The sequence below is a fragment of the Thermohalobaculum xanthum genome (assembly GCF_016623495.1).
GTDB classification, from domain to species: Bacteria; Pseudomonadota; Alphaproteobacteria; order Rhodobacterales; family Rhodobacteraceae; genus Thermohalobaculum; species Thermohalobaculum xanthum.
The window spans coordinates 1-56,357 of record NZ_JAEHHL010000012.1; the positions used below are offsets into that span (position 1 = coordinate 1).

53 protein-coding genes, 1 tRNA gene and 1 pseudogene (1 of these 55 running past the window's edge) are annotated in these 56,357 nt (G+C 64.9%); 36 read left to right on the forward strand and 19 right to left on the reverse strand.

The genetic code is table 11. The annotated features are described in order from the left end of the window. The first annotated feature begins 132 nt into the window (after positions 1 to 132). From H0I76_RS19720 to H0I76_RS16835, 3 genes are all read left to right on the forward strand, one after another. Positions 133 to 3,231 (forward strand): ATP-dependent helicase, encoded by a 3,099-nt coding sequence (locus H0I76_RS19720; RefSeq protein WP_200612606.1) that lies wholly within the window; start codon positions 133 to 135, stop codon positions 3,229 to 3,231. A 63-nt stretch (positions 3,232 to 3,294) separates the two neighbouring features. Then, positions 3,295 to 3,870, forward strand: coding sequence for an MOSC domain-containing protein (locus H0I76_RS16830; RefSeq protein ID WP_200612609.1), 576 nt, complete (start codon positions 3,295 to 3,297; stop codon positions 3,868 to 3,870). A gap of 132 nt (positions 3,871 to 4,002) precedes the next feature. Further along, positions 4,003 to 4,707 (forward strand): substrate-binding domain-containing protein, encoded by a 705-nt coding sequence (locus H0I76_RS16835; protein WP_200612612.1) that lies wholly within the window; start codon positions 4,003 to 4,005, stop codon positions 4,705 to 4,707. A gap of 241 nt (positions 4,708 to 4,948) precedes the next feature. Here H0I76_RS16835 and H0I76_RS16840 read toward each other — a convergent pair whose 3' ends face one another. Next, positions 4,949 to 5,236, reverse strand: a complete 288-nt coding sequence (locus H0I76_RS16840; RefSeq protein WP_200612615.1) for a hypothetical protein — start codon at positions 5,234 to 5,236, stop codon at positions 4,949 to 4,951. Positions 5,237 to 5,323: 87 nt separating this feature from the next. Next, positions 5,324 to 6,064, reverse strand: a complete 741-nt coding sequence (locus H0I76_RS16845; RefSeq protein WP_200612618.1) for a lysophospholipid acyltransferase family protein — start codon at positions 6,062 to 6,064, stop codon at positions 5,324 to 5,326. 235 nt (positions 6,065 to 6,299) lie between these two features. On the opposite strand from H0I76_RS16845, the gene H0I76_RS16850 reads away from it, so the two are divergent. The 14 genes from H0I76_RS16850 (at position 6,300) to H0I76_RS16915 (ending at position 18,908) form a co-directional block, all read left to right on the forward strand. Further along, positions 6,300 to 7,031 carry a class I SAM-dependent methyltransferase gene (locus tag H0I76_RS16850; protein ID WP_200612621.1) on the forward strand — a complete coding sequence of 244 codons (732 nt, stop codon included), beginning with the start codon at positions 6,300 to 6,302 and terminating at the stop codon, positions 7,029 to 7,031. After that, entirely contained in the window at positions 7,031 to 7,783 is a 753-nt protein-coding gene (locus H0I76_RS16855) for a glycosyltransferase family 2 protein (protein ID WP_200612623.1), read from the forward strand. The genes H0I76_RS16850 and H0I76_RS16855 overlap by 1 nt, the downstream gene beginning before the upstream one ends. A 39-nt stretch (positions 7,784 to 7,822) precedes the next feature. Then, positions 7,823 to 8,239 carry a hypothetical protein gene (locus tag H0I76_RS16860; RefSeq protein WP_200612625.1) on the forward strand — a complete coding sequence of 139 codons (417 nt, stop codon included), beginning with the start codon at positions 7,823 to 7,825 and terminating at the stop codon, positions 8,237 to 8,239. 383 nt (positions 8,240 to 8,622) lie between these two features. Then, positions 8,623 to 9,465 (forward strand): LpxL/LpxP family acyltransferase, encoded by an 843-nt coding sequence (locus H0I76_RS16865; protein ID WP_200612627.1) that lies wholly within the window; start codon positions 8,623 to 8,625, stop codon positions 9,463 to 9,465. Between the two features lie 148 nt (positions 9,466 to 9,613). Then, positions 9,614 to 9,991, forward strand: a complete 378-nt coding sequence (locus H0I76_RS16870; protein WP_200612629.1) for a hypothetical protein — start codon at positions 9,614 to 9,616, stop codon at positions 9,989 to 9,991. After that, complete coding sequence (locus H0I76_RS16875) at positions 9,991 to 12,204, forward strand: MMPL family transporter (RefSeq protein ID WP_200612631.1); 2,214 nt, start codon at positions 9,991 to 9,993, stop codon at positions 12,202 to 12,204. The genes H0I76_RS16870 and H0I76_RS16875 overlap by 1 nt, the downstream gene beginning before the upstream one ends. Then, a complete protein-coding gene (locus tag H0I76_RS16880; protein ID WP_200612633.1) occupies positions 12,204 to 13,403 on the forward strand; it encodes a beta-ketoacyl-ACP synthase in 1,200 nt (399 codons plus the stop codon). The genes H0I76_RS16875 and H0I76_RS16880 overlap by 1 nt, the downstream gene beginning before the upstream one ends. Beyond that, the gene (locus tag H0I76_RS16885; protein WP_200612635.1) at positions 13,400 to 14,200 is read left to right on the forward strand and encodes a beta-ketoacyl synthase chain length factor; all 801 of its coding nucleotides are present in this window, start codon (positions 13,400 to 13,402) and stop codon (positions 14,198 to 14,200) included. Before H0I76_RS16880 ends, H0I76_RS16885 begins: the two co-directional genes overlap by 4 nt. Continuing rightward, positions 14,193 to 14,612 carry a hypothetical protein gene (locus H0I76_RS16890; RefSeq protein ID WP_200612638.1) on the forward strand — a complete coding sequence of 140 codons (420 nt, stop codon included), beginning with the start codon at positions 14,193 to 14,195 and terminating at the stop codon, positions 14,610 to 14,612. The genes H0I76_RS16885 and H0I76_RS16890 overlap by 8 nt, the downstream gene beginning before the upstream one ends. Further along, a complete protein-coding gene (gene fabG, locus H0I76_RS16895; protein WP_200612640.1) occupies positions 14,609 to 15,328 on the forward strand; it encodes a 3-oxoacyl-ACP reductase FabG in 720 nt (239 codons plus the stop codon). The genes H0I76_RS16890 and fabG overlap by 4 nt, the downstream gene beginning before the upstream one ends. After that, positions 15,328 to 16,620 (forward strand): NAD(P)/FAD-dependent oxidoreductase, encoded by a 1,293-nt coding sequence (locus tag H0I76_RS16900; RefSeq protein ID WP_200612643.1) that lies wholly within the window; start codon positions 15,328 to 15,330, stop codon positions 16,618 to 16,620. The genes fabG and H0I76_RS16900 overlap by 1 nt, the downstream gene beginning before the upstream one ends. Further along, positions 16,613 to 16,900, forward strand: coding sequence for a phosphopantetheine-binding protein (locus H0I76_RS16905; protein WP_200612646.1), 288 nt, complete (start codon positions 16,613 to 16,615; stop codon positions 16,898 to 16,900). The genes H0I76_RS16900 and H0I76_RS16905 overlap by 8 nt, the downstream gene beginning before the upstream one ends. Beyond that, positions 16,897 to 17,541, forward strand: a complete 645-nt coding sequence (locus H0I76_RS16910) for a hypothetical protein (protein WP_200612649.1) — start codon at positions 16,897 to 16,899, stop codon at positions 17,539 to 17,541. The genes H0I76_RS16905 and H0I76_RS16910 overlap by 4 nt, the downstream gene beginning before the upstream one ends. Positions 17,542 to 17,621: 80 nt before the next feature. Beyond that, positions 17,622 to 18,908, forward strand: coding sequence for an AMP-binding protein (locus H0I76_RS16915; protein ID WP_200612652.1), 1,287 nt, complete (start codon positions 17,622 to 17,624; stop codon positions 18,906 to 18,908). Positions 18,909 to 18,915: 7 nt separating this feature from the next. Here H0I76_RS16915 and H0I76_RS16920 read toward each other — a convergent pair whose 3' ends face one another. The 4 genes and pseudogenes from H0I76_RS16920 to H0I76_RS16935 all read right to left on the reverse strand — a co-directional run. Next, positions 18,916 to 19,551 carry an MlaC/ttg2D family ABC transporter substrate-binding protein gene (locus tag H0I76_RS16920; protein WP_200612655.1) on the reverse strand — a complete coding sequence of 212 codons (636 nt, stop codon included), beginning with the start codon at positions 19,549 to 19,551 and terminating at the stop codon, positions 18,916 to 18,918. A 68-nt stretch (positions 19,552 to 19,619) separates the two neighbouring features. Beyond that, entirely contained in the window at positions 19,620 to 19,778 is a 159-nt protein-coding gene (locus H0I76_RS16925) for a hypothetical protein (RefSeq protein WP_200612658.1), read from the reverse strand. 136 nt (positions 19,779 to 19,914) lie between these two features. Continuing rightward, on the reverse strand, positions 19,915 to 20,964 hold the full coding sequence (locus H0I76_RS16930; protein WP_200612661.1) for a biotin synthase BioB: 1,050 nt from the start codon (positions 20,962 to 20,964) through the stop codon (positions 19,915 to 19,917). A gap of 1,030 nt (positions 20,965 to 21,994) precedes the next feature. Next, a pseudogene (locus H0I76_RS16935) lies at positions 21,995 to 22,171 on the reverse strand (integrase core domain-containing protein); the annotation flags it as partial. 5 nt (positions 22,172 to 22,176) lie between these two features. Between H0I76_RS16935 and H0I76_RS16940 the strand changes: the two are divergent. Beyond that, entirely contained in the window at positions 22,177 to 22,326 is a 150-nt protein-coding gene (locus H0I76_RS16940; protein ID WP_200612664.1) for an N-acetyltransferase, read from the forward strand. Positions 22,327 to 22,461: 135 nt separating this feature from the next. Here the strand turns inward: H0I76_RS16940 and H0I76_RS16945 are convergent, their stop codons facing one another. Then, complete coding sequence (locus H0I76_RS16945; protein ID WP_200612665.1) at positions 22,462 to 24,129, reverse strand: vanadium-dependent haloperoxidase; 1,668 nt, start codon at positions 24,127 to 24,129, stop codon at positions 22,462 to 22,464. 213 nt (positions 24,130 to 24,342) lie between these two features. Further along, a complete protein-coding gene (locus tag H0I76_RS16950) occupies positions 24,343 to 26,118 on the reverse strand; it encodes an SLC13 family permease (protein WP_200612998.1) in 1,776 nt (591 codons plus the stop codon). A gap of 269 nt (positions 26,119 to 26,387) precedes the next feature. Here H0I76_RS16950 and H0I76_RS16955 point away from each other — a divergent pair, with 269 nt between their 5' ends. Next, positions 26,388 to 26,840, forward strand: a complete 453-nt coding sequence (locus tag H0I76_RS16955) for a YHS domain-containing (seleno)protein (RefSeq protein WP_325166475.1) — start codon at positions 26,388 to 26,390, stop codon at positions 26,838 to 26,840. Between the two features lie 259 nt (positions 26,841 to 27,099). Continuing rightward, positions 27,100 to 27,399 carry a hypothetical protein gene (locus H0I76_RS16960; RefSeq protein WP_200612669.1) on the forward strand — a complete coding sequence of 100 codons (300 nt, stop codon included), beginning with the start codon at positions 27,100 to 27,102 and terminating at the stop codon, positions 27,397 to 27,399. Positions 27,400 to 27,828: 429 nt separating this feature from the next. Here the strand turns inward: H0I76_RS16960 and H0I76_RS16965 are convergent, their stop codons facing one another. From H0I76_RS16965 to H0I76_RS16980, 4 genes are all read right to left on the reverse strand, one after another. Beyond that, on the reverse strand, positions 27,829 to 28,293 hold the full coding sequence (locus H0I76_RS16965; RefSeq protein WP_200612671.1) for a DUF992 domain-containing protein: 465 nt from the start codon (positions 28,291 to 28,293) through the stop codon (positions 27,829 to 27,831). A gap of 244 nt (positions 28,294 to 28,537) precedes the next feature. Continuing rightward, on the reverse strand, positions 28,538 to 28,921 hold the full coding sequence (locus H0I76_RS16970) for a hypothetical protein (protein WP_200612673.1): 384 nt from the start codon (positions 28,919 to 28,921) through the stop codon (positions 28,538 to 28,540). Between the two features lie 183 nt (positions 28,922 to 29,104). Next, on the reverse strand, positions 29,105 to 31,627 hold the full coding sequence (locus H0I76_RS16975; RefSeq protein WP_234455403.1) for an arylsulfatase: 2,523 nt from the start codon (positions 31,625 to 31,627) through the stop codon (positions 29,105 to 29,107). A gap of 165 nt (positions 31,628 to 31,792) precedes the next feature. Then, positions 31,793 to 32,338 (reverse strand): hypothetical protein, encoded by a 546-nt coding sequence (locus tag H0I76_RS16980; protein ID WP_200612676.1) that lies wholly within the window; start codon positions 32,336 to 32,338, stop codon positions 31,793 to 31,795. 208 nt (positions 32,339 to 32,546) lie between these two features. On the opposite strand from H0I76_RS16980, the gene H0I76_RS16985 reads away from it, so the two are divergent. Both H0I76_RS16985 and H0I76_RS16990 read left to right on the forward strand, forming a co-directional pair. Next, positions 32,547 to 33,641 carry a helix-turn-helix transcriptional regulator gene (locus H0I76_RS16985; protein WP_267913387.1) on the forward strand — a complete coding sequence of 365 codons (1,095 nt, stop codon included), beginning with the start codon at positions 32,547 to 32,549 and terminating at the stop codon, positions 33,639 to 33,641. A gap of 203 nt (positions 33,642 to 33,844) precedes the next feature. Continuing rightward, complete coding sequence (locus tag H0I76_RS16990; RefSeq protein WP_200612682.1) at positions 33,845 to 35,806, forward strand: multiheme c-type cytochrome; 1,962 nt, start codon at positions 33,845 to 33,847, stop codon at positions 35,804 to 35,806. 116 nt (positions 35,807 to 35,922) lie between these two features. On the opposite strand, the gene H0I76_RS16995 is transcribed toward H0I76_RS16990, so the two are convergent. From H0I76_RS16995 to H0I76_RS17005, 3 genes are read right to left on the reverse strand one after another with little or no spacing between them, the layout of a single operon-like run. Next, positions 35,923 to 36,897, reverse strand: coding sequence for a threonine dehydratase (locus H0I76_RS16995; protein ID WP_200612685.1), 975 nt, complete (start codon positions 36,895 to 36,897; stop codon positions 35,923 to 35,925). Next, on the reverse strand, positions 36,894 to 37,757 hold the full coding sequence (locus H0I76_RS17000; protein ID WP_200612688.1) for an S-methyl-5'-thioadenosine phosphorylase: 864 nt from the start codon (positions 37,755 to 37,757) through the stop codon (positions 36,894 to 36,896). Before H0I76_RS17000 ends, H0I76_RS16995 begins: the two co-directional genes overlap by 4 nt. A gap of 11 nt (positions 37,758 to 37,768) precedes the next feature. Continuing rightward, on the reverse strand, positions 37,769 to 38,386 hold the full coding sequence (locus H0I76_RS17005; protein WP_200612691.1) for a flavin reductase family protein: 618 nt from the start codon (positions 38,384 to 38,386) through the stop codon (positions 37,769 to 37,771). Between the two features lie 98 nt (positions 38,387 to 38,484). Here H0I76_RS17005 and H0I76_RS17010 point away from each other — a divergent pair, with 98 nt between their 5' ends. From H0I76_RS17010 to H0I76_RS17065, 12 genes are all read left to right on the forward strand, one after another. Next, positions 38,485 to 38,985, forward strand: a complete 501-nt coding sequence (locus H0I76_RS17010; RefSeq protein ID WP_200612694.1) for a GNAT family N-acetyltransferase — start codon at positions 38,485 to 38,487, stop codon at positions 38,983 to 38,985. Between the two features lie 204 nt (positions 38,986 to 39,189). After that, positions 39,190 to 39,600: a MucR family transcriptional regulator gene (locus H0I76_RS17015; RefSeq protein ID WP_200612696.1), complete on the forward strand. Its 411-nt coding sequence runs from the start codon at positions 39,190 to 39,192 to the stop codon at positions 39,598 to 39,600. Between the two features lie 102 nt (positions 39,601 to 39,702). Then, positions 39,703 to 41,046, forward strand: a complete 1,344-nt coding sequence (miaB, locus tag H0I76_RS17020) for a tRNA (N6-isopentenyl adenosine(37)-C2)-methylthiotransferase MiaB (RefSeq protein ID WP_200612698.1) — start codon at positions 39,703 to 39,705, stop codon at positions 41,044 to 41,046. A 134-nt stretch (positions 41,047 to 41,180) separates the two neighbouring features. Further along, complete coding sequence (gene nhaA / locus H0I76_RS17025) at positions 41,181 to 42,380, forward strand: Na+/H+ antiporter NhaA (RefSeq protein ID WP_200612701.1); 1,200 nt, start codon at positions 41,181 to 41,183, stop codon at positions 42,378 to 42,380. Between the two features lie 101 nt (positions 42,381 to 42,481). Further along, positions 42,482 to 43,030, forward strand: coding sequence for a hydrolase (locus tag H0I76_RS17030; protein WP_200612703.1), 549 nt, complete (start codon positions 42,482 to 42,484; stop codon positions 43,028 to 43,030). A gap of 91 nt (positions 43,031 to 43,121) precedes the next feature. Beyond that, positions 43,122 to 44,159 carry a PhoH family protein gene (locus tag H0I76_RS17035; protein WP_200612705.1) on the forward strand — a complete coding sequence of 346 codons (1,038 nt, stop codon included), beginning with the start codon at positions 43,122 to 43,124 and terminating at the stop codon, positions 44,157 to 44,159. Next, positions 44,156 to 44,719, forward strand: a complete 564-nt coding sequence (gene ybeY, locus H0I76_RS17040; protein WP_200612707.1) for an rRNA maturation RNase YbeY — start codon at positions 44,156 to 44,158, stop codon at positions 44,717 to 44,719. The genes H0I76_RS17035 and ybeY overlap by 4 nt, the downstream gene beginning before the upstream one ends. 3 nt (positions 44,720 to 44,722) lie before the next feature. Next, a complete protein-coding gene (locus H0I76_RS17045) occupies positions 44,723 to 45,694 on the forward strand; it encodes a hemolysin family protein (protein WP_200612709.1) in 972 nt (323 codons plus the stop codon). 113 nt (positions 45,695 to 45,807) lie between these two features. After that, on the forward strand, positions 45,808 to 47,394 hold the full coding sequence (lnt, locus tag H0I76_RS17050; protein ID WP_200612712.1) for an apolipoprotein N-acyltransferase: 1,587 nt from the start codon (positions 45,808 to 45,810) through the stop codon (positions 47,392 to 47,394). 123 nt (positions 47,395 to 47,517) lie between these two features. Next, positions 47,518 to 48,708: a methionine adenosyltransferase gene (metK, locus tag H0I76_RS17055; protein WP_200612715.1), complete on the forward strand. Its 1,191-nt coding sequence runs from the start codon at positions 47,518 to 47,520 to the stop codon at positions 48,706 to 48,708. Between the two features lie 73 nt (positions 48,709 to 48,781). Beyond that, positions 48,782 to 49,507 carry a tRNA (guanosine(46)-N7)-methyltransferase TrmB gene (gene trmB, locus H0I76_RS17060; RefSeq protein WP_200612718.1) on the forward strand — a complete coding sequence of 242 codons (726 nt, stop codon included), beginning with the start codon at positions 48,782 to 48,784 and terminating at the stop codon, positions 49,505 to 49,507. Positions 49,508 to 49,638: 131 nt separating this feature from the next. Continuing rightward, complete coding sequence (locus H0I76_RS17065) at positions 49,639 to 50,262, forward strand: LysE family translocator (protein ID WP_200612720.1); 624 nt, start codon at positions 49,639 to 49,641, stop codon at positions 50,260 to 50,262. Between the two features lie 57 nt (positions 50,263 to 50,319). Here H0I76_RS17065 and H0I76_RS17070 read toward each other — a convergent pair whose 3' ends face one another. From H0I76_RS17070 to glmU, 3 genes are all read right to left on the reverse strand, one after another. After that, positions 50,320 to 50,886 (reverse strand): hypothetical protein, encoded by a 567-nt coding sequence (locus H0I76_RS17070; RefSeq protein ID WP_200612723.1) that lies wholly within the window; start codon positions 50,884 to 50,886, stop codon positions 50,320 to 50,322. A 77-nt stretch (positions 50,887 to 50,963) separates the two neighbouring features. After that, positions 50,964 to 52,787 carry a glutamine--fructose-6-phosphate transaminase (isomerizing) gene (gene glmS / locus H0I76_RS17075; protein ID WP_200612726.1) on the reverse strand — a complete coding sequence of 608 codons (1,824 nt, stop codon included), beginning with the start codon at positions 52,785 to 52,787 and terminating at the stop codon, positions 50,964 to 50,966. Positions 52,788 to 52,801: 14 nt separating this feature from the next. Beyond that, positions 52,802 to 54,211 carry a bifunctional UDP-N-acetylglucosamine diphosphorylase/glucosamine-1-phosphate N-acetyltransferase GlmU gene (gene glmU, locus H0I76_RS17080; protein WP_200612728.1) on the reverse strand — a complete coding sequence of 470 codons (1,410 nt, stop codon included), beginning with the start codon at positions 54,209 to 54,211 and terminating at the stop codon, positions 52,802 to 52,804. A gap of 116 nt (positions 54,212 to 54,327) precedes the next feature. On the opposite strand from glmU, the gene gph reads away from it, so the two are divergent. Together gph and H0I76_RS17090 are read left to right on the forward strand one after the other, a co-directional pair. Then, a complete protein-coding gene (gph, locus tag H0I76_RS17085; protein WP_200612731.1) occupies positions 54,328 to 55,020 on the forward strand; it encodes a phosphoglycolate phosphatase in 693 nt (230 codons plus the stop codon). A 36-nt stretch (positions 55,021 to 55,056) separates the two neighbouring features. Beyond that, positions 55,057 to 55,132: transfer RNA gene (locus H0I76_RS17090), tRNA-Val, on the forward strand. Positions 55,133 to 55,229: 97 nt separating this feature from the next. Here the strand turns inward: H0I76_RS17090 and H0I76_RS17095 are convergent. Next, positions 55,230 to 56,357, reverse strand: the 3' portion of a protein-coding gene (locus H0I76_RS17095; RefSeq protein WP_200612733.1) for a GNAT family N-acetyltransferase. The gene runs 45 nt beyond the window's last position; 1,128 of the gene's 1,173 nt are visible here — the last part of the coding sequence; the start codon falls outside the window, past its right edge — the gene reads right to left on this strand; the stop codon is at positions 55,230 to 55,232.

The following is a 56,357-nucleotide window of genomic DNA, read 5'->3' on the forward strand; positions in this document are numbered from 1 at the left end:
TGAAATCAACTCAGATGGCCCATAGGCGCTGACGTCGGACACTCGGCTAGGTCACGCCTCAACAAACGTGAGATTAGCGCGATCTTAAAGTCGCTGCGGCGGCTCGATCGCCGCACAAAGCGCAATGGTGAGGTGATCGCGACACCCGGCGAGATCGTCAAAGAGGAGCTGGATCATGAGTTCGAACGAGACTCGGCCACCGATGATACCCGCGTCAAAACCGCAGTCTCTTGGCTCGAAGAAGCCGTGCTGCTCAAGCGCGAGGAAAACCGCGTTCGGGTATTCCCGTCATCGCTGAGGATCCGCACATTAGCGGATGCGGAGACGAAAATCAGAGGCGCAAACGTTACTGAAGGATATCGCAGCAATCTTCTCTCCCTTGTGCAATGCCTCATCAACGCACCGCCAGATCAAGGCATCTCGACAGACGAGCTGTGTGGAGAGACCGGGTTATCGGCCAGCCGTTTGCGGAAGGCGCTGGCTGATCTCGAAGCCCTAGGAATTGCGTCGAATGACACAGCCATCACCATTTTCGTGCATCTGGGCGTGGAGGACTCTTCGGAAAAGCGCTTGGTCGATGCCTCAGCTCTCGAGACCGACCTCATCGCGAAGCTCAGAGAGTTTGCGCCGGAACTGGAGCTCGGAAACACATCGACGCTCAATCTGAAGATCGCTTCGCAGGACCTGAGGGACAGCGGGCATCCGACCGTTCGCCCCGACATCGTTGAACGCCTCATCCGCGGGATTGCGCGCGATGGGCGAGATGAAGAGGACGGCATTGGGAGCCTCCAATTACGAAAGGAAAATAGCGAGCATCTTCGGCTTCGACTTCAAAGGAGTTGGGACAAGCTTGCGCGTACAGCCGAGCTACGGCGAAAGGGATCGGCGGTTCTACTAAGCACGCTCGCAAGAGCTGCACCTTCGGGCGCGCGGGGGAAGGATATCCAAGTCGAGACGACCTTGGGCGCGCTGATGGCGGCGCTTTCAAGTGACCTCGAGCTTGCGCGAGACGTGACCGATGCCTCGAAGCTGCTGGACCGAGCTCTGCTGTGGCTCCATGAGCAAGGCGTCGTCACCCTTGGCAAAGGCCTCACCATCTTTCAGCCAGCCATTACCATTCATCTCGAGCCCGATAATCGGCAGTTCACAAAGGCCGACTTCGAACCCCTACGCATGCACTACGAAGAGCAAACGCTGCAGACCCATATTATGGCGAGCTATGCGGAGTGCGGCTTGAACTCGATGCGTGAAGCGCTGCGACTGTCAGAGGATTACTTCAAATTCGACCGGCAAAATTTTGTCGAAAAATGGCTGCCCGGCCAGGCGGCGGCTCTGCGGCGTCAGACAACACCAGAGTCCTGGCGCGCCATCGTCGAAGCCCTCGAGAACCCCAATCAATCCCGCATCGTCGCGGACGATCGCGAGCAAACGAATGTGCTTGTCCTTGCGGGCCCGGGCTCAGGCAAAACCCGTGTTCTGGTTCACCGCATCGCCTATCTCATTCGGGTGCGACGAGAGAACCCAAGGGGCATTCTCGCGCTGGTCTATAACCGCCATGCGGCAACAGAGATCCGACAACGGCTGTTCGCTTTGCTTGGTGACGACGCGCGCGGTGTGACCGTCTCCACCTGCCATGGCCTCGCAATGCGCATGGTGGGCGCAAGCTTTACGAGACAGTCCGATAAGCTTGAGCCAGGAGCATTTGACGAGATCTTGCGCCAGGCAGTCGCGCTTCTGCGCGGCGATGGACTCTCGAAAGACGAAGCCGACGCCCAACGCGAGACTCTGATCGAGGGGTATCGCTGGATACTCGTCGATGAATATCAAGATATTGGGCAGGATGAGTATGACCTGATCGCGGCAGTTGCCGGGCGTTCGATCGAAGACGAAGACAGCCGACTGAGTCTCTTTGCCGTCGGCGATGATGACCAGAACATCTACGCCTTCGCGGGTGCGTCGGTCGAATTTATCCGGCGCTTTGAGGAAGACTACACGGCGCAGCCAGTTCATTTGATCGAGAATTATCGATCGACCGCTCATATCATCAGCGCATCAAACCGCGTGATTGCGCGCGCTGCGGGGCGGATGAAAACCGGCCACGACATCGTGGTGAACCGCGCTCGGAAGAAAGAACCGGCGGGGGGAGAACTGGAAAAGCTCGACTCCGTCGGGCGCGGCCGGGTGCAGATCCTCAGAGAGGCCTCCACCGAGTCCGAACAAGCGGTGCTCACTGTTCGAGAACTCGAACGTCTCTCGAGGATCGCGCCGCACTGGGACTGGGCGAGAGCGGCCGTGATTGCGCGGGAATGGCGGTATTTAGAGCCCGTGCGAAGTTACTGCGAGGCGCAGGGCATTCCAGTTCAGGCCGCGAATGCCGACGCGCCAAATTTCTGGCGGCTGCGTGAGATGCAGTCCCTCATTGACTGGCTGAAAGCTCGAGAGAGTGCGGCCCTGAAAGCGAATGATCTCACCGATTGGGTCAAGCGCCAAACTATTGGGCCCTGGTGGTCGGTGCTCAGAGATGGCGTCGCCGAGTTCAGTCAAGAGCTCGGTGAACGCGAAACCGACCGAAAGGACGTGATTGAATGGTTCGCCGAATGGGGCCGTGAGGTGCGACGGCGTCAGAGCGGACTCCTGCTCCTTTCAGCCCATCGAGCGAAGGGTCTTGAGTTCGATGATGTCGTCATTCTCGATGGCGGCTGGGATCGTCAGTCGCGCGGAGAGGATACCGATGCGGCGCGTCGACTCTACTACGTCGCAATGACCCGCGCGCGGCGCAGCCTTGCGCTCATTTCAATGACGCGGCGCCATCCGATTATTGAGGGGCTCGATGACCCCGCAGTTCTAATGCGCGCCAAGAGCCAAGACCCGATCGATATCTCCGGCTGCAACAAGCTCTATCAGACGCTCAACCTCTCAGAGGTAGACCTCGGCTTTGCGGGCCGACTCCCAGAGGGGAGTGCGACGCTGAGGGCCCTCGAGGATTTGAGCACAGGCGATCCCCTCCGGCTCAAGCAATCGGGGGACCGCTGGTTCATCCTCAATCAGAGTGATGTTCCGGTCGGGCGACTGGCGAAGAAATTCAAGCCTCCGCAGGAAGCGCGATTTTTGGAGGGTCACGTATTCGCGATCAGCACGCGGTTTCGCACAGATTCGGCTGAGGAGTTCCAAGGCAATTTGAGGCGCGATCAGTGGAGTGTCGTGCTCCCCGAGCTCGTCTACGAGACGTAAGCAGTCCTTCGCTTGACTTCAGATTTTGGTTCCAAATTCGGGGCCGCTTGGTAACTTTTCGCCATGCCAGAGCCTGCGATCGACCCAACCGAATTCAAGAGCCTCGCCGAACTCACGGCTCGGTTACCGGACATCCTGTCGGCACCGAGGCAAAACGGTACGCTCGAAATGATCGTGATGCGGCCGGACCGGGGTGAGCGCATTCTGCCCCACGATATCAGGGTAAATGCGGTCGACGGCGTGCCCGGCGATCACTGGAGCGAGGGCACCGGACATGCGGCGGCAGAGGGTGTCGGCGATCCGGAGGCGCAGATCTGCATAATGATGGCGAGCTGCATCAGCGCTATCGCGGGCGACAAGGCCAATTGGCCGCCTGCTGGCGACAACTTCTTCATAGACATGGACCTCACGCCCACGAACATGCCGCCTGGCACACGTTTCGCGATCGGCAGCGCCGAATTTGTCGTGACCGAGCTCCCACATAACGGCTGCCAGGACTTCATTGACCGCTACGGTCGAGATGCCTGCGTCTTCCTCATGACTGGAGAGGGCAAAAAGAACCGGCTTCGCGGGATCTACGCGCGCGTGATCCGCGATGGCACGGTCTCCGTGGGCGACACGGTAAGCAAGCTGGACTGACAACACCGCTTCAGTCCTGCCCTCAAACCACGAGAACGCGTATGGCGCGTCGGCAGGCTTTAAGTGAAGTTGAGAGGAATGGCAGCCGCGCGCGTGCTGCGATACCGGACACAGTAAGGGGAGATCGTCGGAATGGCCCCGCACGATGGCGAACCCCTCAGGGCCTTCATTCCCCGGGCGATCGACAGCTTCATGCCGGGGCTGATCCCGACGATGGAGCAGCGCCTTGGAACCACCATTGAGGCGACCTTTGAGCTCAACCCGATCATTCCGCAACGCGTTCTTGCGGGAGAGCCGTTCGATCTTGGGATCACGAACCCGTGGTATCTGCCGAAACTCATCGACCACGGGCTCGTCTCTCCCAGCGGCCATCGAGCCTTCGGACGGGTCGCGCTCGCGATCGCTGGCCGGGAACCGATGGTAGAAGGGCCGGAGACCTCTCCCGCAGGGATCATCGCCCTCCTCCGTCGGGCGAACTCGATCGCGTACACCGCCGAAGGAACGAGCGGAAGAACCTTCCTCGACGCCATCGCTCGGCTCGGCGTCGGGAGAGAGATCGAGGCCAGGCTCGTCCCGATGGGGATCGGGCAGTCACCATCGCGCGCGGCGGCGGAAGGAAAAGTGGACCTCGCCATCGCACCCCTGACGACGGTTGCCGTTGCACCGAGCCTCAACGTGCTTGCACTCTTCCCCTCCGACTTGGGAGCCGACATCGATATGTCGGTCTTCCTGGCTGCTCATCGCCATGAAGGCAGCCTGGCGAGCAAAGCGTTGGACTTTCTCACCGATCCGGGCCTCGATCCCCTGCTTAGAAACTACGGCCTCGTTCGGCCCTGAACTGTCATGAGAAATTTGCGGCGTCGAGGATGCCTCTGTGCGGTGCGCCAGATGGATCCGGTGGCCTTACTTGATCTTCCCCCCGAGATCCGGACCGTTAGCGCCCAAACTTGACCTGCCAGCCCCGGCTAATAGCCGCCATCAGTGCTCGACGCAGGAAGCGCCGTGCGCGTCAAAAGTTGATTCTTTTCGGCCAACAAGCTGAATCGGTTCAAGATTATTCGCCCAGCGATGTAAGAGATCATCCGATCTCACGCAGGAACGCCCGGGCCTCGCGCACCTTGATAACGCAATTCTGGTACTCTCCAAATTGCTCTTGCACCTTGGCGGCCGCGAGAAGGCTGGCTGCCTTGCTCCATTTTACGCTCCCGCTGAGGCCGTCCGCTTCAGCCTGGTTGAGCTCGCGGTAGCCTGCCTCGAGGCCACCTGCACATGCCGGTCCTAGACCATAATCAGCGCTATCACCCGAGCATCCCAGCAAGGCCGCGCAAAAGACAACCCCGACAACATTCGCGCGGAGAGACGGCATCTTGGACCTCCATCATTTTCTTGTTTCACCTGCCCGGCCACCAACGAGCCGCTGCAATCGAAGTGCACACCTTGGAAAGCAAACGGCCTAGTCGCATCTCCGGTCAGCGGCAACGAGGCGATCCTTCTCAACGTTCATGAAACGCTCGAGTTCCTGCATCGCCACAGCGGGGTTCCGACCAGGTGCGATTGGCGAGCAGTACCGAAGCGTGACAACGCCCTGCTTCTTTGTTCGGAACCCGTCGAACCACAGCAGGCCAGCATTGTGGACGATGGGAACCACCGGCGCACCGGCAGAATGATAGAGGGCTTCGAGACCTCTCTGGAAGGTTCGACGGCCGCCGGGCTGCACGCGCGTACCTTCGGGGAAGATCAAGACGCTTCGCCCCTCGAGCAATGTCGCCTTTGCCTCACGAAGGACGCGGCGCAGGTTGGTCCCGCGGCGCTCGCGATGAACGAAGATCATTGGCGCGTGCTTCAAGCCCCAGCCAAACACGGGGATCCGTTGCGCCTCGGCTTTCGAAATTACGTTGATGTCCGGGATCAGCGCCGTCAGGGCGATCGATTCCCAGTAGGATTGGTGGTTGCACACGAATATGGCAGGAACGTTCGGGATGTTCTCGCTCCCCTCGACCACGTAACGCACTCCAACGATCCATCGCGCAGCCGCAATAAACCCACTCGACCAGAGTCGAAGAGCGCGGCGAACGACGACTGGAGGCCGCCACAGCTGAAAGACGGTGAGGATCACAAGGCCGAAGGGCAGGCTCCAGAGCAGGATTGCGACTTCGAACAATCGAGTTCGCGCCGCGCTCGTCAAGCTGCCCAAGTGACTAGCATCCTGGTCCACTGAAAGGTCCGCGAGATTCGCCATACCTGCTTGAGTCGCATCATATTGATCGGATCTCTCCCTTAACGTGCCGAGGTGGCCGGAGCAAAAATTGTGTGCAGCGGACTGCAATGGCTTGCACTTCTTGAAAGGCTGTGCAGACCTCGGCGCTCGAGGCGGGATCGAGCTCTGAGGCACCGAGCAAAATGCCCGATTTTCCGAAGGGGGTAGAACAATGAAGAGCCACAAACCCTATGTCGTGGGTGAGTATTATTCCGGGCCTGCCGAGAAGCAGGCGTTCCTGCGCGACATATTCGATCGTACCGCACCCTATTACGAGGGTATCGCGAAGTGGGGATGGTTTGGCTCGGGGCAAATCTACCGGCGGAACGTACTGAAGCGGGCAGGGATCAGGCACGATATGCGCGTGGTCGACGTCGCTTCAGGAACTGGGCCAGTGGCGCGGGCTCTAATATCGCTTCTCGACAGCCCCAGCCAAGTCGTCTGCGTGGAGCCGTCGGCCGGGATGATTGCCGAGTCGCGAAAGACCGTGCCCTGTGTTCACCATCAGGCGACGGCCGAGAGCCTTCCGGTTGAGGATCAGAGTTTCGATTTTCTGACGATGGGATTTGCGCTGCGTCACGTCGATGACCTAGATGCGACGTTCCGCGAGTTTCGTAGGGTCCTAAAGGACGGCGGGAAGGCGCTGGTGCTCGACGTCACCATTCCTGACAATCCCGTCGGGCATTTCCTTTTCAAGGCTTACTTCAAACATATCCTCCCTTCACTCACGCTCGTCTTCAGCAGAAACCGGGAAGCGCACAAGCTGATGAAGTATTACTGGGAGACGATGGAGCAGATGACTGGGCGCGAGGAGGTTGCAGAGATCATGCGCGAAGCGGGCTTTCGCGAGGTAAGGCACCGTGTTCTTCTTGGCTGCTTCTCGGAGTACGAGGCGGTGCGCTGATGCAAGCTGAACCGCGGGTCCGGCCGCACTGGACCGTGCTGATTCCTGCGCACAACGAGGCGAAGACCATCCGAGGTGTGGTCGAGGGCACTTTGCAGCATCTGCACGATGTTATCGTGATCGACGACGGGTCGACTGATGCAACTGCCAAAGCCCTGGACGGTTTGCCAGTGGAGATCATCCGGCACGAGCGTAACCGCGGAAAGGGATGGAGGCTCGCGGAGGGCCTCCAACGCGCAGTTTCTCGTGGTGCGGACGGAGTCATAACGCTCGATGCCGATGGCCAACACGACCCCGACGACATCCCGGCCTTTCTTGTGGCAGCGGACTCCGCTCCCGGAGCCCTTGTTGTCGGCGACCGGTCGCTGGAACGGTCATCGATGCCCATGAACCGTCGCGCGGCGATCCGGTTCGGCGACTTCTTCATTGGCTGGGCGGCGGGGCAAACCGTCAACGATGCGCAATGCGGATTGCGGCTATATCCGGCGGCGATAATCAGGGAGGTTCCCGTTCCAGAGAACGAACGGGAGCACTTCGTCTTCGAGACGGCGATCCTGTTGCGGGCGGCGGCCGCTGGAAAAAGGGTCGTGCGTGTGCCCATCCGCGCCCGCTACCAAGGTTTCCAGCAACGCCCTAGCCATTTCAGGCCAGTCACTGATACCCTGAGAATCGCGCGCACTGTGACGCACCTGCTGTGGCGGATCCGCATTTCGCCAAACCGGCTCTTGATCGCGCTCCGCACTGTGCGATAGCCTCCCACCGGGCGGAAGTATTTGAATTTGGGGGATGAAATGAAATCTCTGCTGCCAGGAGCCATCCTTGCCCTGGCGCTGGCAATTGGCGGATGCCGTGCTGCGCCGATTTATAACGCCGAAGACGTTGCCTACACCGCAGCGCCGAGTACCACTGCGCAAGGCTTCACCCTCGATGACTACCGTGCGGCGATAATTCGGGCCGGCGCAAAGAGGGGCTGGGCATTCACTGACGAGGGGCCCGGGCACCTCGTTGGGAATGTCGCCGTGCGCAACAAGCACTTCGCGACGGTCGACGTCCTTTTCGACACCGAGGAATTCTCGATCGAGTACAAATCGTCGCGTAACCTAAACTACGATGCGAGCCGGGGCGAGATTCACCCGAACTACAACTCCTGGATCTCCAACCTCCAGAACGACATTCAGGCTGAAATCGCCATCATGAAGGCTGGCTGAAAATAGCGGCCACCAGCTTATGGAAGTCCTACGGTTCACACTGGAAAACGGATTTCCAGCGGATAGCCCCTTCTTCAACGGGCACTTCGTTGGAAATCCGATTGCTCCAGGCGCAATAATTCTTGGCACACTCTCAGCACGCTTGAACGAGAGTGGGAAGCAGATCGTCCAAGTACATCGGATGAAGTTCAACCGACCCTTAAGACCCGACATGGCTTTCGAAGTGACGGTCGCTCGACGCGGTTCCAGCTATCGAGCCGAGTTTCGGGACCATGACGGTGTCTTCGCGACGGCAGGGCTCGTGATCCGGCCGGCTTATGACTAACGCCGTTCCAGATTGGGTTCGCGATCGCGAGCGTGGCAGCCAGGTAGCTTTGCGCGCCATGCATGCCATCGTTCAGAACGCCCCGCCACAGGTCGTCGACCCGCTAATTTGGCTCGTCTCGCTCTACTTCACTGTGTTCCCAAGCCGCGCCGCCGCCGCCGGTTCCAAGATGTACCTTGCGGCGGCGCTCGGTCGGAGACCGAGTTTTTCCGATCGCCACCGTCAGGTGCGAAACTTTGCCCATGTTGTCGTCGACAGGGTTGGGCTGCTCTCTGATGGCGCCGCGGCATTCGATCTGCGCTCTCGCAACGAGTCTCTTGTCGCCTCGCTTCACGCGCAGCGGAGAGGGGCGGTGCTTCTAGGCGCCCACTTCGGCAGCTTCGAGGCGATGCGAGCTTTCGACCGCACGCTGCCCGGTCTCTCGATCCGCTACTTGATGTTCGAGGATAACGCTGAGATGACCTCGCGAATGCTCCAGCGGATAAACCCGGCCTTGTCGAGGCAGGTGATCCCTCTCCGGGATGGCATCGACGCCATGCTGACAGTTTGCGATGCTCTGGAAGAGGGCAATTTCGTCGCGTATTTGGGTGACCGGGCACACCGAAGAAACATGCGCGCAGAAGTCGAGGTGGACTTCCTGGGGCATCGTGCACGATTCCCGCGCGCCCCCTACATGAGCGCCATGCTGGCGAAGGTGCCCATTATCCTCTGCTTCGCGCCTCGGGTCGGTCGGAGAGCTTATGAGATCGAGTTCATGGAGTTGCATGATGGATCGCCCGTCCCACGCCGGGAGCGGGATGAAAAATGCCGCGAACTGGCGCAGCGCTATGCGGACGCTCTGGGCGATATGTGCCGCCGGCATCCTTACAACTGGTTCAACTTCTTCGACATATGGCGCTGAGGGGGAGTTTGGAGGGTGCGCAGCCCCAGCGCCAGGGAGCGCCATCGCGGCAATTGAGAATCTCCGGATAGATCCGGAGGCCACGGTCTCCTATCGCGAACAGATCCACCATCCAGCGTTAACTGAGCCGGAGCGCGCAAGCGGACTGATGTGGATTGAGCCGAGCGGCCGGCTGGTCAAGAAACAAATCACTCCCAGAGAGGAGATCAGTGAGGTTGGAGAGGACTTCGTATCGGTGCGGAAGCATGTCGAGGATCAGCGGAACCTTCTCCCCATCCCGCCTGAAGCGCGGCGCATGCTCACCGCACTGCGCGACGTGATGTCAGGGGATGCCGAGGCGTTGGAAACCCGCTACTCGCCAGTAATGACGGAAGCGCAACCGCTCTGGCGCCTTCGCCTCGCCGTACATGACGATCCAGACTACTTGCCAATCTTTCTGATTGGGTGCGGTAGCCAGCTCAGAGGCATCGAGATCCGCGAACCAGGCGGAGTGCGACGACTCGTTGTATTCGACAGGCCGTTGTGATGCGCCTTTTGCTCGCGTTCACTTTTGCTGTGGGCCTTATGGCCGCGGCGGTCGCGGCGATTGAGATCGATACCGACGCGCGTGCACTGGTCGGGGATAACGGGGCGATTGCCTCTGCCCTCGATACCGTCGAAGGCCGGTCGATGCTACTTGCGATCATCGACGACGATCGAGAGTCGCGGAGCACCGTGGCGAGAGAGGTGGTCGATGCGCTCGGTGGCGAGCCGATGGTCGCTCACGCATCGACGGGGATCATAACGCCTCCGTCCGGTCTTGCCGACTGGTTGTGGAGGGAACGGTTCACGCTGTCGCCACCGCCTTCATCGGCGTTCACGACTGACGCCATGGCAAGGGAACTGATCGCGGGCAAGTCGGAACTGACCAGTTTTGGAGGGGCTGGGCTAGCTCACTACTATCTGCTCGACCCAACCGGCAGCTTCCGTCGACTGATCGAAGCGCTCGTTTTTGCCGCTAGCGGCGGCCTCCCCATGATTGACGGAGTGCTGCAGTCCCTCGACGACACCGCCGCGCTCGTAACGATCCAGCTTTCACCGATGCCCTTCGATGTCGATGCACAGCTGGCGCTCGACTGGTCCATTGTCGAGCAGGTCGAGATGGCGGGGGCGGAGGCGATCATCGTCGGGCCACGCTCCATTGCCGCCGCCATCAGCGCCGGTATCGAGGATAGCTCAAAGACCGTCGCCGTTCTTGGTGGAGCGCTCCTTCTGATCTGGTTGGTAGCAGTTCTCCGGTCGGCCACCTCGATTTTGCGTGTGTTCCTTCCGCTCGCGATAGGGTTTGCTGCGGCAGCAATGACGGTCCAGGCGGCATTCGGGACCGTCCACGTGATAGCCCTCGGTTTCGGGGGGGCTCTCATGGGGCTTGCAATCGATTACCCGTTGCACCTCCTCTCCCATGCGAGAACGAGTGGCGGTGTCGAGGGCGCGCGACGCCTGGTACTGCTGGGTGCATCGACGACAGCGATCGCGTTTCTTTCGCTTTTGGGCTCAGGGATCCCCGCGATCGGTCAAGTCGGGCTCTTCGTTTCAACTGGTCTTGGTGGTGCGGCGCTTGCGGCAGTCGCAATCGGCATTGAGGGTGAACAGAGGCACGCTTGGAATCGTCTAGCCGTACCCACGTTCCCGCCAGTGCGTTGGAAACTAGCGTTGCTTGCCGCAACAGGACTTGTCTCCGGCGCCGTGATCGCCGCTTCGCCGGGACCGGGCGCGCGTGGCCTTCTCGAGCTGCCGACGCCCGTCATGGCGTCTATCTATGCTCTCGATCGGATGATGGACCTTCCGTCAGGTCGTTATCGGATCGACGTCACTGCACCGACACTTGACCACCTTCTCGCGCAACAGAGACGGCTCACACAGCGTTTAGGAGAGGCCCGTGCAGAGGGAGCGCTTGGTCGTTTCGCGATGCTGGCAGACAAGCTCCCAGCCGACGCTGGCACAGTGTTCCCTAATGTCGAGGCCTTCGCTTCGCGAGCCTCCGAGGCGTTGCGCCAAGCGGGACTGCGTGAGTCCTTCCAGGGCGATATTGTCGAAGCTTACAGGCACGCCCTCGATCGTCCGGCGCTCGGCCCTGCTGAGGTGGCGCCGCTTGTCGAACCTTTGGCGCCATCGGGCGCCATCCGCATCGAGGGCGCTGCCCTCGTTGGCAGCGTCAGGCTTTGGGAGGTTGAAAACGCGGATCGCATTGAGGCGGCTGTTCAAGGGCTTGAAGGGGTCAGCTTCATCGATGAGCGCGCTGCGCTTTCGGCCCGACTGGAGCATTTGGCAGGTCGGATCACGGTCTGTTTCTTAGCCGGCATTGCGGCGTGTGCTGTCGTACTTGTGCTCGCTCTGCGGCGTGTTCGCCCGGTCGCCGAAGTGATGGCATCATGCCTCGCCGCTGCTGCTGTCACTGCGGCGTTCGTGACTATCATCGGCGGTGGACTAGGCGTTTTTACTCTGGTCGCCCTCGCCCTTGTGGTGGGGATAGGGATCGACTATGGGATCTTCTTGACATTGAGCGAGGGCCCCGAGGCTTCCGCAGCTGCGATGCGCTCGGTTGGCATGTGCGCGAGCACAACGCTCATTGCGTTCCTTGTCATGGCATTCTTCGGCTCCGACATGCTCAGGGATATTGGTATGACTGTATCACTTGGCGTGGCGGCAACCGCGCTTGCGTCTTTCCTTCGCCAAGAATGGGGTTTCGCGCGACATTGATGGCCACACTCAGCCAGATGCCCCCGCTGGAGCAACTCGCCATCACTGGGCGGGTTGCCGTAACGTGCGTAGGACGCGGGCGTGAGGCACATGTCGACGCGATGTCTAGCGGGCGTTCTGGGCTCACTGCATGTGATTTTCCAGGGGTTGATTTTCCCTGCTGGATCGGACGGGTCGGCGGCATCGAAGATGAGTTGTTTCCTGGCCGTATGGCTGCCTATGAGAACCGAGCGACGCGCCTGGCCGTGTCGGCCCTTGAAACGGAGGGGTTCTCTTGTCGCGTCGCGGCGGCGATATCGCGGTGGGGCAGCCGAAGGGTCGGGCTTGTGATCGGCACGTCGACTTCCGGTGTCGAGAAGCTGGAAAATGTCTACCGAAATTGGTCCGGCAATGGACCGCTCGATCCAGCCTACTCGCTCCGGCACCACAACGACCATCATGCTGTGACGTCCTTCCTTGCCGAGTATCTTGGCATTGAGGGGATCGGCTACACGGTCTCCACGGCCTGCTCGTCCGCCGCGAAGGCGCTTATCGATGGCGCGCAACTGATCCGTCTAGGGCTCTGCGATGCTGTTCTGACGGGCGGAGTCGACAGCCTTTGTTTGACTTCGCTCTTTGGCTTTGAAGCTCTGGAGCTCGTTTCACGAGAACCCTGCCGCCCCTTTGACGCGCGCCGTGATGGTTTGTCGATCGGCGAGGGTGCGGGTTTCATCCTACTCGAAAGGGAAGGAGACGGTCCAAGGCTGCTTGGTTATGGCGAGACATCGGATGCCGTCAGCATGTCTACACCGCCGCCGGAAGGCGAGGGTGCTCAGGCGGCCATGCGCGAAGCACTCGGGCGTGCATCGCTCGATCCCGAGGAAATCGAGTTCGTTAAGCTCCATGGAACCGCGACGAAGAGCAATGATCTGGCAGAGTCGGCGGCGGTAGCGAGCATATTCCCTTTCGGGCCACCGTCGGCCTCTCTGAAGGGGATGATCGGACACACCTTGGGGGCAGCTGGTGCGGTCGAGGCCGTGCTCTGCCTCGACGCGATGGAGTCGGGTATCGTGCCTGGGACAGTCGGCTTATCGGCGCCCGATCCGGCACTCGCACTCGTTCCCCGCATTCAATCAGCCTCAGGAGAAATACGGCGCGCAGTCTGCAACGCCTTTGGGTTCGGGGGCAGCAATTCCTCCCTCGTACTTGGACTCTCATGAAGGCGACGCTCTTCGTTGACGGCGTTGGCTACGCGGCACCGGGACTGCGGACTGCCGTCGCTCTTCAGGAACACTTTGACGGGGCCCCGTTCGAAGTCGAGGAGACCTGGACAGCGATGCCTGCTTGCCTCGCGCGGCGGCAGGCACTTCGCTTGAGCGACACGACACGCCTGGCGATCATGGCCGCCGAAGCAGTTGGCCCCCTGCTTCCAAGAGATTGTAGCTGGATATTTGCAAGTTCGACCGGCGAAGGCGGAACTTTGAACGAGATCCTGCTCGCACTCCGTGCCGATCCGATCATGATCCAGCCTCTCCGTTTTCAGAACGCGGTGCACAATGCCGCCCAGGGCAACTGGTCGATTGCCGCAGGTGCAAAGGGCGGAATGACAAGTGTCGCAGCTTACGATGCCACAGCGGGCGCTGGCCTTTTGAAGGCGACCATGCAGGCTCTGATGGATGACTGCCCGGTGGGACTTGTCGTATTCGATGCCCCCTTGCCGCCACCGCTCCATGAGAAACGCCCTCTTGAGCTCTCGATGGCGGCGGCGTTCGCCCTTTCACCGCAGAGGGGCGAGAACAGCCTCGCGGCGCTCGATCTGGATGTCGTGGCAGACGAGACGGCAACCGACCCTTCGCTTTCTGGTGCGCATCGGTCGCTGACCGACAGCGGAAACCCAGTTCGGTTCCTTCTTCCTCTCCTGCGTCAGATCTTCTGGCCCAAGGGGGAAACAGTCACTCTCGACCTCCCAGGTAAGCTGGCTTTGACTGTAACGCCATTGAGTGTCGGCGATGCTTGAGGATGCCCTCGACCGCATGCCCCATTCAGGACCGATGCGCCTGATCGAGTCGGTACTTGCCTCAGACCTCGACAGGGTGCGGTGCATTGCGACCGATCATCGGTCGCCTACCTATCCCCTCCGGCTCGGGGGCATGCTCTATGGTGCGACCATGATCGAGATCGGCGCGCAGGCGGCGGCGATTCACGCCTCACTCCACGCCGTCGGTGCCGCTCATACAGGTCTAATCCTCGCGCTCACTGACGTCGTCATCTCGCGCGACTTGGTCGAGAGCGAAGGACGGTTGGAGGTCGGAGCAGAACGGATCGAGGGCGATGAAAACGGCGCGCGCTACCGCTTCGAGGTTGTAGATGGAGAGGGCGTCATCGTGTCTGGCGAGCTTCTACTCAGTATGCGGCGGAGGGACGATTGAAACGCGCGTTCGTCACAGGTGGATCTAGTCCGATCGGCGCGGCGATCGCGCGCGAGCTTTCCCGGCAGGGACACCACGTGATCGTCCACGCGAGCCGAAACCACACTGCAGCGGAGGAAACGGCGGACGGAATACGCCGCGATGGCGGTAGCGCTGAGACGATTGTCCTCGACCTGACAAGGGTGGAAGAGACGCAGAAGCGACTCGGCGAAGTCGTTGAGTCCGAGCCGATCCAAATCTTTGTTCATAATGCCGGCCTCCACCGAGATATGCCCTTCGCAGCGATGGAGCCAGACGACTGGCGCGCGGTGATCGACGTCAACCTCAACGGCTTCTACGCGGCATTGAAGCCATTGATGCTGCCGATGATGCGGACACGCTGGGGGCGCATCATCGCCATTTCGTCTCTCACGGCGATCACCGGCAATCGCGGGCAGACAAATTATGCTGCGGCGAAGGGAGGTCTTCTGCCGCTCGTGAAGTCTTTGACGCGGGAGTATGGCAGTCGAGGTATTACTGCGAACGTCGTGGCGCCAGGGCTCATCGCGACGTCTGAGACCGAGGCGCTCCAAAACTTCGATCAACTCGCGAGCCTCTGCCCTGCGGGACGACCCGGCCGCCCCGAAGAGGTCGCCGCGATTGTCGGCTTCTTAGCATCCGAGGCATCAGGTTATATCTCGGGCCAGATGATTGCAGTCGATGGAGGAACAAGCTGATGGATGGCGCAGCGCCGCTTCCCGAGGATGGCGTCGCCACGGTCCGGCGCTGCGATGTCATGGTGATCGGCGGCGGCCCCGGGGGGGCGGCTACAGCGGCCTTCCTGGCATTAAAGGGTCATCACGTTGTTCTCGTGGAGAAGGATCGTCATCCACGCTTTCATATCGGGGAGTCGTTGCTGCCGCGCAGCCTGCCGCTCCTCGAAGAACTCGGCATGCTTGACCAAGTGCGCCGGATCGGCGTCTTCAAGCCAGGAGCCGAGTTCATCAGCGAGGATGGCAGCCGAGAAGCGGTGTTCGATTTTCGAAACGCCCTTCTCGACGGGCCAACACATGCCTATCAAGTCCGTCGGTCCGAGTTTGATCAGATCATTTTCGAGCGCGCGATTGCTCTCGGGGTTGAGGCGCGGCAGCAGACCATGGCCCACATTGTCTCGATGGAGGACGACAGCGCAAAGGTCAGAACCGAGGGAGCCGATGGCGAGATCATCGACTGGGAGGCGAGCTTTCTTGTTGATGCCTCCGGGCGCTCAACTCTGATTTCAAAAATGCTGTCGGAGAAGCGTCCGGACCCGCGCAACACTTCGGCTGCAATCTTCGGACATTTCCGCGGCGTCCCGCGTAGTGAGGGCGAGCGCGGCGGCAATATTCGGATCTACCTTACCCGTCCGGGATGGATGTGGCAGATTCCCTTGCGTGATGACGTTACCTCGATCGGTTTCGTCGCGTCGGGCGAGCATCTCCAGAAGCGCGACTCTGGCGTCGAGGCCTTCTTCAAAGCGCATTGCGCTCGCCATCCGCACATCGCGTCGATCCTTGGATCGGCCGAACGCATCGGACCCATGCATGCCACTGGCAACTTCTCGTACCGCGCCACGACCGCCGCAGGTTCGCGCCACATCAAGGTTGGCGACGCGTACGGGTTCATTGATCCGATCTTCTCGACGGGAGTTCATCTGGCATTGACGAGCGCCAGAGAGGCGGCCTCCGCCATAACCGACATACTCGCAGACCCCTCGACGAGAACTCGTCGTCTTGCGCAATATCATCAGGAAATCGAACGACGTCTGACTTTCGTCTCGTGGTTCATTTATCAGATTCACGATCCGAGTTTTCGAGAGATGATGGTCAACCCGAGGAACATTCTAGGTGTTGAGAGCGCAATGATTTCGCTTCTTTCAGGTGATTTTCGACCCGACATTCGGATCCGATCGCGCATTGCACTGTTCAGGCTGTTTCGCTACATCGTCGCCGCGACCGGTTCGCGGGAGAGGAGGAACCTGGATGGATGACACAAGTGCCATCGGTGGCTTCGAAGCGTTTCGCAGGGAGGTGGCGTCGATGATCATCGAAGAGCTTGTCCTCGATGACACTGCACCCGAGGATATCGACCCTGCCGCACCGCTCTTCATTGACGGGCTTGGGCTCGACTCGATTGATGCGCTTGAACTCTCGTTCGCGATCTCGAAGCGCTACGGCGTCAAGCTCCGGTCGGGCGACGAGCGGAATCGGGAGATATTTTCTTCGCTCGATGAGCTCAGCCGGTACATCCGGGAGCACAGGACAACGTGAGTTTGAACCGGTCATCGATCGGCTATCTCATTGTCGGGGTACTGATCGCCGCATTGGCGGGAAGAACGGCTGGGTGGGTGTCGGACAAGGCGTTAGATATTGTCTTTCTTTTTTCCTTCGCTTGGTTTGCCTACAGCGCCCTGTTGATGCGCATTGGCACGGCGTCGGCGATCATGGTCTCGCTGTCGCTCTTTGTCAGCCTGCTCGTATTGCGACACAGTTTCCCGTCATTGCGCTACATGCCGTATCTCATGATCGCACCCGTCAATTTCGCTTTGTCGGTGCTGTTTGCGCGTGGGCTGATGCCAGGGCGCCGGCCCGTACTGCTCACGCTAATCGATATTATCGGCATGGCTCCGGTCGTGGACACCAAGTTTCAGCGCTTCGTCGCACGGCAGTGCCTTCTGTGGAGCGTGATGGCATTCGGGACAGCGCTGCTAGCCCTCGCCGGGATCTTCTTTGAGACCGTGAGGCCCGCCATCTCGTTGGCGCTGGAGGTACTGATTGGGGCGCAAGTTATCTGGTTCGCGCTTTCACACTACTACGCCTCGCGTCGTTACCACCGCCCGGAGACATGGTGGACGACCCTGAAAACGATGGTACGGCCCGATGTATGGTCCCGTTTAGGGAAGATGTCATGATCCCAACGAGCTCTCCGTCCGGACTAGCGGAGCCGTTTTGCGTAACAGCAGGCGGAGCCATTAGCGCCGCGGACTTTCTCGTGGACGTCGCAGCGGCCCGCCATTGCCTCGCCGGCCACGATGCGATTTGCAACATGGCAGAGGCTCGCTACGACTTCTCGGTTCTGCTATCGGCCGCGATGGCAAACGGACAAACAACGGTCCTGCCACCGTCACGCGCCACCGCTGCCGTCGCCGCTGCACTCGATGGTTGGCGCTCCCCCCTCACGGTCAAAGCCCTGTCAGATATCGGTCTCGAGCGGCTAAACTCCGAAGCACATGCAGAAAATCAAGCGTTGCCAAAATTGACCGGCCAGGTCCACGTCTTCACGTCGGGATCGACTGGAAAGCCGGTTCGGCATCTGAAGAACTGGCGTTCGCTCGCTGATGGAGCTCGGCTCACGGCCGAAATTGTCGCGAGTGCTGGGCTTGAACAAGTCGATACGGTGATGCTGGGAACAACTCCGCACCAGCATATGTATGGGCTGGAGGCAGCGATCTTTGCTGGCATTGCCCATGGGTACTGCCTGCACGATGCGACGGTCTTCTTTCCTGCCGACCTCGAACGCGCAGTCGACGAGGCGACAGGCCAAGGCATGTCCGATGTCGTCTTGGTGACAAGCCCGGCGCATCTACGTTTCCTTGAGGAAACGATTGTCACGCTGCCGCAGATTCGCTGCATCATCTCGGCCACCGCACCTCTGCATCGCGACGTTGCACGACGCCTCGAAGCGTCGGGGACACGAAAGGTTTTCGAGATATATGGGAGCACTGAAACAGGCTCCCTTGCCCGGCGACGGAGCGCTGAGACGGACCTCTGGACGCCACTGGACGGCTTTCGGATCGTTGGCCGCGGCGATCGCTGGTTTGCCTCGGCGCCGCATCTGCACGCTACAATCGCCCTAGCGGACGATATCGATCTTGAATCCGACGGTCGCTTTCGCCTCCTCGGCCGGCGAGGCGATATGGTGCGGGTCGCGGGAAAGCGGCAGAGCCTCGGCGGGCTGAACGCTGTGCTCTCGCTGATGCCGGGGCTGCGAGATGGCGTCATATTGAGCGAACCTGGTGCCGACGGCGATCAACTTTCTCTGTTCGTCGTGACCAACGGGGAGAAGCCAGCGGACCTGCATGCTCTGCGAAAGGCAGTCCGAGCTCACATGCTTGGTTATGTGGATCCAGTTTTCGTGCCGCGGCACGTCCACATCGTCGACCGGATCCCGAGAGGTGATACAGGTAAGATCTCGGCGGCAGACCAGGTGGTGATGATGAGCGCCGCGCGACGAGGTGCTGATCAGGCTGCGCCAAAGGTTGCCGGAAAGCGCGAGTAACCGGCCCTCACTGACGATCAATCGGCTGCAGACCATCGAGCTCCGATATCACCGCATCTACATCTCCCCGGTGCTTTTCGAACATGCTGCCGATTACCTCTCGCTGCGTGACTGCCAAGGATATCCCTTCGACAACAAGATCCGAGATTGCGACTTTGCCGGAGCGCTCGGACACGATCCAGTTCACGGAGATGGCGATCTCGTTGAGCGGCCGAATCTCGCTAGTCACCATGATGCCCTTGGAGCCGATGTCGCGTGCGTCGCCAAGATGAACATAGGTGCGCAGATCCTCGACAGTTCCTTCAAACGCACGGAAGTAACCGGCGTAGATCCGCGCGATGTAGCGCGAAAAGGCATCGACGAACTGGATGTGCTGCGCATCCGTCATTTCTCGCCATTTGCGCCCGGCAGAAAATCGCGCAAGCTGCGGCAGCGCGGCCTTTTCCATCAAGATGCGGTTTAGCTGCGCGGCTGTCTCGTGTCTCGGCGCATTAGCGACGATAAGCGCCAAGACTTCGTCAATCGTCGCGCTGACGTGGGCGCGCGCGACGTCTGTCGCGACCGTCTGAGCCTGCACCGTACGGGCCGGGACCGTCGCTGCGATCCCTAAAACGACAAATGATCTTCTCGTGAGAACTGTCATTTCCAAGCCATTCAGGCAGAGCATGCGCCGGTTGAAAGGTGACTGGAGTTCCGCTGCACCTGATCCGCTCAGGGGGAGATACGCTGAACGAGCGGCGCGAGTTTATCTTCCGTTGGTTCGAGCACTCTGAGATTGCCGCTGCACGACCGCGCGTCATACTCGACGCTCCCAATCACGGCATCTCCCAAAACCTCCTCGATCATCGCATACAGCAGGTACATGGCCATGCCCCAGCGCCAGTTCACCCTGTAGCTAGCGATATTCTTACACTCTGGAAGTATCGGTACTGGACAATCTTGTTTCGACGCCTCGCAGCGAACGCACCAGGCCGCTTCGGTTGGCGTGCAGATCGACGCATCACGTCTATAGGGCGCCAACATTAAGGTTGGCGGGCCGGTGCCAGAATGCGAACGCCTCCCTCCCGAAAAGCGGCTCGATGCCTGCCTTTTCCAACGTTGCCAGCGCATGTTCGCGACGAACCACGAAACGATCGGCGCCGTAGATCGCGTACTTGCTCCGGTCTCTTTCGGGAGTGAAATTGATCGTGATTACGTTGGCACCGGCCTTGAAGCCAAGCGCCTGCCCACCAGACTGGGGCTTTTCCAATGCGCTAACCGCGGGAATCAACGCTCGTGGATTAAGTAACCGCATGACGGCCATGAGGTTGAGCGTCAGGTTCAAGTCTCCCATGGGGGAACCCGCGAGAGGTGAATTTGCGGCCGGGATGAATGGTGAGGCACTCATCATCTGTGCGCCGAGTTCGCCGGGCAAGATTGCGTCCCGCACGAGCGACGCCCGGCTTTGACCGGGGAGCCCTACAATTGCTCCCACCCCGGTCCTAAAGCCAAGGTCAATGAGGTCTTTTGCACAGGCGACGCGAGTGTCCAGATCTTCTCCACACATTTCGAGGTGAAGCTCTGGGTCTGAAGTCTCCTGTTTGAGAATGTAGCTGTCGGCGCCGGCCTGTTTCAGCTCCTTCAACTCGACTCGGTCTTTGTTTCCTAGGCAGAGCAACACTTCGACATTCCCAGCGAACACTTCCCGAATCTTCGGTATCAGCCGTAATGAAAGGCGCGTCGAAGCGGGGGTTTCGCCGCCTTGGAGAGCCACTACCCCGACGCCCGCCTGATAAACCGATTCCGCGGCTTCCAAGACATCGCCGGCGTTCTGAGAGTACCGCTTGTAGCGGTTCTCTACTCGCATTGGACAATACAGACACGACTTCACGCAAACGTCCGTGATCTCGATGACGCCCCGAACGACTGCGCTTCGGCCAAAATAGGTATCTCTCACCTCGCGGGCTTCGTCGAAAAGTCTCGTCTGTGCCGCGCCACTCGCGTCCAACATTTCAGCAATTGCCATTGGCGTTTGCCGATGGGGAGCCAAGTGGCTATTTTGCATTTTTCTGTTCATTATTGGCTGCCTTGCTCGATCATTCTTCTCGTCAGCGTGATAAAAGATGGTCGCTTCAAGATCCAACCTTATGGGGTTGGGCAACTTCTCATGCGATCGGATCCCCTCTTTGCAAGCTTACCGGATCGGCTACTACCATTTGACCTGATGCCGTTCAAAGCTCTCTGGCGCAAGGTCTGCCGTCATCACAAATGCCCGGAACGATGCGTTCGTGAAATCCATATGACGCGGGCTTCTTTCTTTCGATCTTCTGACCTCAGCCACGATAGGTGCTTGACCTGATAGGACAGTCCGTCAGCGAGAAGAATCCCCCACGATCACCCCCGACGGAGGCGGCAGCGTTCTACGCTGGCTACGGCCTTTCAGAGTAGGCGAGTTCGGCCGCTTGAAGATCCGCAAGGTCGACGAAGCCGGTCGTTGTTCTTCGCGCAGAACCTGAATCACGGCGCCAATGTCACGGCCCCCATGGCCGCACCGTCCGCTGAGTGGCAACTCTGTTGTGTTGCAGCAGCGGGTCTTCCCGGAGCTTCGATACGCGGCTATCTGGTGCACGATTTTGGGGAGCATTCCCTTGTGCTCCGAAACCGGATCGATCGTTCGAGGCGGGATTCGAACTCACCCCAACTGAACCAATTTTTTGGTGCAAATTTGGTGCAATCAGAGGTGATAAACCATGAAACGTGCTGTGCCCAGATGACAGAGAAATTCTCTTAATGTCCTGATTTTATTTACATATATTTTCACTGTTTATCATTGTTGATCAGCCAATTTGGGACTTTTAATCAGCTGGTCGTGGGTTCGATCCCCACCCCGCTCACCAAAAAGATTATCTACACCATATACTTATGATTAGAACTGGAGTTAAGAGCACCCGCGACTTAGAAATGGAAGCATATTGGAAGCAGCGTCACCGGGAAATCTGCTCTGCGCGATCGCGGCATCACGATCCGATGCCGACGGAGAATTGGGTGTGCCTCAGCAATCCGGAGGCTTCTGTGAGCAGCCTGATCCGACTGGCCCGGTTTGAGTGTTAGTGCATTGTCGGCCTGTTTTCCATGTGGACGATGACCTCTGGTGCGGGTGGCCGGTATGCCAGGGCGCTGTGTGGCCGCTTCGTGTTGTAGTGTTTCCGCCAGCCCTCGATGGTGATCTGGGCTTCTCTGAGGGAGGAGAAGATCTCCCGGTTGAGCATCTCGTCCCGGAACCGGTCGGATGAGCCTGATCGTCTCCGACAGCAACACCGGCGCGCGCCGGCTTTATGAGCGGAAGGGCTACAGGACCGTCGCGCGGCGCCCGATCGTCTCGATCCCGGGCTGGGATAGCCCGGGGACCGAGTGGATGCTGATGGTCAAGGACGTCTGATAAGCGAAGCCTGCGGCGATTGGCGGAGAGAGGGTGCGGACGGAGGCTGGCAGCAGCGGTCGGACGATCGGCATGCATCCGAAAAAACGCACCCGACCGGCACAGCCGGGACACCCGCGGATGTTTCGGCAACCCTCAGGGTCGTGCAGGCAGCACGGCGGTTTCGGCGATCGTCGCGCTTCCGTCGAAGAACTGCCGCGCGCGATCGAGAGCCATCTCGCCAATCGCCCGCCCCATCTCCAGACCCCGCAGATTGGCGTCCTGGATATGGATGCCGCCATAAAGGCGCGATGCGCCAGCCTCGCGCGCCGCGTCGAACAGGCTGGGCCATTCCAGCACCATCGGCGGTCCATCATACCGCTCGAAGCTCAGATCCTTGTCCACGAAGCGGCCCAGCGTGTCGGGGCCTGGCTCGTCGTCGAGATCGAGAACGATCGAGGTCGGATGCAGGGGGTCGTGAAAGACGTCGCTGCCGACGAAGCGGGCGATCGTCGTGGCGGCAGCCATGCTGAAGGTGCTGTGGCCCGAAACGTATTCCGGGAATGGGGGCGTCACGAAGGTCGCTTCCTGATAGGGAAGCCACGCGCTGCCAGGGATTGCCGCCACCCCCTTGCCGGGGCCGGCCCACGACACCACGGTCGAGTTGGCCCAGTGATGGCGGATCGCGGTCACGGGCCGGCCCGAGTCGTAGCCGAGCTTGGCGTCCCAGGCGGCGATCGCTGCGTCATGCAGTGCGCCGGTGAGCGCGAAGTAGAGCTTGGCGGCCTCGCCGAGCCCGTATCCCTCGCGCAGGACGATGCCCTGGGCGATCTGGTTCCAGTGCCCCGGCGGCGTGTCCGACCGCGGTCCGTCCGCCCAGAACTCGGCAACGCATCGCCGCTGCGCGCCGATGGCCGAGTCGTCGAGGGTGCCGTGCAGGGCGAGGACTTCGCCATATTGCTCAAGCCATGCCTCGTGGTTCGTGGTCGTGCGTCCGCGGGCATCCACATAGGGACGCGGATCGCCGAAGATGGGCGGTCCTGGCGGCCTCAGCGCGTCGCCGGAAGGTAGCGCGAAGGGCCGGACCTCGCCCCAGTGCGGCGTAAGAAATTTCTGCACCGAATAGGACGCGGGGTCCGCGGTGATGGCGGGCTGACCGGACGGATCGCGCGCCTTCCCGGTCGGGACAGTGAGCGGCTGCCATCGGTTCGGGTCGTACCCGGCCGCACCCGGGGCTGCCCCCGGCGGGTTGGCGGGCTGGTAGCCGGTCGGGTCGCGAAAATCTTCTTGCCAGTTCGAGCCATCCGTCGCCCAGAAGCCAAGCACCGCGTCCGCGGCAAGGTTCCCGACCCCCGCCGGGCTCGCCGCGTCTTGATCCTCCCAGTCGATGCTGAAACCCAGCGCGCGATGCAATGCATCGAAGAGCGCGCGTTGGCCCGGATAGAGCGCCGACGCGACACGGTGCGCGGCGTGGCTCATCGCCATCGACTTGCTGGCTTCGCTCCGCTCGACCGCGGGCCGTCGTAGCGCCCGGCCAAACCTTGATCCGATGGCGACCTCATCATAGGCGGCCCAGGCGTCGTAGATCGCACTGTGCACGAGGTGGAGGTTCCGCGCCGTCACGGTCGGTCGCGGCGGGTTTTGCCGCACGGCGGCGAGAACCGCCTCGTTCCAGTTGAGGACGAGATTGTCGTATTGCAGCGGCCGGTAGGCGCGCGTCGCGTCCGAAGCCGCGGCCTGCGTGACGGCACCGGCAATCGCTGGCGCGCCGATCGGCGCGAGCGCGAGGCCGCTGACAAGGAGCAAGAAGATCCGCGTCCTCATGACGACCTCCGGAAATTGCGCGACCGGCGCCTCGGCATGTCGACCGATGGAACCGGCGAAATCTCGACGCCCGCGAATTTGCCGACGATACCGCGGATGCCGCCCTCCCGCCAGCGACGTGACTTTGCCTCGGCGCAAACAAACGCATCAGTCGCGGCCGCGAAAACTAAACAACTCCGGAGGGGATGCGATCAGCGCATCGTCCGGAGGATGCTACAGCGGCCACACGATGAGGAGCGCGGGCACCGAGACGGCAATCACGAGCAGCTCCAGAGGCAGGCCGATCCGCCAGTAGTCGCCGAACCGGTAGCCGCCGGGGCCGAGGATGATCGTGTTGTTCTTGTGTCCGATCGGGGTCAGGAATGCACACGACGCCGCGACCGCCACGCCCATGAGGTATGTGTCGGCGTTGGTGCCGGTCGCCGCGGCGATCGAAACGGCGATCGGGGCGGCGATCAGCGTCGTGGCCACATTGTTCAGGAAATCGGACAAAGTCATCGTCACGACCATCAGCGCGGCGAGCGTCACCCAGGCCGGATATCCGCTGGTCCATGTCGCGATCTGTCCTGCCAATAGCTCCGCTCCGCCGGTGCGCTCGAACGCCTCCGCCAGGGGAATGAGGCTGGCGAGAAGAACGATCACCTTCCACTCGATCGAGTCATAGACATCCCGCCCGCTCACGAGGCCCAGCAGCACGTAGCCGATCACGCTGCCGGCCAGTGCCACAGCCAGCGGCAGCACACCGGCAACCGCCAGCCCGACGGCCAGGATGAAAAGACCAATCGACATTCCTGCCTTTCGGCGCTGGATCACCTCGGTCCTGCGTCCCTCGATAGGCAACACGCCCAACCAGTCCATTGCCGCCGACACGCGCTCAGGCGTTCCCAGCAGCAACAGCACGTCTCCGGCTCGGATCGTCAAAAGCCGGACACGATCCAGAAACCCCCGGCCCTCGCGGGCAACGCCAAGGAGGGTGACCGACTGGCGGTGCAGCAGGTTGAGGCTGCGCGCGGTGCGGTTCTCGATCCGCGCGCCTTCGGGGACGATCGCCTCGGCCAGCGTCAGACCCGGGGCGGTGACGCCGCCCTCGTGCTTTTCCGACCCGGCGAAGTCGAGGCCCGCCTTCCCCATGAAGGTTTCGATGGATTTCGGATCCCCCTCGACGACAAGGAAGTCACCCGGGCGCAGTGTTTCGCGGCCTCCGAGGCCGGGCCGCCGCTTGCCGCCACGAACGAGGCCCAGAATGTGGACGTCGGCGTCGTCCGCTCTGGGATACAGGTCCTGCACGATCATCTTGCCATCGCCGCGCTGCGCGCCAACGCGCAGCTCGGCCACGTACCTCCCGCGCCGAACCTCTTGCTCGTACTCCGCGATCGAGGTTCGCGCGGGCAGGAGCCGCCATCCGATCACCGATACATAAATGATCCCCGCGACGGCTACCGCGAGCCCCACCGGCGCGAAATCGAACATCGAGAACGGATCGCCCAGCGCATACTGGCGATACTCCGAAATCACGATGTTCGGCGGCGTTCCGATCAGGGTGATCATGCCGCCAAGAATGGTTGCGAAGGAGAGCGGCATCAGGCTCTGCCCGGGGCTTCGCTTCGCATTATTCGCTGTCTCGATGTCGAGTGGCATCAGGAGGGCGAGCGCCGCCACATTGTTGATGACCGCCGACAAGCCGGCGCCCACAGCCGCGATGATCGCGATGTGCAGCGGCAAGGGCCGTTCCGGGTCGATCAGCCGTGCGGCGACGAGTTCGATGGCCCCCGACGACGAAAGGCCGCGGCTGACGATCAGTACCAGGGCGATGATGGCGACGGCAGAATGCCCGAAGCCCGAGAAGACGCCATCGGCAGGGACGAGACCCAGGGCCGCGGCCGTGATCAGCGCGCCGAAAGCCACGAGATCATAGCGGAACCGCCCCCAGACCAGGAGCACGAAAATCGCGCCAAAGAGCACGAAGACAAGAGTCTGATCGCTCGGCATCCCATGGCACTTAGCACAACAGACGCAGGCTATTGCACCAGTTTCAGGGCGGTGATCCATCGACCTGAAGCGAACACGCCCACAACGCAGTCGGCTTTGCGCCGAGGGGCGCCTCCGAGGGCATCACGGGCTTAAGCGGCCCAAAGAGTGTCTGCGCTCGGGGAACATCGAGCCAGGTCACAAACCCGTGTCACGTAACGCCCGATGCTGGCGCAGCGGCGCGAGCGTCGCATTTACTTGATGATCCGCGATATCAGACGGAGACCATGATGCGCAGTTTGCTGACAGCCCTGCTGGCCGCCCTGACCCTGCTGATCGCCTCCGCGACGCCTTCGGTGGCGAAGGACCCGGTCTACCAGTCATTCCTTGGCGGCACGGCGATCAACGGATATGACCCGGTCGCCTATTTCGACGAGGGCCGACCGGTCGAGGGCTCCTCCGCCTTCACGCATGACTGGAACGGAGCGACCTGGCGCTTCTCGAGCGCCGAGAACCGCGACCGCTTCGCCGCCACCCCGGAAGCCTTTGCCCCCCAGTATGGCGGCTATTGCGCCTGGGCGGTGTCGCAAGGCTATACGGCGTCGACCGATCCCGAAGCCTGGAAGATCGTGGATGGCAAGCTCTACCTGAACTACTCCAAGAGCGTTCAGGCACAGTGGGAAGGGGACATTCCGAGCAACATCGCCAAGGGCGACACGAATTGGCCGCGCGTGCTCGACTGAGGGCGTGACGCTGCAAGGCGCGAAGGCGCAGAAACCCCGTCTCAGATCGGACCCTGCCTCCCGTCTCGTTGGCCACATCTGCCTAATCGGGCGCTGCGGCGCCGCTTTGGTTGTTGCAGAGCGCCGGTGAATTGAGGGAGCGACGTTTGCCCGGCACGCAGCCACTGGCATTCGCGAAGCGTTTCACGTTTATGCTCTGGTCAATTCCGGCTCTTGGCGTGCGCTCGCGAGGACCCGCAGTTTCAACGAGGCATGCGCCATGAAAAAGCTGCGCTCTCTGTGGTCGGGTGAATTGTCCCTCGGCGAGGCATTCTGGACTTGGGCGATCGGCATCGGGCTCGTGGTGAACCTGACGACGAGCGTGCTGTTCCTGTCCCTGATGACAATCGACCGAACATGGTCGGCATTGTTCGTGGGCTATGGCCTGTCTGCGCCGTACAACCTGGTCGCGGTGGTCGGTGTCTGGCGCTCGGCCGCTCGCTACACGGGCCCCGCCAGCCACGCGGATCTTGCTCGCATCGTCTCGGCGATTGTGATGCTGCTGTTGACACTGACCTGAGGCAAAGCCGGTCGCGATCACGGGCCTGTCGCGCTCGGCAGACGGCATCGATGTAATGGACCAGAGTTCGGTCGATCGCGTGATGAACGCGATCGACGGGCAATTTGGCTTGGTCAGCGTCGCAACCGGCATCCTTTCTCCGCCCGGGGCGACGCCCAAGAAATCCCTGGCAGCGATCGAGGCGCGAGCAATGGCCGAGGCCATTTGCGTCAATGCCATCGGTCCGGCGCTGGCCCTAGCGTGCCGAACAGCCCCGCGTCGTTCCTCATGCGTGAAGAGCCGCGGCGCACCGGGCGCGTCGCCATCCGCAAACGCGCCCAAGCCGGACGGCCGGCACGCGGATAGGAAGCGATCACCCGGCGTCGTCACTGACCCGGGGGAATGCCTGGCCGAAGGCGCCCCCGGGCCCGTCGTGCCTCCCTCGCAGCCTTACTTCAGCTCGAACTCCTGGAGCCCGACCGATGCGCCCGCACCGACGATGCCCGCGACACTGACGGGCTGAAGGCTGAAGGAGTTCTCGCCACCACCGACGAGGACCTTCGCTCCGACGCCGCCGCCCAGGGCGACGTCAGCGCCCGTGCCAACATACGTCCCGCGAAGCGAACCGGGCTCGTAGGCGACCTCGGTTGGTGCCAGCACTGCCCAGACCAGCTCGAAATTCTTGTCGATCGAAAGATCGATGCCGACCTGCTTGATCTGGCCGACATAGGATTCCTCTTTGCCCTTCGCCGGCTTGAACTCGCAGGCGAAGGTCTCCTTCGTGTAGACGACGATGTTGTCGACATCCGTGAGTTTGCAGGTCAGGACGCCAATATCGGCGCCGGATTGAGCCTGGGCGGCGCCTGCAACAAAGGCGGCGAGCAGGGCTGGGAGTGCAAGGGCGAGGTGTTTCATCGAATTTTCTCCATTCAGATGTCAGATCGAGGAGCAATGTTTTTCAGTGCGTGCCGAGGCTCGGCGCGATTCTCCTGATTTCGCGCTTCCGCTTAATTAAATGCTTTCTGTCGTCGCCGCTACGAGTCGCACATACCGCCTCGGCCCGCCGAACGAGGCGCGATCTGGCACATGCGTCGTTCGGGCCCCGAACGACTGCGAACCGACAGCCAGACGCGGGGGAGTGCCGCCGCCCCCCGCTCACTCAGTTGCCGAGCGCCTCGTGGTAGGCGTGGAAGGCGCTGAGTCGGCAGGCCTCCATTTCGCCGCCCTTCAGGCCCTGGTCACCGCAGTTATCGAGCGCATCGCCAAGCGCCTTCTTGGCTGAAGCAACTTCCGGCGAGTCATTCGTGTCGTCGAAATCGAGGTGGAGCGTCCATTCCCCGTGCTTCTGAGCGGCGTCAACCGAGCTTTGCATCGCCAGCACATGCATCTCGCACATGCTTCGTTGTGCCTGGCTCGAATAATCGTCGCTGTTGCGACACGCATCGAGCGCGGCGTTCACCGCCGCGTCCGCTGCTTGGGCAGTCCCTGCCCCGATAACTCCTGCCACGAGGGTACCGATCACGATCATCATCTTGTGCGACATGGTTGTCTCCGAGAAAGCATGATTGCCATCATATCCCATCGGCTGTCGCGCCCATCGACGCCCGCGCCACGTCTCCGCCCCGCGAAGGCGAATGCGTAGATTTGCCCGGGAGCCCGACGACGACATTCCTTTTTCAATCCGATCGGGCGGCACGCGAGCGCCGCCCGTTTGGTGAGTGTCAGGTTACTGACGCGCCGCGGCGGCCTTGTTCATCTCCGCCTCGAGCTTCTTGATATCGGCCTCAGACAGCTGCGGCCGGTCGACCCTGACCGTGAGCTTCCCGAGTTTCGCCGTCAGCGCGAAGGGCGGCAGATAATCGGCATCGTTCACGCCGGTCAGCGTGTCCGAGCCGACATCGAAGCTCTCGTCCCATTGCAGGATGACGGGAAGCGTGTGCTCCATCTTCTTGGTGTCGACTGCCTTGCCGTCCACCTTCAGGGTGCCGGTGCCACTGCGTCCCAGCCCGCTCATGCTGTTGTAGCGCAACGTGCCGACGCCGAGGCCGTCATACGCGAAATCGAACTCCACCACGTGCTTGCCGGGGCCGAGCGCCTCGGGCGACTGCCACTTGATCCGCTCTAGATCGACAAGGTTCCACAGGAAGGTCGGCTTGCCTTCGAGCAGGTAGAAACCGTATCCCGCAAAACGGCCGCCCGAGGTCAGGATCATGCCCTCGGCCCCACCCTCCGGCACCTCGATCTCGGCCGTGATCGTGTAGGAGGTATTCAGCAGAAGCGGCGAGTCGCCCTGGGGCAGACCGACCATCGGCCGCGTGTAGACGAACTCGGACCTGCCGGCCGTGATGTTCGGACGCGGGGCGATGACACGCGCCGCCACCGAGGCGTCCATCGGGAAGACCTGGTATTTCGCGGCCTCGCGGATGAACAGGTCCCTCAGTTGCTGGACCTTGTCGGGGTGCTTGTCCGCGAGGTTCGCGGTCTGGCTGAAGTCCGAGTTCAGGTCATAGAGTTCGAGCACCTGGTTGTTCAGCGGATCGGGGTTGGCGGCGCCAAACGCCTCCCAGGGTGCGCGGTTGACCTTGGTGCTGAGGAACCAGCCCTCGTGGTAGAGCGCCCACTGGCCCATCATCTCGAAATACTGGGTCTTGTGGCGCGAGGGCACGTCGGCGTTCGCCGCATCGAAGGTATAGGCAAAGCTCGTGCCCTCGATGGGCGCCTGCGGAATGCCGTCTACGATCTGCGGCGCCGCGATGCCGCTGACCTCCAGCACGGTCGGCAGCACGTCGATCACATGCACGAACTGGTCGCGGATGCCGCCCTTGTCCTTGATCCCCTTGGGCCACGACACGACCATGTTCTGGTTGATGCCGCCGAGCTTCGATGCGTTCTGCTTGAACCACGAGAACGGCGTGTCGAAGGCCCATGACCAGCCGGCCGACATGTGGTTGTAGGTCGCCTCGGTTCCCCAGACGTCATACCATTTCATCTGGGTCTCGACCGGCATCATGTTGATACCGTTGAAGAAGGCGACCTCGTTGGGCGTACCCAGCGGACCGCCCTCGGCGCTCGTGCCATTGTCGCCATTGATGTAGATGATCAGCGTGTTGTCCTTCTCGCCGATATCCTCGACGGCCTGGATCACGCGGCCGATCTCGTGGTCGCTATAGGCGGCATAGGCGGCAAAGACCTCGACCTGCCGGATGAAGAGCTTCTTCTCCTCGTCTGTCAGGTCGTCCCATTCCTTGAGCACGTCCTTCGGCCAGGGCGAGAGGACCGCATCCTGGGGAATGACGCCCAGCTTCTTCTGGTTCGCGAAGATCGTCTCGCGCAGCTTGTTCCACCCCTCGTCGAACAGCTTCATGCTGCTGATCTTCTCGACCCATTCCTTGGTCGGATGATGCGGCGCATGCGTGGCGCCGGGCGCATACTTGATGAAGAACGGCTTGCCCGGGTTGGTCTGGTGCATCCGCGTCATCCAGTCGATGGCATCGTCGGCCATCGCGGTCACCAGGTTCCAGGTTCCCGGCTCGGCGCCGTCGAAGGGGTAGATCTGGGTCGTGTTGCGGAACAGGTTCGGCTGCCACTGGTTCGCGTCACCCCCGACGAAACCGTAGAAATACTCGAACCCAAGCCCCGTCGGCCACTGGTCGAAGGGGCCCGACTGGCTCGCCTCGAAGGCCGGCGTGTTGTGGTCCTTGCCGAACCACGAGGTGTTGTAGCCGTTGTCGAGCAGGATCCGGCCGATGGTCGCCTTGTCCGGCTCGATGATGCTGTCATAGCCGGGGAAGCCGGTCGCCTGTTCGGAGATCACGCCGAAGCCGGCCGAGTGGTGATTGCGCCCGGTGATCAGGGCCGCGCGCGTCGGCGAGCAGAGCGCGGTCGAGAACATCCGGGTGTAGCGCAATCCCTCACCTGCAAGCTTGTCCATGGCAGGGGTCGGGATGACGCCACCGAAGGTGCTGGGGACGGCGAAGCCCGCGTCATCGGTGATGATGAGCAGCACGTTCGGCGCGCCCTCGGGCGGGACCACCCTCGGCGGCCACCATGGCGTGGACTGCAATGCGTCGTTCTCGATCACGCCGCCGAACTCGGGCACCGGCGGCGGCAACTGCTTTCCGTCGAGCGTGACGGTCGCGTTCGGCGCGCCCGGAGCGGTCGCGCCCTGCTGCGCCTGCGCGGGCCCGGCCAGCGCGGCGACGGCGGCAAATCCGGAGGTAATGCAGGCAATCAAGGTCGTTCGGTTCATCGTGATTGGTCTCCCTAAAAATCGTCGAGGCCCGCGACGCCTCGGCGGAGAATTTTGCCGTATCGATCGTCTATCGGTGGCGTTGCGCTCCTCGATCCGTGGTCTGGCGCCGCGCCAAGCGGTGCGGTCCCCAAGATCGCACACCCCGGCTCCCGGCGCGGATGATCACCGGTAGTACACTGCACGCCGCCAAGCCCTCCGCCGCGCTCCGGCGAAGGAGAGAGGGGTCATCGGCATCCCGATGATGTCGATGAACACCGATGCATTCTGACCGGCCGCGGGCATCTCGCCCTCCAGCACCTCGACCGTGTAGGAAAGCTCGTCGCCGCTGATCGCGGGGTCACGCAGCACCACGACGGCCTCGATCAGCTTTTCTCCTTCGAGGATCGAGATGTCGGCATTCGGCGGATCCGTCAGGAAGCTGTCGGTGCCCTCGCTCCAGAACGGCACGAAATCGGCCGTCCTCATGTTGCCCGCGATACGGTCGGGACGGTCCGTGAACATCACCGTGACGGGACTTACTCCCTTGAGCGTCAGGCGACCGGTTGCGGCGTCGTAGCTCATCGCGGCCGCGCTCTGCACGAACAGGAAGTCGGCCTTGCCGTCCTCGGCGCGGCCGGGGGACGTGGCCCCCATGCCAACGGCGACCGCACCCGCGCCCGCGGCAAGCAGGCGGCGTCGGGTCAGGCCGAAGGTTTCGATTTCGGACATCATTCTCTCCGGAAGTAGATCCGCTCCCGCGCATGGCGGGGCGCGTCTGCGGGGGTCTTGGGTTGTCGGTACGAGTCGTAGTGAACCATCTGAATGAATCATCTAAATGAACCATCCGGACGAACCGTATGTCGCTCGGCTGGCATTGGTTTTGCTTTACGCGCCACGAATGGCTACCGTTGCCGCCATAGTTTGATTGGTGGCAACCATGTCCCGCAGAATTCCGCTCGTCAGGGCCGCCGGACTGAGACCATTCCTGAAATGCATTGCCGCGCATGGAATTTCCGTCGAGCGCGCGATGACCGATGCGCACGTCGACGGCTATCCGTGGGAACAGCCGGAAGCCCCGGTGCCGCTCGCTCCCTTGTTCACGTTCCTGGGCAAAGTGGCCGAGCGCGAGGGACTGATCGATCTGGGCTGCCGCAGCCTCGTGGCCGAGACCCTCAGGGATTTCGGTGTGACCGGAAATCTCGTGATCGGCTCGCGCACACCACGCGAGGCGCTGCTGCGGATTGCGCGGGCGATGCCGTGGTTCTGCACGCACGAGCGCATTGCGATCGGCGCTGAACGGGGTTGCCCGGTGGTGTACACGTCCTTCACCGGACCGTTCGACCCGGGCGGCGTGCATATCGCGCAGCAGATGACCGCCTCGCTGATGGCGGCGCTGGTTCCGCCGATGGCACCGGGCGAGCCCGCGCTTTTGCGTGTCGAGATCGCGCCCTGGGCGCCGGCCTCGCTCGATCAACTGCGAGCGCATCTGTGCGACGAGGTCGTGGAGGCGCGATCGAATGTTCTTGCGCTCCATTTCCGCAAGGGGTCGCTCGACCGTCCCTATCCGGCGCCGCTCGACCTGAAGGGGCCTGCGCCCCGGATGCCGCTCAGATGGCTCAGGCTCGGTGAGGAGGCGTCGCTGGTCGAGGCGGTCGGCGTGTACCTCGACGAGATGCTGGTCGAGGGGACGCCAACCATCGACGACGCGGCCCGGGCGATCATGCTCAGCCGCCGCACGCTGCAACGCGTGCTCGCGGAGAACGGGACCTCGTTCCGCGAGTTGCTGGACGATGTCCGCCGACGGCGTGCGATCGCCGAGATCGAGGCGAGCAGCGAACAGATCGGCATGATCTCGGCCCGGCTGGGCTATTCCAGCCAGGCCTGCCTGAGCCGTGCGGTTCGGCGCTGGACGGACCAGACGGCACGCGATCTGCGCGGCGCGACCGGGGATTCGCGGGAAGGCGCCGGCGCCCGGACGCGGCCCGCGGACGCACAAGCCGACGCGGCGACCTGGGCTGCTGATGCAAGCTGATCGCAGGGCAGCAGGCTCGCTCTTCGCGGTTTCCCCACCCCCGACATGCGGATCGGAGCCGGCTGGGTCGACGCATTCCGGCCCTTCGATCGAGGTGGCTGACGAAGACGGTGGATTCGGTGGCGCTGACATGCTTGCGTGATCCCGGCTCGGACATGCGGGATCCCGTCCCCGGGCGACGCCGCAGTGAGAGAGGGCTTGCGATGAGAATCTCCCCCGTCGGCCGCGCGCGGCTCGCCGCGATCGGGCTCGCGCTGCTGGCAGGGATACCGGCGCGGGCCGAGCCGCCCGCCTATGTCGGAACGGAAAGCTGCGCGGGCTGCCATGCGGCCGAGACCGAGGCCTGGCGCGGCTCGCATCACGATCTCGCCTGGACGCTGCCGGGCGAGCCTCACCTGCTGGGCGCCTTCGACGACGCCGTCTTCGTCCATCGCGGCCAGCGCACCCGCTTCACGCGCGAGAACGGCGCCCCGGCGATCGAGACCCAAGGCGCCGACGGCGCGCTGCGCCGCTTCCCGGTGGCCGGTGTCGCGGGGATCGCCCCGCTGCAGCAATACCTGCTCGAGACCGAGCCCGGGCGTCTTCAGTCCTTTGACGTTACCTGGGATGCCGAGCGCGGCCGCTGGTATCACCTCTATCCCGACCTGGACCTGCCGCCGGGCGACGGGCTGCACTGGACCGGGCCCTACAAGAACTGGAACGCGCGTTGCGCCGAGTGCCATGCCACGGGCTACGAAAAGGCCTACGACCCCGCCACCCGCCGCTACGCGAGCCACGAGGCCGAGATCGGCGTCGGCTGCGAGGCCTGCCACGGCCCCGGCGAGGCGCACCTCGCCTGGTCTGCCAACCCGCCGGGCCACGATCCGTCGCGCTGGCCCGGCACGGATGCCCGCGGCTTCACCGCCCCCTTCCCGCGGGCCGATGCCGAGGCCGAGATCCAGCAATGCGCGGGCTGCCATTCGCGCCGCGAGCCGCTGTCGGATGCCAGCCCCCTGCCGGGTACGCCCTTTCACGACGCCTACCGCCTCGCGCTGCTGACCGAGGGGCTCTACCACGCCGACGGCACGATCCAGGACGAGGTGTATGTCTATGGCTCGTTCCTCCAGTCGAAGATGTACGGCAAGGGCGTGCGCTGTTCGGACTGCCACGACCCGCACCGCGCGGCGCTGCGCGTCGACGGCAACGCCACCTGCACGCAGTGCCACTCACCCGCGGGCAACGACCGCTTTTCCAGCCTGCGAAAGGCGCTCTACGACGACCCCGCGCACCATTTCCACGAGGCGGGCACCCCCGGCGCACTCTGCGTCTCGTGCCACATGGTCGAGCGGGTCTACATGGGGATCGACGGGCGGCGCGATCACAGCTTCCGTGTGCCGCGGCCCGATCTTGGCGCCGGGACCGGCGCGCCCGACGCCTGCACCGACTGCCACGAAGGCCGAGGCCAGGACTGGGCTGCGGCCGAGATCGCCCGGCGATTCCCGCAGAGCGACCATCGCGGGCGTCATTTCTCGGAGGCTTTCGCCGCGGCGCGAGCCGACGCGGCCTCGGCCGCGGAGCTGCTCCTCGATATCGCGACCAGTGAAACGATGCCCGGCATCGTCCGCGCAACCGCGCTCGATCTGCTTGCCCGAGCGACGGACGAGCGCATCGCGGCCGATGCCAGCCCCGTTCTGGCGGACCCCGATCCGCTGGTGCGCACCGCTGCAATTGCCGTGCAGCGCGGCGCGGCGCCGGGGCCTCGGGCCGAGAGGCTCGCTCCGCTCCTCTCGGATCCCGCCCGCGTCGTGCGGATCACCGCCGCGCGCGACATGCTCAGCCTCCCAGCGGACAGTCTGCCGCTGGCCGCGACCGGCGCGTTGAGCGGCGCCATGGAGGAATGGCGCGTCTCGCTCTTCGGCAGGGCCGATTTCCCCGAGACCCAGATGGTTCTTGGCGGGGTGGGTCTTACCACGCAGAACTGGCGCGGGGCCGAGGCCGCCTTCCGCGAGGCGGTCGAACTCGACCCGCAACTGGTCGACGCCTGGGTGATGATCGCCCGCATCCGCGCGGGGCTGGGCGACCCCGGCGAAGCCCGGCGCGTGATCGACCGCGCGCTCGCTGCCAACCCCGACGACCCGATGCTTGCCGAGGCGAGGCGGGCCCTCGCCGCGCCGCCGGCGCAGTGAGCCTCGCCGCGGCCGGACGGGCCATCCTGTCGTTCAGGGCAAACGCGATCAGAACGCGCCCGTCGGGAGGGGCCATCTTTCCCTGAGTCCGGAGCGCCTTCCGGGCCGGATGGCGCTCAGGCGGCGCGCGGCACGTCGCCCTCCAGGGCTGTGCGGAACCACGCCCTGTCGATGTTTCCACCCGAGAGGATGACCCCGACCTTCTTGCCGCGCATCCTGTCGCGCTCCTGCACGAGGGCCGCGAGCGGCGCCGCGCCCGCGCCTTCGGCGATGTTGTGCGTATCGGCAAAGTAGGTCGCGATTGCGGCGGCTACCTCGGCGTCGCTCACGCGCACGACGCGCGCAGCGCCGCCGCGGATGATCTCGAGCGGCTCGGGCCACGGCACGCGGCAGGCCATGCCGTCGGCAAAGGTGATGGCGTTCGCGGTCTCGACGATCCGGCCTCCCTCGAAACTCCGCGCATATGCGTCCGCAGCATCCGAAACGACGCCGATGATCTCGGTCTTCAGCCCGAGCAGGTCGCGCGCCGTGATCAGGCCGCAGATGCCCGAGCCCATGCCGATGGGAACGTAGACCGCTTCGAGCCCGGAGACCGCGCGGAACAGCTCCAGCCCATAGGTCGCCACGCCGCGGACGAGCAGCGGGTGGAAAGGCGGCACAAGGTGCAGCCCCTCGGTCTCGGCGACGCGGACGGCCTCGATGCGCGCCTCCTCGAAATCGCGCCCGTGCACCAGCAGCTCGGCACCCCAGCCTTCCATGGCGCGATTTTTCTCGGTCGAATTGCCGTGCGGCACATAGACCCGCACCGGGATGCCATGCGCGCGCGCGGCATAGGGGATCGACTGGCCGTGATTGCCGCGTGTCGCCGTCACGATGCCGTGGCATCCGCCGCTGCGCGCGAGATCGTCGAGATAGACGAGGCCGCCGCGAACCTTGAAGGCGCCGGTGGGCGTGTGGTTCTCGTGCTTGACCCAGACCTCGGCGCCAACCCGCCGGGCGAGCAGCGGCCAGGCGTATTGCGGCGTCGGCGGCATGTGGCGGTGGACCAGCGCCGCCGCCGACTCGAGCTCGGCCAGGGTGAAGAGGCTCACAGCACCCGCCCCGCCACGGCGTCGAGCCGGGCGAGGAGCGCCGGATCGCGCGCCTCGGGCGCGGTGATGATGGCGTATTCGAGCGCCCTGTCGCAGCCATGCGGACAGGGCGCGCGGGTGCCGCCCAGACCGGGCACGGCCGCCGAAATCATCGCCTTCGCCTTGTCGACATTGTCGTGCATCGTCTTGAGGATCGAGGTGATGTCGACCTCGCCGTGATCGGGATGCCAGCTGTCGTAGTCGGTCACCATGGCCACGGTCGCGTAGCAGATCTCGGCCTCGCGGGCGAGCTTGGCCTCGGGCATGTTGGTCATGCCGATCACGTCGCAGCCCCACTGCTCGCGGTAGAGGCGGCTTTCGGCCAGCGTCGAGAACTGCGGCCCCTCCATCGCCAGGTAGGTGCCGCCGTCATGGAGGCCCTCGACGCCGGTCGCGGCCAGCGCCGCGCGCAGCCGCGCGCATGTGGGCTCGGCGACCGACACATGGGCGACGCAACCGGTTCCGAAAAAGGACTTCTCGCGCCCGAACGTGCGGTCGATGAACTGATCGACCAGCACGAAATCGCCGGGCGCCATCTCCTCGCGGAACGACCCGCAGGCCGAGAAGCTGAGGATGTCGGTCACCCCGATGCGCTTGAGGGCGTCGATATTGGCGCGGTAGTTGATCGAGGTCGGCGAATGGCGATGCCCCCGCCCGTGGCGCGGCAGGAACGCCACCGGCGTCCCGGCCAACCGGCCTCGGAGGATCTGGTCCGACGGCGCCCCCCAGGGGCTCTCGACGCTCACCCACTCGGCATCCTCGAGCCCGTCGATCGCGTAGAGCCCGCTTCCTCCGATGATCCCGATCATGGCCTGTGTCATCATCTGCCCCCTCAGCCCGGCCGCCGCAGCGTGAACTTGTCGGTGACGGCCGTGTAATCCATGTAGCCCATGCGCGCGACCGGGTTGTAGGCCAGAACGTCAAGCAGCCCGTTCTTCAGATAGCGCTCGTCGATATGGATACCGACCACCTCGCCGATCACGACGATGTTCTGCCAGCCCGGCTGCCAGGCCGGGAGGTCGTCGATGATCCGGACCGTCCGGCATTCGAGCACGGCCGGCGCGTTCGCGACACGCGGCGCACCGATCACCTCGCAATCCGCCTTCGCGAGCCCCGCGATCTCGAACTCGTCGGCGCCGGCGGGATAATGCCCGGACGAGGCATTCATGGCATCGGTCAGCGCACTTCCCACGACGTTGCAGGCAAACTCGCCCGTCGCCCGGATGTTCGCGACCGAATCCTTGACCGGCTCGCCCGGCGCCTTGGCCCCGGTCTGGGCGAACATCACCATGGGCGGGCGATCGCCGCAGCCATTGAAGAAGCTGTAGGGGGCAAGGTTCGGCCGCCCGTCGGCATCCAGCGTCGAGATCCAGCCGATGGGACGGGGCACGACGATCGCCTTGAACGGGTCATGCGGAAGGCCGTGTCCATCGGCCGGGCGGTAGAACATGATCAGCGCTCCCTCTGGCAAGTGCGGGTGATGCGTGGTAGCGAGCCCAGAGCCCGCCCGCAACCCGCCACTCCGACCCGACGCCGCAGATCCGCCGCATGTTCCGCCTGCTGAGAGAACGCGAAAGCGACGCCTGGGAGGTCGAGGCCCTCTACGATCTGTGCTTCGCGCCCGGGCGCGGCGCGCTGTCGTCCTACCAGCTGCGCGAAGGTGTGGCACCGGTCGCCGACCTGTGCACTATCGCGCGCGACGAATACGACGCCGTGGTGGGCGCGATCAGGTACTGGCCCGTCCGCGTCGGCGAGCGGCACTTCCCGGCCCTCCTCCTAGGCCCTGTGGCGGTCCACCCGACACTGCAGGGCGAAGGGCTCGGCGCTCTCCTGATCAGCGAAACGCTCGATCTCGCGCGCAAGTCGGGATGGACGCGTGTTATACTTGTCGGCGACGAGCCCTATTACCGGCGCTTCGGATTTCGGCGCGACCTGGCGTTGCGCCTCGACTATCCGAAGCCCGTGAACTTCAACCGTCTACTTGCGCGCGAACTCGTGCCGGGCAGCATGCAAGACGTCGAGGGCATGGTCCATCGCTGGATTGATTGACTTACGCGTGCAGTCGCCCGCCCGGCGCCTGGAAATATTGCGTAAAAAGACTCTCAAATTAATTTGCATTCGTCCCAGCAAACCTATACTTGACCCAAAGGATAGGAAGAACAGACTGTTGATCGTTCGCCTTTGGGCCGCCCGTCGAACGGAGTAGCCGAAGCGAATTGATCTTTCGCCGAAGAAGCGCAAGGGAATGCCAGGATGACGGACGACAACGTGACTCACAGCGACCTGATGAGCCTGACGGCGGAAATCGTGTCAGCGCATGTTTCGAATAACGCTGTGCCAAGCGCGGAATTGCCCGGCCTGATCGAAACCGTCTATTCGACCCTCAACGGTCTCGGCGAGCCCGAGAAGGAACCGGAGGTCGAACTCAAGCCGGCGGTTCCGATCAAGAGATCGGTGACCGACGACTACATCATCTGCCTCGAGGACGGCCGCAAGCTCAAGATGCTCAAGCGCCACCTCAAGACCGCGTACAACATGACGCCCGAGGAATACCGCGCGAAGTGGGGCCTCTCGCCCGACTATCCGATGGTGGCGCCGAACTACGCGGCCAAGCGCCAGCAGCTCGCCAAGAAGATCGGCCTGGGCCGCAAGCGCAAGGCCTGAGCCGCCCCGCCATTGCGGCGGATCCATCGCTTGGGATAAGGACGGCGCGGGGACATCCCCGCGCCGTAGCCTTTTGTGACGGGCCGTTCGAGGAACGAGAAGATGAGCGCGCCGAAGAAGCTCTGGATCAAGACCTATGGCTGTCAGATGAACGTCTATGACAGCGAGCGCATGGCCTCGGCGCTGGCAGCCGCGGGATACGAGCAGGGCGACACTCCGGACGACGCCGACCTGGTGATCCTCAACACCTGTCACATTCGCGAGAAGGCGGCGGAGAAGGTCTACTCCGACCTTGGCCGGCTCAAGCCCTTGCGCGCGGCCAAGGCCGCGGCGGGCGGGCGCATGCAAATCGCCGTCGCGGGCTGCGTGGCTCAGGCCGAGGGCGACGAGATCATGCGCCGCCAGCCCGTGGTCGACATGGTCGTCGGCCCTCAGGCCTATCACCGGCTTCCCGCGATGGCCGAGCGCGTGGCACGCGGCGACGGGCCGCAGATCGACACCGAGTTCCCGCAGGAGGACAAGTTCGACCACCTGCCCGAGGCTCCAAGGGCCCGCCGGGCCCCGGCCGCCTTCCTCACCGTCCAGGAAGGCTGCGACAAGTTCTGCGCCTTCTGCGTGGTGCCCTACACCCGCGGCGCCGAGGTCTCGCGCCCCGCGGCCCGCATCCTGTCGGAGGCGCGCGGTCTGGTCGGGCGCGGCGTGGTCGAGATCACGCTGCTGGGCCAGAACGTCAACGCATGGCATGGCGAAGGTCCCGATGGCGGCGGCTGGGGGCTCGGCGAGCTGGTCCGCGCTCTCGCCACGATCGAGGGGCTCGAACGCATCCGCTACACCACCTCGCATCCCAACGACATGGACGAAGGGCTTATCGCGGCACATGCCGAGGTCGGCAAGCTGATGCCCTATCTCCATCTGCCGGTGCAGTCGGGCTCGGACCGTATCCTCAAGGCGATGAACCGCCGCCATACGGCCGAGGATTACTGCCGCCTCGTCGAGCGCATCCGCGCAGCCCGCCCCGACATTGCGCTGTCGGGCGACTTCATCGTCGGCTTTCCCGGCGAGACCGACCAGGACTTCGAGGACACCATGACGCTGGTCCGGTCGGTCGGCTATGCCAGCGCCTATTCCTTCAAGTATTCCGCGCGCCCCGGCACGCCGGCGGCGGAGGAGAGCGACCAGGTCCCCGAGGCCGTGAAGGCCGAGCGCCTGGCCCGGCTTCAGGCGCTCCTTGCCGAGCAGCAGACCGCCTTTCAGGCATCATGCGTCGGACGCGAGATGCCGGTCCTGATCGAGAAGCCCGGGCGTCATGCCGGGCAGATGGTCGGCCGCTCGCCCTGGCTTCAGGCGGTGCATCTCGCCGCCGATGCGAGCCTGCTCGGCCGCATCGTGCCCGTCGCGATCGAGACCACGGGGCCGAACTCGCTGGCGGGACGCCTCGTCGGCTGACGCTCCCACGTCACATCGCGCCGCTCCGCCGGGAGACGACCGGCCCCGCCCGCGTCTGGCTCGCGGCCCAAGCTTGACGCGAGGGAACCCTGCCTTATCTGACGGATCTGATGAGATTAATCCGCGGAGGGAAGATGGTTTCGCGCCTGGCCACCATGTCGAACGAGACACGCGCGGGGTTGCTGCTCGCGCTTGCCGCGCTCGCTGGCGTGCTTTCCGAGAACATTGCGTTTCTCAAGCCCAGCTATGACGCGATCCTGACGACCTACATCACGCTCAGCGTGGGGGATGCGGCAATCTCGAAGCCGATCCTGCTCTGGATCAACGACGCGCTGATGGCGGTGTTCTTCTTCCTCGTCGCGCTCGAGATCAAGAAGGAGATCGTCGAGGGCTCGCTCTCCGAATGGCGCAAGGCGGCGCTGCCCGTCTACGGCGCGGTCGGCGGCATGGTCGTGCCCGCGATCGTCTTCGTCGGCATCGTCGGCATCGACTCGGCCGAGGCCGTGGGCTGGGCGATTCCCGCCGCGACCGACATCGCCTTCGCCCTTGGCGTGCTCTCGCTTTTCGGCAACCGGGTCCCGCCAGCGCTGAAGGCTTTCCTTCTGGCGCTCGCGGTCGTCGACGACCTCGCGGCCATCGCGATCATCGCGGTCTTCTACACGTCGAACCTGTCGCTCGCGGCGCTGGCGCTTGGCGCGATCGGGCTTGCGGCATTGCTCGGGCTCAACCTCTCGGGGTTCAAGCGCAAGGCACCCTATGTCCTGATCGGCATCTTCCTCTGGGTCTGCGTCCTGAAATCCGGCGTTCACGCAACGCTTGCCGGTGTGGCGCTCGGTTTCGCGATTCCCATCGGAAAGGATCGCGAGGGGCGCTCGCCGCTCAAGACGATGGAGCACGGCCTGCACCCCTACGTCGCCTATTTCGTGATGCCGATCTTCGCCTTCGCGAATGCGGGCGTGCCGCTGGGCGGGTTGACCATCGCGGACTTGACCGCACCGCTCACCCTGGCGATCGCGCTCGGCCTCTTCCTCGGCAAGCAGATCGGCGTGTTCGGCTTCGCCTGGAGCGCCATCCGGCTGGGGCTTGCCGACGCGCCGAAGGGCGCCACGTTGCTCCAGCTTTACGGCATCGCGCTGCTGGCGGGCATCGGGTTCACCATGAGCCTTTTCATCGGCACCCTGGCCTTCGCCGAGCCCGAGTACCAGAACGCCGTCAGGCTTGGCGTGCTGGGCGGCTCGATCATGTCGGGGGTCGTGGGTGCGCTCGTGCTCGCGCACGCCTCCCGCGTTCCGGTGGCACGCCACGGCGCCGCGAACCGCGTGCCGGCGGTGTGAGCGGGTCGGCGAGGCGGGGGCCTCCGGCACGCCCTTGACAGGGCCCCCAACTCCCGCGACCTTGGTATACCAAGTGCCAAACGCCCCCGGGAGACATGGGAATGCTGATCCGCTCCGCCGAGTCCTGCCTCGTCGTCATCGACATGCAGGAACGCCTGGTGCCCGCGATGCAGGCGCCTGCGCGCACGATCCGCAACGCCCGGACCCTGATCACCGCGGCGCACGAGCTGGGCGTTCCGGTCATTCTCACCGAGCAGTACCCGACGGGCCTCGGGACGACGGTGCCCGAACTCGCGAAGGTTGCCGCCGCGGCCGAGGCGCAGATCCTGCCCAAGATGCATTTCTCATGCATGGAGGATCGGGGGTTCGCCACCGCCTTTCGCGCAACCGGCCGCCGGCAAGCCGTGATCGCGGGCATGGAGGCCCATATCTGCGTCATGCAGACGGCGGCCGAGATGATGGAGCAGGGCTTCGAGGTCTTCGTCGTCACCGACGCCACTTCGTCGCGCACGCTCGAGTCCGAAAAGGCCTGCCTCGACCGGCTGCAGGCATGCGGCGCCGGCATCGTCACAACCGAGATGGTCGTGTTCGAATGGCTCGGCTGCGCCGGCACCGATGCCTTCAGGGCACTGCTCCCCCTGATCAAGTAGTTCGGTGCGCCGCGGCCCGTATTTCTCCTTGCAGACCGACCGCGCCTGATCCACGATTTGGGTGCAGAAGACGCAACGGAGACATCATCTCGTGGTCAGCTCGCCCCTCAGGGACACCCGCACGGCCGAGATCCTTCACGACGAGACGATCCTTGAATTTCCCGACAACCGGTTACTGATCGACCTGTGCGGCCCGTTCGACCGCAATCTCGCGGCGTTCGAGCAGGGCTTCGACGTGGTCATCATGCGGCGCGGCAACCGGCTGGTGCTGCATGGCACGGAAAGCGCGCGCGGCGAGGCTGGTGCCGCGCTCGAGGCGCTCTATGACCGGCTCGAACAGGGCCGCCCGGCCGAAAAGGGCGATGTCGATGCGCTGATCCGCATGGGCGCGCAGGCCGCGCCTTCGGCCGGCACGGCCGACGAGGCGCCAACCGCCAGACAGCTCGACATGTTCCCCGGCGGGCGGATCGAGATCCGGACCCGGCGCAAGGTCATCGAGCCGCGCTCGGCGGTGCAGCGCGGCTATGTCGCCGAACTGTTCAAGCGCGAACTGGTCTTCGGGATCGGCCCTGCCGGCACGGGCAAGACCTATCTTGCGGTTGCGGCGGCGGTCTCGATGTTCATCGAGGGCCAGGTCGAGAAGATCATCCTCTCGCGCCCCGCCGTCGAGGCGGGCGAGCGGCTCGGCTTCCTTCCCGGCACCGAGAAGGAGAAGATGGACCCCTACATGCGCCCGCTCTACGACGCGCTGGGCGACATGCTGCCGTCCAAGCAGCTGCCGAAGCTGATCGAGGAGGGCAAGGTCGAGATCGCGCCCCTCGCCTTCATGCGCGGCCGGACGCTCTCGAACGCCTTCGTGGTGCTCGACGAGGCACAGAACACCACGACCATGCAGATGAAGATGTTCCTCACCCGCATGGGCGAGGGCAGCCGGATGGCGATCACGGGCGACCCGACCCAGATCGACCTGCCGCGCGGCGTGCCCTCGGGGCTGGTCGAGTCGCTGCGCGTGCTGGACGGCGTGGACGGCATCGGCTTCGTGCGGTTCAGCTCCGCCGATGTGATCCGCCACCCGATGGTCGCGAAGGTGGTGGACGCCTATGACAGGGCGGGCCTGGGCGGCGTATGAGCGCGGGCGACGGCGCGCCGCGACGGCTGGTCGATCTCGTCATCGAGGAAGAGGGCTGGCTCGATGCCGTGCCAGACATCGAGGCGCTTGCCGAGCGGGCGGCGCGCATGGCGCTCGACGGCGCAGGCATCGCGGCCGATTGCTACGAGATCGCGCTTCTGGCCTGCAACGATGATCGCATCGCGGCGCTGAATGCCGACTTCCGGGGCAAGCCCAAGCCCACCAACGTGCTGTCCTGGCCCGCTTTCGACCTGGCGCCCGGGACGGCCGGCGCGACGCCCGCAGCGCCGCCGGCAGGCCGTCCCGACGCTCCCGTCGCGCTCGGTGATGTGGCGATCGCGCTGCAAACCATGCGGCGCGAGGCGGAAGATGCGTCAATCCCCTTGAAAGATCACGCGATCCACCTGATCTTGCATGGGTGTCTGCACCTCTTGGGATTCGATCACGAATCCGAGCAGGATGCGGCTTTGATGGAGGGGATCGAGCGCCGGCAACTTGTCGCCGCCGGTATTGCGGACCCCTATAGTGAAGGAGACGCGGCGCAGCCGCCTGTCAGCTGAGCGATGGACGAAGGCTCGAGTCCCGGGCCCTCGCAAGAGGGCCGATTGCCGGACGAAACAGACCCTTACCAATCCAGGCCCGAGAACGGGTCCGAACCTTTTGTAAGCCGCCTCCTGCGGCGGGCAGCCGACGCGTTTTCGCCCGTCAGCTACGAGGACGGCGAGATCGTCACGGCCGCCGGCATCGGTGCGGCCATGGCCGGGCTCTCGGACGCCGAGCGCGCGATGATCGCGAACATCCTGCGGCTGCGCGACCTGCGCGTCGTGGACGTGATGACGCCGCGCGCCGATATCGTGGCGGTCGGCGTGGACAGCACACTCGACACCGTGGACGAGGCGTTCAAGGAAGGCTCGCTCTCGCGCCTGCCGGTGTTCCGCGAAACGCTCGATGATCCGCTCGGCTTCGTCCACCTCAAGGATCTCGCGATCGCCTACGGCCTCGGCCGGACCGCGACCGACGCCGATTTCGACCTGCGCAAGCACATCCGCACCGCGCTGTTCGTGCCGCCCTCGATGCGGATCGCGGCGCTCCTGCAGAAGATGCAGGGCTCGCGCGTCCACATGGCGCTGGTGATCGACGAGTTCGGCGGCGTCGATGGCCTGGTGACCATCGAGGACCTGGTCGAGCAGATCGTCGGCGACATCGAGGACGAACACGACGAGGAGGAGATCGCCCACTGGCGCGAGGAGAGCCCGGGCGTCTACCTGATCGACGCGCGCGCCGACATCGCCGAGTTCGAGGAGGCCGAGGGCGTCTCGCTCCGCCTGCCCGACTGGGAGGAGGATGTCGACACGCTGGGCGGCCTCGTCTTCATGCTGACGGGACGCGTGCCCGCCCGGGCCGAGGTCATCTCGCATCCGGCGGGGCACGAGTTCCAAGTCGTCGACGCCGACCCGCGCCGGATCAAGCGGCTGCGGCTGATCCTTCACGGCGCGACCCAGGCGGCGGGCGCGATGCGCAAGGCGGCCGAATGACCCCGGTGCCCGCCGCGCTGCGGGCCCGCGCCGCCTTTCACGCGTGAAAACCAAGTCAACTTGCTGACTTGAAACGATAAAAACGACCCATCGAAATCCGGGACGCTGACCAGATGCGCGACTCCACGCCCGACGCCGCAACGCCGCCGCTGGTCGGGCGGATCGCCGCCGCCGTCGCGCGGCTGCGCGGCTGGCAGCGGATGCTTGCCGCCTTCGTCGCCGGCATGGCGCTGACCGGAGGCCAGGCGCCGGTGTCGGCGCCGGGCCTGTGGTTCCTGGCGATGCCCGTTCTGGTCTGGCTGGTCGACGGCACCGCGCGCCCGCGGCAGGCCGCGGCGGTCGGCTGGGCGGCGGGCTTCGGCATGTTCGTGACGGGGTTGTTCTGGATCGGACATGCCTTCCTGGTGGATGCCGAGCAGTTCGCCTGGATGCTGCCCTTTGCCGTGACCCTGCTGCCGGCGGGGCTGGGGTTGTTCTGGGCCGCGGCCTTCTGGTTCGCGCGCCGCGGCTGGATCGAGGGCAGCCTGTGGCGCGTCGCCCTGCTTGCCGCCGCGATCAGCCTGGCCGAGTTCGCCCGCAGCACGCTTCTGACCGGCCTGCCCTGGGGGCTTGCGGCCTTCATCTGGACCGAGACGCCGGTGGCACAGGCTGCCAGCGTGATCGGGCCGCATGGCCTGTCGCTGCTGACCTATGCCGCCACGGCGCTGCCGCTGGTGGCCATTGCCGGCGTGCGCCGTGGCCCCGGCCCGGTGGTCACGGTGCTGGTGCTGGGCATCATCCCCGCCCTCTGGGCCTGGGGCGCCGCGCGGGTGCCGGACGCGACCTCCTATGCCCCGGACGCACCAGTGTTGCGGGTGGTGCAGCCCAACGCCACCCAGCGGCTGAAATGGAACCCCGACTACGCGGCGCTGTTCTACCGGCGGCTGCTCGACGCCACGGCGGCTCCAGCGGACCCGGCACTGGGCCCGCCCGACGCGGTGATCTGGCCCGAGACGGCGGTGACCTTCCTGCCGGCCGAGCGGCCCGAGGAGCGCGCGCGCATCGCTGCCGCGGCCGGCGGCGCGCCGGTCATCCTGGGCGCGCTGAACCGCCAGCAGCGCGGCGAGCGGACCGACTGGACGAACTCGCTGATGACCATCACGCCTGACGCCGCGATCGGCGGGCGCTACGACAAGGCGCACCTGGTGCCCTTCGGCGAGTATGTGCCGCTGCAGCCGATCCTGCGCCATGTCGGCATCCGCCAGCTTGCCGACCGCGGCGGCTTCCTGCCCGGCCCAGGCGCGCGCAACGTCGAGGTCGCGCCCCTGCCGCCATTCCGGCCGCTGATCTGCTACGAGGCAATCTTCCCGCACGAGATCCTGCCCGAGGGCGCGCGCCCGGGCTGGCTGCTGCAGGTCACCAATGACGGCTGGTTCGGCAATTTCGGCGGGCCTCAGCAGCACCTGGCGCAGGCACGGTTCCGCGCCATCGAGCAGGGCCTGCCCTTCGTCCGCGCGGCCAACACCGGCATCTCGGCCGTGATCGACCCTCACGGCAGGGTCCTGGTGTCGCTGGCGCTGGGCGACGAGGGCGCCTTCGACCACCGCCTGCCCGCCCCGCTGGCGCCGACGGTCTATGCCGTGACCGGCGATGCGACCGCCCTGGCCGCGGTGCTTTTCCTGATCTTCGCCGCCCGGCTGCGGCGCCGGCGCGGCGCGTGAGCGCGGCAGGCCGGCGCCGGGCCCCGCGGACCCCGTTCAAGGTTGACCCGGAAGCGGCGGCGTGCAATGGCGTCAGGCCGGATCGGCCGGGACCGGCCGTCAGGGACTGAGGCGGAGCAGGAAATGGCGCGCAACGAATATCTTTTCACCTCGGAATCGGTTTCCGAGGGGCACCCCGACAAGGTCTGCGACCAGATCTCGGACGGGATCGTCGACATGATCCTGGCACGCGAGCCCGAGGCGCGGATCGCCGTCGAGACCGCGGCAACCACCAACAAGGTGGTGCTGATGGGCGAGATCAAGGTGAGCCCCGACAACGCCGTCTCGGAGTCCGAGATGATCGAGTCGGCGCGCGACACGATCCGCAAGATCGGCTACATGCAGAAGGGCTTCCACTTCAAGACGGCCTCGATCGACTGCTATGTGCACGAGCAGTCGGCCGACATCGCCCAGGGCGTCGACGCCTCGGACAACAAGGATGAGGGCGCGGGCGACCAGGGCATCATGTTCGGCTTCGCCACAGACGAGACGCCCGAACTGATGCCGGCGCCGATCCTCTACTCGCACCGCATCCTGCGGCTGATGGCCGAGGCGCGCCATTCCGACCAGGCCTCGCTGTTCGGCCCCGACGCCAAGAGCCAGGTCACCATCGAATACCGCGACGGCAAGCCGGCGCGCGCCCACACCATCGTGGTGTCGAGCCAGCATCTCGAGCGCGACGCGGCCGGGCGCGAGATCACCTCGGGCTACATGCGCGAGCTGGTCGAGCCCTTCGTGCGCGAGGCCCTGCCCGAGGGCTTCATCGACGCCAAGACCGTGTGGCACGTGAACCCGACCGGGCGCTTCGTGATCGGCGGGCCCGACGGCGACGCGGGCCTGACCGGGCGCAAGATCATCGTCGACACCTATGGCGGCGCCGCGCCGCATGGCGGCGGCGCGTTCTCGGGCAAGGACCCGACCAAGGTCGATCGCTCGGCCGCCTATGCCGCGCGCTACATCGCGAAGAACGTGGTCGCGGCGGGGCTCGCGTCGAAATGCACCATCCAGCTTGCCTACGCGATCGGCGTGGCCGAACCGCTGGCGCTCTATGTCGACGGCCACGGGACCGAGACCGAGGATCCCGCGAAGATCGAGGCGGCGATCCGCGAGGTGATGAGCCTCACGCCCCGCGGCATCCGCACGCGGCTGGGCCTCAACCGGCCGATCTACCAGCGCACGGCGTCCTACGGCCATTTCGGCCGCGAGCCCGAGGGGGATGGCGGCTTCTCGTGGGAGAAGCTGGACCTCGCCGCGGCGCTCAAGGGCGCGCTCTGACCGGGCAGCCGGCGGGCAATTGAGTTCCGGCGCCCGGGGACCTCTCCGGGCGCCGTTCGTTTTCGGGAACGTGATGAGCGACGACTCCGACATCCCCCTCCGCGACGACGGCGCGCCCTGGCGCAACTTCTATGGCCGGCGCCACGGCAAGACGCTGCGCAAGGGCCAGCGCGCGCTGATCGACACGCGGCTCGAGGAGCTCGCGCCCCCCGGCGTCGGCTGGGAAGAGAACCCGGCGCGCGCGCCCATCGACCTAGCCGCGCTGTTCCCCGGCGCGCGCGACGTCTGGCTCGAGATCGGCTTCGGCGGCGGAGAGCACATGATCGCTCAGGCCGCCGCGAACCCCGATGTGGGCATCATCGGCTGCGAGCCCTTCATCAACGGCGTCGCCATGCTGCTCGCCGCCATCGAGCGGGCGGGCGTCACCAACCTGCGGGTGCTGGCGGGCGATGCGCGCGACCTGATGGACGTGCTGCCGGCGGGCTCGGTCGGCCGTGCCTTCCTGCTCTACCCCGACCCCTGGCCGAAGAAGCGTCACTGGAAGCGCCGCTTCGTCAACCCGCCCCAGCTTGACCAGCTCGCGCGCGTGCTGCGGCCGGGCGCCGAGTTCCGCGTGGCAACCGACATCGAGGACTATGTGCGCCATACGCTCGAGGCCATTGCTGCCGACGGCCGCTTCGAGCGAGTGCGCGCCGGCGAGATCCACGAGCCCTGGTCCGACTGGCCTGGCACCCGCTACGAGGCCAAGGCGCTGCGCGAAGGGCGCCGGCCGCATTACCTCACCTTCCTGCGCCGCTGAGGCGCGCACGCGAACGTGACCGCCAGGGCGCGGCCGGGAACGCCGCCGGGGATGGACGCGCGCGCCGGGCCGCCTAGGATTGCCGCGGCGCGCTTGCGCCGGGCGATCGCGCGCATGCGGGAGGGATGGGGATGAGCTTTGAGGTATGGTCGGTCTATGTCGCGACGGTGCTGCTGCTAATGAGCACGCCGGGCCCCAGCCACCTGCTGATGATCTCGACGGCCATGGCGAACGGCTTTCGCCGCTCGACCGCCACGGCGGCGGGGGATCTTTCGGCCAACATCCTGCAGATGCTTGCCGCGGGCCTTGGCCTCGCGGCGGTGCTGGCGGCGTCCGAGCAGGGCTTCGCGGCGGTCAAGTGGGCAGGCGTGGCCTATCTGGCCTGGCTGGGCCTGCGCCAGATCCGCCGCTCGTTCCGGGGCGTGGCAGCCGGGCGCGAGCGACCGGCGGGCTTGCGACAGCTATGGTGGCGTGGGTTCGTGACCTCGGCCGCGAACCCCAAGGCGGTGGTCTTCTTCGCCGCGCTGTTCCCGCAGTTCATCGCACCCGGGGACGGGTTCTGGCTGCAGATGCTGGTGCTTGGCGGCACCTATGTTGCCATCGACGCGAGCTTCCTCGCGGCCTACGGGCTGGGCGCGGGATGGCTCTCGGCGCGGCTGGGCGGACCGATGCGGGCCTGGCTCGACCGGGCCGCGGGCGCCTGCCTGATCGGCGCCGCGGTGCTGCTGGGGCTCAAGACCGCCGGCCGCAACTGATCCCGCACCGCCGCGGCGATGCAGGGCGCGTCCCGTCGGAGGGACGCGCGCCGGAATTCACTGGAGTGCTGAGACCTTGGAGGCGCTCTGGCCGGTCGTCGAAGAGGCCAGCGAGCTGGTGGGGCGAACCGGCGGCAGCGGTGTCGCGCTCTGCTGCACGACCGCCGCGCCCTCCTGCGCCAGCACCGCGACGAGGTTGCCGAGCACGCCCGAGCGCTGCGCGTGCAGTTGCCCGTTCTCGATCCGGTAGCGCACCGACTCGGTGCCGTAGCGCAGCGTCAGGATCCCGTCCTTGTCGATCCGCCCGGTGCGCTTGAACGCCGAGGCCGGCTGGCCCCAGGGCTCGTAGGGGGCGTGCATCTCGACCAAGTGCACCTGGCCGTCGGGCGTCACCTCGGTGATCCGCAGGTCATGGCACCACTCGCCGTTCCATGCCCCGCGATTCCACTGGCCGAGGAAGCGCGCGTGTTCCAGCGGGACGCCTGCGACCGGCGGCACGATCGGGTGCTTGTCGAACAGCACCACGGTGTAGCAATCCGGCCTCGTGGTAATCTCGGGTTCTTTCTGGACGACCTCCTTCGGCTTCTCGGCACAGCCGAGAACCAAGAGGCCTGTCGCCAGCATCAATGCTTGCCGAAGCATAGGTCCGCCCTCGCTCTTCCCCAATCGGGTCGATCTCTTCTTTATGATTTTGCCGTAGTCTACTCTACCGTAACCGATTTGGCGAGATTTCTCGGCTGATCCACGTCAGTCCCCTTGGCTAGGGCGGCGTGGTAGGCCAGAAGCTGCGCGGGCACCGCGTATAGCACCGGCGCCAGCCAGGGGGCGCAGTCGGGCATGCGGATTGTGCGCCACACCCCGTCGCCCGCGGCCTCGATGCCGGCAGCGTCGCTGACCAGCACGACGCGCCCGCCGCGGGCCATCACCTCCTGCATGTTGGAGACGGTCTTCTCGAACAGCGCGTCGCGCGGCGCCATGACGATCACCGGCACGCTTTCGTCCACCAACGCGATCGGCCCGTGCTTGAGCTCGCCCGAGGCGTAGCCCTCTGCATGGATATAGCTGATCTCCTTGAGCTTGAGCGCTCCCTCAAGGGCGATCGGGAACATCGGGCCTCGGCCAAGATAGAGCACGTCCTGCGCCGCCGCGATGTCCTGCGCAATACCGGCGACGCGCGCCTCGTCCTCGAGCGCGAGCGTCAGCAGGCGTGGCAGCTCGATGTATTCGGCGACCATGCGCGCCTCGGCCGCCTTGTCGAGCCGTCCGCGCATCCGCGCCGCGAGGATCGCGGCGGCGGCCAGCGTCGCGAGCTGGCAGGTGAAGGCCTTGGTCGAGGCGACGCCGATCTCGGGCCCCGCTAGGATCGGCAGCACGATCCCGGCTTCGCGCGCGATCGAGCTCTCGACCACGTTGACCACCGCGGCGGTGGCCTGCACACGCCCCGTCACATGCCTGAGCGCGGCCAGCGTATCGGCGGTCTCGCCCGACTGGCTGATGAAGACCGCGGCTTCGTCGCCCAACAGCGGGTGGTCGCGGTAGCGGAACTCCGAGGCGATATCGAGCTCGACGGGAATGCCCGCGAGCCCCTCGAACCAGTACTTTGCGATATGCCCGGCATAGGAGGCCGTGCCGCAGGCGATCAGCATCAGGCGCGAGATGCGGTCCCAGGGCAGCGCGTCCGCGGGCGAGGCGATGCGCGAGCGGTCGGCCGACACGTTGCGCGCGACCACCAGCCCGACGGCGCCGGGCTGCTCGTGGATCTCCTTGGCCATGAAATGCTTGTGGCCCGCCTTCTCGACCATCGACTGCTCGACGGCGACGAAGCGGCGGGCGCGTTTGACGGGCTTTCCCTCGGCATCGAAGATCTGCGCGCCCGAGCGGTGGAGGATCGCCCGGTCGCCTTCCTCGAGATAGGTGATCTCGGAGGTCATCGGCGAGAGCGCGATGGCGTCCGAGCCCACGAACATCTCGTCCTCGCCCCAGCCGATCGCCAGTGGCGAGCCATGGCGCGCGGCGATGAGGAGGTCGGGTTGGTCCTTGAACAGGAAGGCCAGCGCGAAGGCCCCGCTGACCCGGTCGAGGGTGCGGCTCACCGCCTCGAAGGGCTCGGCGCCCCCGGCCATCAGATGCGCCACCATCTGGGCCACGACCTCCGTGTCGGTCTCGGTCTCGAACTGGCAGCCGGCCTCGGTCAGCTCCTCCCTCAGCTCGCGGAAGTTCTCGATGATGCCGTTATGGACGACGTGGACCGGGCCCGCGGCATGGGGATGGGCATTGACCACCGTTGGCGCGCCATGGGTGGCCCAGCGGGTATGTCCGATCCCCGTGCTGCCGGGCGCGGGGTCGGCCGCGACCAGCTGGCGCAGCGCCGAGAGCTTGCCGACCGCGCGGCGGCGGATCGGCTTGCCGTTGAGCAGCGTGGTCAGCCCGGCGCTGTCGTAGCCGCGGTATTCCAGACGCTTGAGTGCGTCGAGGATGCGGGGCGCCGCTTCTAGCTGCCCCAGGATGCCGATGATGCCGCACATGCTTGACCGTCCCCTTACGCCTTACCGTCGCCGGCATTTTTCCTGTTGCGCGCGTCCTTGCGGGCCTTCAGCGTCTGGCGCAGCCGGCGGCCGCTGCCCTCGCGATTTTCCTGCGGCACGCGGGCGATGGCCAGCGCCTCGTCCGGCACGTCGCGCGTGATCACGGTGCCGGTCGCGACGTAGGCATTGGCGCCGACGCTGACCGGCGCGATCAGCGCCGTGTTCACGCCGATGAAGGCGCCCTCGCCGATCTCGGTCCGGTGCTTGTCGAAGCCGTCGTAATTGCAGGTGATGGTGCCCGCGCCCAGGTTCGCGCCGGCGCCGACCAAGGCGTCGCCCACATAGGTGAGATGGTTCGCCTTTGCCCCCGCCCCGAGGCTTGCATTCTTGATCTCGACGAAGTTGCCGACATGGGCGCCGGCTCCGATGCGCGCGCCGGGCCTGAGCCGCGCGAAGGGGCCGACGATCGCACCCTCGCCCACCACGGCGCCCTCGAGATGGCAGAAGGCGCGGATCTCGGCCCCGTCGGCGACGCTGACGCCGGGCGCGAAGACCACGTTGGGGCCGATCGTGACATCGCGGCCCAGCACGGTGTCCCAGGCCAGGAACACGGTTTCGGGGGCGGTCATGGTGACGCCACCCAGCATCGCTTCGCGCCGCGCCCGGGCCTGCCACAGCGCCTCGGCCCGGGCCAGCTCGGCGCGGTCGTTGATGCCCATGGTCTCGGCCTCGTCGCACAGCACGGCGCAGCAGGCGCGGCCCTCGCCGCGCGCGAGGCCGATCACGTCGGTGAGGTAGAACTCGCCCTGCGCGTTGTCGCATCCGACCCGGTCGAGCAGGCGCAGCAGCGTCGCCGCGTCGGCCGCCAGCACCCCCGAGTTGCACAGCCGGATCGCGAGCTCGGCCTCGGTCGCGTCCTTTGCCTCGACGATCCGGTCGAGCATGCCGTCGGCGTCCATCACCAGCCGGCCGTAGCGGCCGGGCTCCTCGGCCTCGAAGCCGAGGACCGCGATGTCGGCATCGGCGCGCGCGGCGACGAGGCGCGCGAGCGTGGCGGCCGAGATGAAGGGCGTGTCGCCGTAAAGGATCAGCGCGTCGCCGGCGAAACCCTCGAGCGCCGCGCGCGCGGCCAGGACGGCATGCGCGGTTCCCTTCTGCTCGGACTGCAGGAAGATGCGGGCCTCGGGCAGCACGGCGCCGGCGGCGGCGCCCACGGCCTCGGCGCCATGCCCGACCACGACCGCAACGCGGCGGGGCCCGAGCGTCGCGGCGGCGGCAAGCGCGTGGCCCAGCATCGGCCGTCCGGCGATCGGGTGAAGCACCTTCGGCAGCGCCGAGCGCATCCGCGTGCCCTTGCCCGCGGCAAGCACGATGACGGCGACGGGCCGCGGGTCGGAACGGGGGGCGGGACTGGACGCTGACATGCCGGTTCTATATCCCGACCACAGGTGGCCCGCAAAGTGGGGGCGGATCAGAAACTGTTTCGGATCGTTGCTGCCGGCGACGGCGTGGCACCCGGGACGCGATGCAGGATGGGCCGATGCGAGGCGCGATCTTCGACCTGGACGGAACCCTGGCCGACACGGCCGAGGATCTTCTGAACGCGGCCAACGTGGCACTGGCCCCGCGCGGCCTGCCGCTTCTGACGTTGGCCCAGGACCGCGTGTTCGCGGGCCGGGGCGCGCGCTCGATGATCCGCCGCTCGCTGGCACGCGACGGGCGCGACCCCGACGCGCCCGAGGCGGTCGCCCTCACGGACGCGATCTACCCAGACCTGCTCGACGCCTATTCCGCCGCGCTGGCCGAGCATACCCGCCTCTATGACGGCGCCGAGGCCTGTCTCGACCGGCTCGAGCACGCGGGCTGGCGCCTTGGCGTGTGCACCAACAAGCCCGAGCGCCTGGCAGTGGTGCTGCTGGGGCGGCTGGGAGTGCTTGAGCGGTTCAAGGCGGTGCTGGGCGCCGACAGCCTGGCCGTGCGCAAGCCCGACCCGGAGCATTTCCGCGAGACCGCACGGCGCATCGGCGCGCTGCCCAAGCGTTCGGTGATGCTGGGCGACACCTCGACCGATCGCGACACCGCCCGCGCCGCCGGCGTACCCTGCGTGCTGGTGAGCTTCGGCTTCGCGGCCGAGCCGCTGCACGAGCTGGCGCCCGAGGCGGTGGTTGGGCATTTCGACGAGATCGCCGACCTGCTGGAGCGCCTGCAGCCCGCGCGAGCCGAATCCGCTTGACGAAGGCGACCCTGCACGCCTATGTGTCCGCCCCACGGGCGGTTAGCTCAGTTGGTAGAGCACAGTGTTCACATCGCTGGGGTCACTGGTTCGAGCCCAGTACCGCCCACCACTTTCCCCTCGCGCCAGCTCCCGCGTGAACCCGGTCGGGCCGCATCGCGGCGATCCCGTGACCCAGCCGGCCGCGCGGGTGTTGACGCCGCGGCCGGCTAGCGTCGCAGCGCCTTGATCCGGCGCGAGAGTTTCCGCCCCAGTTCCGCCCCCAGAACGGAACGGGCCAGGCGGTCCGCCGCGCCGGTCGCCGCGCGCTTGGCACGCATGGCCTGCCCCCTGAGCGAGGGGGAGAAGAGGTACATCGAGACAAGCCCGATACGCTCGTTCGAAAACTGGCGCTTGTAGTCGGCGTCCATGGCGCCGTAATCGACCCTCTCCGAGACGAATGACGCGCACGCCTCCTCGATCATGTTGGCGAGCAGCGCGGTCCCCGGCCTGCAGTTCGCGTAATCGGTGTCGAAACCGGTGTCGCGCAGGTGCAGCGTGCCGCGGTATCTCAGCATATGCGAGAATGCGACGGGGCGCGCCCCGTCATAGAGGACGTGGACATGCAGCCAGCCCCGGCGCAGGGCCCATTCGACGAAGTCGCGGGTCTGCGGGTCGTCGTGGAACCCCACGCCGATCTCGCGCTGATAGGTTCCGGCGGCGATGGCCTCGCAATCGGCCATGACGCGGTCCAGACCGTCGACGCTGTCGTAGCGCACGTAGATGGGCTCGGCCAGATGTCGGCTGGTGAGGTTTCGCGCGCGGTTGATGGCCTTGCGCGTGTTGGCCGAGCGCGACCGGAAGAATTCCTCGTAGGTGCCAGGCAGGTCGATCGTGTAGCTGGGCGCCGTCCGCGGGCACGGATCACGCGAGAGACCCGGAGCCGCGCGCGCGGCGGCAGCGAGGGCCGACGCCTCGTTGAGCTCGTGCAGGTAGACGAGGTCGGCATCGCCCTGTGACAGTGCCGCGAGGAGAGCGGCGACCGCGGCCTCGGCGCTCGCCTGCGAGGTCAGGCCGATCAGCCCGCCATTGGCGACACGCAGAACCCGCGCCCGGCTCGACATCGCCCGCCGGCCGCCGACGCGCCAGGGCACCCTCTCCTCGACGATCCGTGCCGGCAACAGCCCGCGAGCATCGCCCTCGCGCAGCATCAGGACATGCGGGCGGACGAAACCGGGCTGGCGGGCCAGGCGCTCGATGAAATAGCCGTGATCGCTCCAGGGGTGCGGCGTGGGCCCCGACGACGAGGACGAGATCGCCTCCCACTCCTCCCGTGCCTGCTCCACCTCACCGGTAGT

Bases quoted from the DNA above. Each gene is read 5' to 3' on its own strand.
- H0I76_RS16925 (WP_200612658.1), bottom strand. From the start codon at position 19,778: ATGGCCATGTACCTGCTGTATGCGATGATCGAGGAGGTTTTGGGAGAT.
- trmB (WP_200612718.1), top strand. From the start codon at position 48,782: ATGAGCGACGACTCCGACATCCCCCTCCGCGACGACGGCGCGCCCTGG.
- H0I76_RS16870 (WP_200612629.1), top strand. From the start codon at position 9,614: ATGTGGATTGAGCCGAGCGGCCGGCTGGTCAAGAAACAAATCACTCCC.
- H0I76_RS16850 (WP_200612621.1), top strand. From the start codon at position 6,300: ATGAAGAGCCACAAACCCTATGTCGTGGGTGAGTATTATTCCGGGCCT.
- H0I76_RS16920 (WP_200612655.1), bottom strand. From the start codon at position 19,551: ATGACAGTTCTCACGAGAAGATCATTTGTCGTTTTAGGGATCGCAGCG.
- H0I76_RS17000 (WP_200612688.1), bottom strand. From the start codon at position 37,757: ATGACACAGGCCATGATCGGGATCATCGGAGGAAGCGGGCTCTACGCG.
- H0I76_RS16955 (WP_325166475.1), top strand. From the start codon at position 26,388: ATGCGCAGTTTGCTGACAGCCCTGCTGGCCGCCCTGACCCTGCTGATC.
- H0I76_RS16965 (WP_200612671.1), bottom strand. From the start codon at position 28,293: ATGAAACACCTCGCCCTTGCACTCCCAGCCCTGCTCGCCGCCTTTGTT.
- H0I76_RS16940 (WP_200612664.1), top strand. From the start codon at position 22,177: ATGAGCCTGATCGTCTCCGACAGCAACACCGGCGCGCGCCGGCTTTAT.
- H0I76_RS17070 (WP_200612723.1), bottom strand. From the start codon at position 50,886: ATGCTGGCGACAGGCCTCTTGGTTCTCGGCTGTGCCGAGAAGCCGAAG.
- H0I76_RS16890 (WP_200612638.1), top strand. From the start codon at position 14,193: ATGCTTGAGGATGCCCTCGACCGCATGCCCCATTCAGGACCGATGCGC.
- H0I76_RS16985 (WP_267913387.1), top strand. From the start codon at position 32,547: ATGTCCCGCAGAATTCCGCTCGTCAGGGCCGCCGGACTGAGACCATTC.
- H0I76_RS16950 (WP_200612998.1), bottom strand. From the start codon at position 26,118: ATGCCGAGCGATCAGACTCTTGTCTTCGTGCTCTTTGGCGCGATTTTC.
- H0I76_RS16905 (WP_200612646.1), top strand. From the start codon at position 16,613: ATGGATGACACAAGTGCCATCGGTGGCTTCGAAGCGTTTCGCAGGGAG.
- H0I76_RS17065 (WP_200612720.1), top strand. From the start codon at position 49,639: ATGAGCTTTGAGGTATGGTCGGTCTATGTCGCGACGGTGCTGCTGCTA.
- H0I76_RS16830 (WP_200612609.1), top strand. From the start codon at position 3,295: ATGCCAGAGCCTGCGATCGACCCAACCGAATTCAAGAGCCTCGCCGAA.
- H0I76_RS16835 (WP_200612612.1), top strand. From the start codon at position 4,003: ATGGCCCCGCACGATGGCGAACCCCTCAGGGCCTTCATTCCCCGGGCG.
- metK (WP_200612715.1), top strand. From the start codon at position 47,518: ATGGCGCGCAACGAATATCTTTTCACCTCGGAATCGGTTTCCGAGGGG.
- H0I76_RS17030 (WP_200612703.1), top strand. From the start codon at position 42,482: ATGCTGATCCGCTCCGCCGAGTCCTGCCTCGTCGTCATCGACATGCAG.
- glmU (WP_200612728.1), bottom strand. From the start codon at position 54,211: ATGTCAGCGTCCAGTCCCGCCCCCCGTTCCGACCCGCGGCCCGTCGCC.
- H0I76_RS16900 (WP_200612643.1), top strand. From the start codon at position 15,328: ATGGATGGCGCAGCGCCGCTTCCCGAGGATGGCGTCGCCACGGTCCGG.
- H0I76_RS16875 (WP_200612631.1), top strand. From the start codon at position 9,991: ATGCGCCTTTTGCTCGCGTTCACTTTTGCTGTGGGCCTTATGGCCGCG.
- glmS (WP_200612726.1), bottom strand. From the start codon at position 52,787: ATGTGCGGCATCATCGGCATCCTGGGGCAGCTAGAAGCGGCGCCCCGC.
- H0I76_RS16855 (WP_200612623.1), top strand. From the start codon at position 7,031: ATGCAAGCTGAACCGCGGGTCCGGCCGCACTGGACCGTGCTGATTCCT.
- H0I76_RS16865 (WP_200612627.1), top strand. From the start codon at position 8,623: ATGCATGCCATCGTTCAGAACGCCCCGCCACAGGTCGTCGACCCGCTA.
- H0I76_RS16880 (WP_200612633.1), top strand. From the start codon at position 12,204: ATGGCCACACTCAGCCAGATGCCCCCGCTGGAGCAACTCGCCATCACT.
- H0I76_RS17005 (WP_200612691.1), bottom strand. From the start codon at position 38,386: ATGTTCTACCGCCCGGCCGATGGACACGGCCTTCCGCATGACCCGTTC.
- H0I76_RS16885 (WP_200612635.1), top strand. From the start codon at position 13,400: ATGAAGGCGACGCTCTTCGTTGACGGCGTTGGCTACGCGGCACCGGGA.
- ybeY (WP_200612707.1), top strand. From the start codon at position 44,156: ATGAGCGCGGGCGACGGCGCGCCGCGACGGCTGGTCGATCTCGTCATC.
- H0I76_RS16990 (WP_200612682.1), top strand. From the start codon at position 33,845: ATGAGAATCTCCCCCGTCGGCCGCGCGCGGCTCGCCGCGATCGGGCTC.
- H0I76_RS16840 (WP_200612615.1), bottom strand. From the start codon at position 5,236: ATGCCGTCTCTCCGCGCGAATGTTGTCGGGGTTGTCTTTTGCGCGGCC.
- H0I76_RS16860 (WP_200612625.1), top strand. From the start codon at position 7,823: ATGAAATCTCTGCTGCCAGGAGCCATCCTTGCCCTGGCGCTGGCAATT.
- H0I76_RS16980 (WP_200612676.1), bottom strand. From the start codon at position 32,338: ATGTCCGAAATCGAAACCTTCGGCCTGACCCGACGCCGCCTGCTTGCC.
- lnt (WP_200612712.1), top strand. From the start codon at position 45,808: ATGCGCGACTCCACGCCCGACGCCGCAACGCCGCCGCTGGTCGGGCGG.
- H0I76_RS17015 (WP_200612696.1), top strand. From the start codon at position 39,190: ATGACGGACGACAACGTGACTCACAGCGACCTGATGAGCCTGACGGCG.
- nhaA (WP_200612701.1), top strand. From the start codon at position 41,181: ATGGTTTCGCGCCTGGCCACCATGTCGAACGAGACACGCGCGGGGTTG.
- gph (WP_200612731.1), top strand. From the start codon at position 54,328: ATGCGAGGCGCGATCTTCGACCTGGACGGAACCCTGGCCGACACGGCC.
- H0I76_RS17045 (WP_200612709.1), top strand. From the start codon at position 44,723: ATGGACGAAGGCTCGAGTCCCGGGCCCTCGCAAGAGGGCCGATTGCCG.
- H0I76_RS17010 (WP_200612694.1), top strand. From the start codon at position 38,485: ATGTTCCGCCTGCTGAGAGAACGCGAAAGCGACGCCTGGGAGGTCGAG.
- miaB (WP_200612698.1), top strand. From the start codon at position 39,703: ATGAGCGCGCCGAAGAAGCTCTGGATCAAGACCTATGGCTGTCAGATG.
- H0I76_RS16930 (WP_200612661.1), bottom strand. From the start codon at position 20,964: ATGAACAGAAAAATGCAAAATAGCCACTTGGCTCCCCATCGGCAAACG.
- H0I76_RS16945 (WP_200612665.1), bottom strand. From the start codon at position 24,129: ATGAGGACGCGGATCTTCTTGCTCCTTGTCAGCGGCCTCGCGCTCGCG.
- H0I76_RS16975 (WP_234455403.1), bottom strand. From the start codon at position 31,627: ATGAACCGAACGACCTTGATTGCCTGCATTACCTCCGGATTTGCCGCC.
- H0I76_RS16960 (WP_200612669.1), top strand. From the start codon at position 27,100: ATGAAAAAGCTGCGCTCTCTGTGGTCGGGTGAATTGTCCCTCGGCGAG.
- H0I76_RS16970 (WP_200612673.1), bottom strand. From the start codon at position 28,921: ATGTCGCACAAGATGATGATCGTGATCGGTACCCTCGTGGCAGGAGTT.